The sequence below is a fragment of the Cytobacillus firmus genome (genome assembly GCF_023715565.1).
GTDB lineage: Bacteria > Bacillota > Bacilli > Bacillales > Cytobacillaceae > Cytobacillus > Cytobacillus firmus_C.
Genome location: NZ_JAMBOJ010000023.1, coordinates 1 through 57,671 on the forward strand (window position 1 = coordinate 1; position 57,671 = coordinate 57,671).

The following is a 57,671-nucleotide window of genomic DNA, read 5'->3' on the forward strand; positions in this document are numbered from 1 at the left end:
GGTAACTTAATTGTATCAGAAGTGGTCCTTATTTTTCTCAAAAACAATCAAAGCCGGTGACATTTTACTCGTCGTAAAATGTCACCGGCTTTTTCATTTCAGAGGTGGGTTTTGTCCCAGCCTCTTTGATCTGGTTCAATTGGGTGCTTCCGGTTAGTGAGGCAGGAACGCAAGCTGGTAAAAGAATAATACTGCAAATAAATATACAAGGGGATGAACGTCTCTCCATTTCCCTTTAACCACTTTCATGAGTGGATAAGCGATAAATCCAAGTGCAATACCTGTAGCAATACTGGATGTCAACGGCATGCTTAGGATAATCAGGAATGCAGGGAATGCTTCATCTAGCTCATTCCATTTAATATGAGAAATGCTGCCCATCATCAGGCTTCCAACGATAATCAGGGCAGGTGCAGTAATGGCCGCTAGACCTGATACCGCACTGACAAGAGGTCCGAAGAAAGCTGCAAGCAGGAACAAACCTGCAACAGTCAAGGTTGTTAATCCTGTTCTTCCGCCGGCTGACACACCTGTTGAAGATTCAATATAGGCCGAAGTCGGACTTGTACCAAACATGGCACCAATAGAAGTAGCGATGGAATCCGATAAAAGAGCCTCACGTGCTCTTGGCATCGTTTTGCCTTTCATTAATCCGGCCTGCTGGGCAACGCCGATCATCGTTCCAGTTGTATCAAAAATCGTTACAAGCAGGAAGGAGAAAACAACCGCGTATAAACTGTGCTGGATAACGTCTCCAATTGCTTCAAATGGATTTAAAATGATGATTCCATCCGGAAGAGAAGGCAGGGATACAAATCCCTGGTCAAAAGAAAGCTGTCCTGTAAAGAAGGCTATCAGGGCAGTGATAATCATGCCGAAAAATAATGCCCCGTTAATCCCGAGTGTCATAAGAATCAATGTTACGGCAAGTCCGACAAGCGCAAGAATGGATTGAGGAGAATGCAAGTCTCCAAGCGCTACAAGATTTGTTGGGTGGCTTGTAATCAGTCCGGTTAAGCGCAAGCCGATAAAGGCGATAAACAACCCGATTCCCGCAGTAATACCGTGCTTTAAATTATCCGGTATTGCAATGATCAGCTTTTCCCGGAAAGGGGTAAGCGACAATATAATGAAGATAATACCAGCAATAAATACTGCTGAAAATGCAGTCATATAATCAATATTACCGTGGGTGCCGACAACAGAGTAAGCAAAATAGGCGTTCAGGCCCATTCCAGGTGCGATGGCAATTGGATAATTGGCGAATAGTGCCATCCAAAGAGTACCTGCGACAGTTGCAATAATGGTTGCAGAAAAGACTTGATCAAAAGGCACACCAGCATCAGATAAGATGACAGGGTTTACGACCACAATATAAACCATTGTTAAGAAAGTTGTGATGCCTGCCAATACCTCAGTCTTTACGTTTGTTTGATTTTCTTTTAATTTGAACATAAAAAGTCCCCCATAAACTATAACTTCTTTCAGGTAATATGCGTTATTGATTAAATACGAACGTTTAGAAAGCACAAATAATATAATATTCGTTTTTGGTGAAAATTTCAAGACCTTAATGTTATTATTCTATATATTGGCTGTTTCATCCTAATTTATATGAAAAGCATCTCAATTGCTATTAGCTTCCCCGATATAAAAAAGTGTTGATTCACAATAGAGGATGCTTATACACTAAGGTCAAAAGACAACGAAATGGGGTTGGCCAATGTTTGCAAATCTTAAAACCATGAATCTTAGTCAGCAGGCCGAATATTTAACAAAGGCCCTGGTGCAGGTAGAGAGCTATAACCATTCAGATGGAGAAGGGCATAAAGCTGACTTCTTAAAGAAAGTAATCTGTTCGTATCCATCTTTTAAGGATAATGATCATTTAGTGTGGACCCAGGAAATCCCCGGAGATGAACTGGGCCGAAAGAATGTGTTTGCCTTCCTCAAAGGGAGGGAGATGAGCAAAAAGACCATTATATACCTGGCCCATTTGGACACAGTCGGCACAGAGGATTTTGGTCCCATTCAGAACCTGGCCCATAATCCAGACAAACTTCAGGAGTTTTTTGGACAATACGACTCTGATCTGGAATTGCAGGAAGATGCCCTGTCCAACGAGTGGCTTTTTGGAAGAGGGGCATTGGATATGCAGAGCGGAATCGCTGTCCATCTGGCCAATCTCCTGTATTTCTCGGAAAATCCCGGTGAGCTGGAAGGCAATTTGCTGGTTATGTTCAATGCTGATGAAGAGGGTGAGCATAAAGGAAGCAGAGCAGCGCTTTCCGAACTGCTGAGACTGAAAGAAAAGATGGGTCTGGAATATATGGCTGCTATAAATAATGATTTTATCTCGCCATTGTATGACGGAGATGCCACTAAGTATATCTATACGGGGACAGTAGGCAAGATTTTGCCGTGTTTCTCCATTTTCGGAAGGGAGACTCACGCCGGTGAAAGTCTTGCAGGTATTGATCCTACATTAATTGCTGCAGAGCTGACTGCCCGCATCAGCCAGAATTTCCAGCTGACTGAAAAGCTGGAAGGAGAACTGGTGCTTCCGCCAAGCTGTTTATACATGAGAGATGATAAAAAAAGATATGATGTTCAGACTGCAGTTGGCTGCAGGGTTTACTTCAATTATTTTTTCTATGAGAAACCTCTGAAGCAACTTTCAAAAGAATTGAAAATGATTGCAGAAGATGCGGCTATTGCTATCGAGAACCGCCTGGAAGGTGCCTATAAGGATTTTCGGACCGTCAATAAACTGCCGGAAAGACAGCTGGATTGGGGAACAGAAGTGACGGCTTTAGAGGAATTCCTTGTCTATCTTGAAGAAAAGGGCATTGATACGGTAAGTGTTATGGAAGAAACAAGGAAAAAGAGCTCGCTTCATGAAACTGATGCCAGAATGATTGCTTTTGATATTGTAGAAGCTCTCCACCAATCAGACCCTGAGAAGAAACCCAGAGTGATTCTTTTCTATGGAACACCCTTTCTTCCTGCCAACACGATTGATGTGACTGCAGAAAGAGGCATCTTTTTAAAAAGCTGTCTGGAGGAAGTGCTTGCTGAAGAGGCTGAGAAAACAGGCGAAACATTCAAAATTCGTAAATATTTTCCTTATTTATCGGATGGAAGTTTTTTATCTTTTGACGGCTCGGATGAGGACATTCAATCTCTTAAAAAGAATTTTCCTGCTTTAGAAAGCCTTTTTCCGATCCCATTAAAGGCGATGAGAGATTTAAGTTTACCCGTGATTAATCTTGGAGTCTATGGCAAAGCTGGACACAAATGGACTGAGCGGGTCTATAAACCGTATACTTTTGAAATATTGCCTGAGGTTATCCGGAAGCTTACAAAAAGAATCCTTGAAAAGCCGGAAGATTAAGTTTCTCGCCTTTGGAGGCAGAAGTAACTTTAACTGGAAAATAGCGTCTGATACAGGAAGAAAATTCGGGGGCGGTGACAGAATGATAAAGGCTGTTATTTTTGATTTTGATGGAACAATTGTAGATACAGAATCTTTATGGTATGAGGTCTTTAAACAAATTCTGTTTGAAGATTATGGATTTGATCTTGGACTGGAGGATTTTGCAAAGGGCATAGGCACCACCGATGATATTCTATTTAATTATATTGATGATAAATTAGGTGTTAAAGTTAATCGTAAATCTATACAGGAAAAAACAGAAAGAGCATTCCGGAACAAAAGGGATATTTTAATTCTGAGAGAAGGAATTCAGGAACTGATAGACAAATGCATTGAAAAAGGCCTTAAGCTTGGAGTCTCATCCAGCTCAGGAAGAGAGTGGGTTAAGCACTATTTAAAACATTTTGGAATCGAGGATTTCTTTCAAACGGTCAAAACAAAAGAGGATGTTGAAAAGGTAAAGCCTGATCCTGCTCTTTACAAAAAGGCACTTGAAGAAATGGGTGTTGAGCCGGAAGAAAGTCTGGCCATCGAAGATTCCGTAAATGGGTCAATTGCGGCTGTTCAGGCAGGAATGCACTGTGTGGCTGTTCCTAATGATGTGACACATTTTCTTTCCTTTCATGAGAAGGTTATGCGGTACAAGGCATTTTCTGAAATACCCATAGATGAACTGATAATGGGGCAAAGCAGCAAATAAAAAAGGAGCAGGCTAAGCCCGCTCCTTTTAAAATTAAAAAAATGCATTCAGGATTAAGTATATAATACCCGCTAATGTTGCTGAAATTGGCAATGTGATTACCCATGTAATAAGCATTCTCTGCGCAGTTCCCCATTTAACACCTTTAAGTCTGTGGGAAGATCCTACACCCAGGATAGAAGAAGAGATAACATGAGTAGTACTGACAGGCAAATGAATAAAGGTTGCACCAAAGATGATCATGGCCCCAGTTAAGTCTGCTGCCACTCCATTTATTGGACGGATTTTCATGATCTTCCCACCGACTGTTTTAATAATTTTCCAGCCGCCGATGGATGTCCCGAGTCCCATTGCTAATGCACAGGAAAACTGTACCCAAAACGGAATATCAGTTGAAGTGACATAATTGTTTGCAATAAGCGCCATTGTAATAATACCCATGGCTTTCTGCGCATCATTTGTTCCATGTGTATATGATTGCAGTGCTGCTGTGAAAATCTGGAACAGTCTGAAGTTCCGATTTGTCTTTGTAAGGTTATTATGTTTAAAGACGATCTTGAAAATACTGTATACGATATAACCGATTGCAAAAGCAATTAATGGCGAAAAGATAAGTGCTTGGAGAATTTTTAAAAACCCCTGATAATTTATCGCTGTAAATCCTGCTGCCGCAATCGCAGCACCGGCAATCGAACCAATGATTGCATGGGAAGAGCTGCTTGGGATGCCATAATACCAAGTCAGCAGATTCCAGAAAATCGCAGCAACTAATGCTGCCAGAATGACAAGGGAACCATTCTGCAAAGTGAAGGGGTCCACTATATCTTTTGTTATGGTTTTGGCCACCCCAGTAAAGGTCATGGCACCAACAAAGTTCATGACTGCCGCCATAATGATGGCATGTCTTGGTTTAAGCGCCTTAGTGGAGACAGCGGTAGCTATCGCGTTTGCCGTATCATGAAATCCATTGATGAAATCAAATGCCAGAGCGCCAATGACAATCAGGATTGTTATAATTAAAACTGCATCCATTGTTATCGCTCCTTATGCATTTTTCATGATAATGGTTTCAAGCGTATTGGCGACATTCTGGCAGCTGTCCGCAATATCTTCAAGTGTTTCATAAATTTCTTTATACTGGATGATGCGAATAGGGTCTTTTTCCGTGGCAAACAGATGCTTGATTGACTGGCGGCGGACTCCATCACATTTGGATTCGTAATCTTTGATTTTGATTGCATGATCTCTTATTTGCAGTAATTTCTTAGTTGAAAGAAGTTCAACGGATTTTTCAATTTCAATTGCACAGTTCTTAATCGCATCCACAAACTTCAGCATGAATTCATCAGCCTGTGTCATTGAATACATTTCAAATAAATCAGCACATTCTTCAAATCCATCCAGCACATCATCCATGCTCATGGCGAGGTGAAGAATATCTTCTCTTTCGATCGGCGTAATAAAGGCATTATTTAATTCCTTAATCACTTCATGAACATAGGAATCGCCTTTTGTTTCATAATCCTTCATAGTTTTGGAAAAGGTTTTTAAATCACTGACATTGTTGATCTTATAGTCGGCAAAATATATTGCACTATCCTTTAAATTCATGGAAATATTGCTTAACAGAGTGTTAAACTTGTCCTTTTTCTTGAAAACCATTTTTTTACCCCCAATATTTTAGGAAAACTTCAATCAAACGTAATTATTTTATACGAAATCGACAAAATATGATAGTTTTTTTTATTCCTGTAATATTCCCTAGTCTAATAAGAATAAACGAAGTGAATATTTCAGCTTAAAAAAAGACACCGCCAAATTCGGCGGTGCCTTAATTATTATGAGGAAATGACAATTTACCCTCTCAGCCTTCCAATGAAATCATTCAGGTTTTCAAGTGAAATCAAATTTTCATTGCACTTCCGGCTGTCCTGGCAAATGTAATTCCCTCTTTTGGTATAGGTTCCTAACTGAGAACCCTTAATCTCAGTTAAGAACATGCCTGTTTCTTCGAGTTTGTTGCAGATGGCACAGATTCCTTTTTTGCCGAGCGGTCTAAATGTTCCGAATATGCCAGTCAACTTGCCATCCAGCAGGCTAATCATGTATTTCCTGTTTGTACCTTTATCGTCCCATCCCAAGTAACTTATTTCCTTGAAATCGATATTTTCAGGTGCCGGCATTTTTAGTTTTTTGGCCTTGGGAAACAGTTTTTTGATCGATTGTTCAGTTACAGATGGAAAGGGTATTACATATTTCATAATATCCGCTAAGAAGGTATCTGCCTGATCTCTTTCTTTAATATCACTGATTGGGGAAAGAAGCCGGTTTTGTTCCTCACTCAGCTCTGCAAAAAGGCCCAATACCTTTTCAGCAGAAAGGGACTTTAGGGCATTCAGTACTCCTGTATCATTGACTGATGCATGGCCATTTATTAGCACTTGAGTCTGGTATTTTATAAAATTATATTGATCATTCCTGATAAAAGGTTCCATTTTACACTCTCCTATACCTTCAGCACCTCTGTATATCAACATCACTTTAAAAGAATGGCGTAAAAATGTAAATGTATAAAATGATTAGGAAACGAACTTGGCATATGAAAAAGCACTGAACAAAGTCCAGTGCGAAAAAATCATTTTTTATAAACTATTTTTTTGATTGTTTCAGCGGAAAGATAATATTCCTCCGCCAACTGGGTGATGGTCTTGCCGTTCTGAAAGGCGCCTTTTATAGAATGGTTTCTTTCATCCAGAGCTTTTCTTGCTCCAGAGCGGGAACCCCATTCTCGGTAGTCCTTTTCCGGTTTTGGGATATAAATCGCCTCACCCTGAACGTATTTTTGGATTTCAGCGATCAGATTTTCCGGTAAAACGGCATTAGCTTTTACATAACTCATTTCTGCCAGCTCCTTATTTATTTTGATAATAAAAAATGAATAAGGTGCAAAGCCGATATCAGAAATGGTTTTAGCTGAATGGGCGATAATAGTTTAGTCCACTACCGCCTCATGCAAAGTATCGCCACTAATATCAGGCTTTGCATGAGACGCTGCATTATCAGGCATTGCAACTGCAAGGGCCATTCCGATCACCTCCTAAAGTGTATTTTTTCATATTATAAATTAAAATGATTGCTGATGTATATATCTGTTCGATTCGACAAATTTCGGGCGGTGCCTGTCACCGCTTGATTATTCCAGACTTTTCTGATAATATGTTTTTCTGCCCACGCGTTCGCTCATATGTATTTCTCCATTGCGGCTGAAAAAATTGAAAGGAGATACATATGTCATCTCAATTTGAACACCCCGATTTTCAAATGGAAGTTCAGCGGCTTGAATTTACGAAACGTTATATTGATGTTGTGATTAAAACGTCAGAATCCAGTAAAGACAAGTTTCAGGAAAATATGAAAGAAGCTTTTGAAGATGTTGACTGGCTTGAATCCAGCTTAAGTTACTCTTCGCTCCTGACAAATGCCCGTTTTTTTGAAATGTCTAAAGATGAATTAATGCAGCTGAAAAATGCCCGGAAAAAGCCTTACTTTGCCAGAATTGATTTCTTAAGGCAGGATTTAAACGAGGAAGAGATCTTATACATAGGCAAAACCTCATTATATTCAAGGGAAAATCAGGAGCAGATTATTGTTGACTGGCGTTCTCCAATAGCCAATTTATACTATGAAGGCAGGCTGGGAGAGGTTCAATACGATTCCTATGAAGAAACCTTTACTGGACACTTGTCATTGAAAAGGCAATTTATGATAGAAGACGGGATTCTGGATGAAATTCGGGACATTGACCTCACAACTACAGATGAATTGCTTCAGGAATCACTTTCCAAAAGCTCAAGCAACCGCCTCACTGAAATTATTTCAACCATACAGGAAGAGCAGAACAAAATAATACGTGCTGATCTGAATAAGCCCATCATTGTGCAGGGGGCGGCGGGCAGCGGCAAGACAACCATTGCACTGCATAGGATTAGTTATTTCATATATCAATACAAAGAAAACTTTGCCCCGGAACAGCTGATGATATTGGCGCCGAGCAGGCTTTTCATTGATTATATTTCAGAGGCGCTCCCAGAACTTGGGGTGGAAAGAGTCCGTCAGACAACCTACCAGGAATATGTCCTTGAGTGTCTTGACGAGGACCTAAAAATGGCTGCTGACAGCAAACTCGTGAACCTGCTTGAAGACCAGGGAGGTGAAGAGGTAAACCTTGCAGCCTGGGCATCATCTATTAAGGGTTCGCCTGTACTTCAAACCATTCTTACTAATTACCTCAGAGAAATATATAATAGCTTCCGTCCCAATGATGATTTTATGGTAGATAAGTTCAGGCTTTTCAACAAAAAAAAATTCTATCAGCTTTTTTTGGAGGATTACAATTACCTTCCTCTATACCGAAGACTGGAAAAGTTAAAGGCTGTGCTTCAAAACGATCTTTCTAAGAAAAAGCAAAATATCATTAAGAAAATCGAAACGTATTATGACGAGAGAATCGAAAGAGCCCTCTATAGAGGAAGGGATCCTGAGAAAAGAAGACAATATGTTTCAGAAGCTCTTGATAAAAAGGCATCCAGACTTGAAGAACTTAAGAGAAGCTTCAGGACAGCTGTGCCAAAATACATGAAGCAATTCCCGAAAAAAAGCCTAATCAGGTATTACAAAGACCTATTTGAAGACCCTGTACGTCTTTCAAGGTTATCAAGCGGAAAATTGCCTGTTGATGATGCACACAAACTTTGTGAATATTGCCGGAAGTTGTTTAGAAAAAAAATGTATGAGAGGGAAGACTTAGCTTTGATGCTTTACCTGCAGGAAAGCCTTTTTGGCATTCCAAAAGAGTTGAAGGCGAAAAATATCGTCATTGATGAAGCGCAGGACTACAGCTTTATGGAGCTTCTCTCATTAAAAAAGTCACTTGATACAGATATGTTCACACTAGTGGGGGACCTTGCCCAGGGAATTCATTCCTACAGGGGGCTTACAAGCTGGCAGGAGATCCTGGATTATATTTTTCCCCGTGCAACATATACAGAGCTTCAGAAAAGCTATCGCACTACAGTGGAAATTATGGAAAAAGCAAATGAATTACTTAAGCTTTTACCTTATTCATTCCCTGAAGTGGAGCCGGTCGTCCGCCATGGCAGAAATCCTGAGTTTATCAGGAGGAAGGATGGGGGCGAGCTGGTAAAACAGCTTGAAGAACAGGTCATTTCCTTGAAAGAAGAAGAGTATAAAACATTTGCGGTGATCGGGAAAACGATGAAAGACTGTCAGCTCATTCACAGCCTTTTTGAAAAGCATGCGAGGCTTCCTTTTAAACTGCTGCAGGAACAGGAAAGCATACCGAAGGATGAAATTGTTATCGTGCCATCTTACTTGTCCAAGGGACTTGAATTTGATGCAGTTATGATACTCTCCATGGAAGAGGAGTTTTCAAGAGATTCTGAACTGGACATTAAATTGCTTTATGTCGCCATGACACGGCCACTTCACCGATTATATTTTTATGCATCGGAACAAGGCAATTTCATAGTAGATTAAAATCTTAAGCAGCTGATTTGTCAGCTGCTTATTTTTTTCTATGGCTGTTTTCGCAAAGTTTGTTGCTATTTATATTATATTTACTGAGTTGTGGAGCGGTAGGTGAGAGATCCTCGAAAATGCATTCGCATTCTCTTCGTGCGGTGTTTACTCAAGGTAGCTCATTCAACGTCCTACGGGAGTAGCGGGACAGGTGAGACCCACAGACGCGCAGCGTCGAGGAGGCTCACCGCCCGCCCCGTGGTTCGCTGAGCATCCTCTTGCTTCAATCAACGGACAACATTAATAAGCGAAAAACAACAATTTATACGAAAAGAGCCTTTTCTATAAATGATCTTGTACCTTGTTTAGGACATTTTTTTACCGTAAAAATCTCTATGAAATAACATTCTGACGGGTGTCTTTCTGTTTTATAAAATCTTTCCAGAAGAATAGTTTTTAAATTTATGGTTTTAGATAATGAATACTGGGTAATTTAATTATACAAGCAGATAAGATCACCAAAAGCTGCGCAGCTGAATGAAATTCTTTATCTGAACAAAAGCTATAATCAAATTATAACGAGGAGTGATTTTCAATGTTGAGCTTTTTATGGGCATTAATTATAGGTGGTATCATTGGTTGGGTAGCAAGTATGATTGTTGGAAGAGATGTTCCAGGCGGAATTATTGGTAACATCATCGCTGGTTTCATTGGTGCATGGTTAGGTTCATTAATTCTTGGTGATTGGGGTCCAGTCGTAGCTGACTTTGCTATTATTCCTGCTTTAATTGGTGCTATCTTGCTTGTATTCATCGTAAGCTTGATCATGAAGTCTATGCGTAAATCACATGACTAATTGAATTAATCCAAAGAAGTCCCGTTCGGGGCTTCTTTTTTGCTTTTATCCTGCTTTTTAGAAAACTAAAGCTGCCTTAAGATAAGACAGCTCAACTTAAAAACGGTATGGGTCAATACCTTTGAAAATCCCTGGATCATCGAGGAAAGGCGCATGACAGACAATAGCCTCTTCTAAGAATGGGTGCGGAATCTCAAGTTTTACTGCGTGCAGTGCCTGTCGTACAAAAATAGGTTTCCCGCCATATAAGGTATCCCCGGCAAGAGGATGTCCAATATGACTAAGATGAACACGGATCTGATGTGTTCTGCCTGTATCCAAACGGCACTTAATAAGTGAAAGATTTTGTTTAGGATCGTACTCAATTAATTCATAGTTCGTTGAAGCAGGCTGACCGCCGGGGGATACCCTTCTCCTGGTTGGATGATGCCTGTCCCGCCCGATTGGTTCTCTGATGGTTCCTTTGTTTCTTGAAATTTTGCCATGGACTAAAGCCAAATATGTGCGCTTAATTCTTCTTTCTTCCAGCTCTCTATCCAGAATAGCCCCAGCTAATGCATGCTTCGCAAATAATATGGCACCGGTTGTATCACGATCAAGGCGATGTATATGTTTTATGACTCTATACTCCCCCTGCATTTGCATATGAAAAGCTGCAGCGTTTGCAAGGGTATTCGCTTGATCCGGTGAGTTAGGATGCGTGTCCATGCCGGCAGGTTTATTCAAAACAATCATATGGTCATCTTCGAAAAGAACATCAGTCTCATAATAAGATGGAATAACGCCTGGATCTTCATCCCCGAAAAAGTGAAACTTTAATTTATCTCCTGCATGCACAGGTTTTTTCCAATTGGCAGGTTCATCATTGGATAATACCTGTTTTTTCATTCTCATATTGTGTGTATGCTTCTTTGGTGCTCCCCATAATGACCGCACAATATATTCGATTGAATATCCTTCCCAGTGAGCAGGTACTTCTATTTCACACCATTCACCAAACCTTTGCAGTTTTACCATAAATTACTCCTTATCCTAATTGAATAATCTTACCTTTATTACATATAAATTAATGACAATAATATTTTAGCCTTTAAAGACAGCAGATAAAAGGAATAGTGGTTGTTAAAAATTATTGTAATATTGGAAATTCACTCCTGTTTTGCTGAAAATGATGTTAGTATAGGTAATTAGGATTATTTATTTTGCATTATTCCTGTTCCATCTATTTCCGGAGAAGGAATAAATTCCAGCAAATCCCTATCCTATGGGTATAATTACCACCCTGAAGAGCTTTTAGAATATGATATTCTTATGTATATATTACGAACTGATTACAAGGATTACAAAGGTGGGTTATCAGTGAAGGTTGTATTTGCATCAACTCCTGATCAGGAACAAAAAATTCAAGAATTAATACAAAAATTCTATTCAAATGTGTTTCCTCTTTATTTCACTGACAATGATATAAGAGAATTTGAACAGCAGAGGGTTTTACATACTTCTACCAGACACTTTGAATACTTTGGAACATTAAAGGAGGCATATCAGGTTATAGCAGGGCTTCAGACGCTCATGGCTATTCTTGAATCCCGCCCAATGAGCGGCAAATATGAAGCGATATTCTTCAAAAATGTTCAAATACTTCAAGAATTCGGCTTATCATTTCCGTTTGATTACAGTCATTTTTGCGGAGAAAGATTGCCCCGGAATGATTTATTCAGTGTTTATGCAAAAGCCGCAAATGAAATGCTTGTATGAGAAAACGCCTGCTGCCTGCAGGCGTTTTTTGGTTATTTGGAATTCTCATTAAACCACTGTTCAAAAACTTCCTTTTCCTGAGAACCGGTAATCCTGTTAACCTCTTTGCCGTCTTTATATTGAACGATTGTTGGAGTTTCCTTAATTCCGTAATTGTCCCAGCCGTCTTCGAATTCAAGCAGGTTGAATTGCACCAGATCAATACCCATATCTTCTGTAAGCGGAGCCACCACAGGGGTAGTCTTTTGGCAATGAGGGCATGTCGGGCTATAAAAATAAACCGTTACATCTTCTTTTTCATCTAACTTTTTCTCCAATTCCTCGGGAAGGATCAGGTTTTGATAATTCGGGTCTTCAAGCTGTTTGACTGTTTCAGGATGAAGTGATTCTTTTCCATATGGATTTTTCTCTGACACTTTTTCCTCGTTTTGCATTTTAGTTAACATTCCAACTGCTGCAAATAATGCAACGATAATGGCAAGAAATATAATGACCTTTTTCATTATTCTGCTGCCTCCTTCGTTTTCTTCCAGATAAGGTAACTGCAAATAAAAATAATAATAAAAGCTGTTAATGCTAAAAATGGAATTGTAACAAATCCCAGCCAATTAATATACTGCCCCGTACAGGGAACTCTCCCGCATGATGCTGCACGATCAGCCATAAATGAAATCTTCTGGATGGAGTAGTGGTAGATGGAAATGCCGGCTCCAACAGCAGATAACACCATTGTATATAAGCTGATGCGATAATCCTTCTTAACCACAGCCAAGCCTAGTATGACAGCAAAGGGATACATGACAATTCTCTGATACCAGCAAAGCTCGCAAGGTTCATATTGCCTGATTTCTGAAAAATAAAGGCTGCCGAACATAGCAAGAATTGAAGCTGCCCAGGCAATAAACAGCAAATTCTCCCGCCGGTCTTTTTGTGTTTTCTCCATAATAATCTCCTTATTCATATGTACTCTAAAATTATAAAGCTATTGGACATCCCTTGTAAATCAACATGTGCAGACAATCAGCAGAAATGAGGCTTTTGTGGCAAAGATATTAACGGGTTACAAATAAAAAGAAGACATTTAACACCTTTGTAGAAATATATACAAAGGAAAAGAAGCAAGATAATTAAGAGGGAATTTACTTAAGAAGTTACGAATGGAGCAAAAAAGGGAAAAGATTTCTATATCACTGGAGAGGCTAAGGTCCTTTTAGCTCCCATGATAATTATTATTTCCGAAGGAGTGCACCACCATTGACAAAGCTTGATTTAACGAAATTTGAGAAGAAAATGATTATCAGAAATACCCGGCATTCAGATATAGATCATATCATTGCCCTTCAGGAGTTATGTTTTCCCGGCATGGTTCCCTGGAAGAAGGATCAGCTTGAAAGTCATCTGGATATTTTCCCGGAAGGCCAGTTTGTTGCAGAATATGATGGGGAAATCATCGGATCCTGTTCAAGCCTTATAATAAACTTTGATGAGTATGATGACCGTCATTCATGGGATGATGTGACAGACAAAGGATACATAACGAACCATAATCCTGAAGGCTATAACCTTTATGGAATAGAAGTAATGGTTCATCCTGAATACCGCAGAATGAAAATCGGCCATCGCCTGTATGAAGAAAGGAAGGAGCTTGTCAGGTCATTAAATTTAAAAAGCATCATCATAGGCGGACGAATTCCAAACTATCATAAATACTCAAATGACATGAACCCGCGGGAGTATGTTAACGAAGTATCGCTTCATAAAATCTATGACCCGGTTTTATCCTTTCAGCTCCTGAATGGATTTACCCTTATGAGAATTAATCCTAACTATTTGCCTGACGATGTACAGTCAAATAAATATGCAACCCTGATGGAATGGAATAATGTCGACTACAGACCAATGAGCAAACGCTTTTATAAAACGAGCTACCCGGTACGCATATGTGTGGTTCAATATTTAATGCGGCAGATACAATCCTTTGATGAATTTGCCCATCAGGTGGAATATTTTACAGATGTAGCTTCAGACTCAGGGTCCGATTTTGCCGTTTTTCCCGAGTTGTTTACTACCCAGCTGATGTCCTTTTTGGAAGAACGTTCACCAAGCCTTGCGGTAAGAAAGCTGACAGAATACACTGAGCAATACATCGAGTTATTTACGGATTTGGCTGTCAGATATAATATCAATATTATTGGCGGCTCTCACTTTGTTAAAGAAGAGGATGATGAGATTTATAATATTGCATACCTTTTCCGCAGGGATGGAACAATTGAAAAGCAGTATAAGCTCCATATCACGCCAAATGAGCGGAAATGGTGGGGAATCAGCCGCGGAGATGAAGTAAAGGTATTTGATACGGACTGCGGAAAAATTGCCATTCAAATCTGCTATGACATCGAATTCCCTGAGCTTGCGAGAATTGCAACAGATAAAGGTGCCAAAATTATATTTACCCCTTTCTGTACCGAAGATCGCCAGGGGTATTTAAGGGTTCGCTATTGTGCTCAGGCTCGCGCTGTTGAAAATCAAATATACACGGTTATTTCAGGTACGGTCGGCAATCTACCGCAAACAGAGAATATGGATATTCAGTATGCACAATCTGCCATTTTTGCCCCCTCCGATTTTGAGTTTGCAAGGGATGGGATTGTGGGGGAAACAAATCCAAATATCGAAATGGTCCTCATAGGTGATGTTGATCTGGAAATCCTCCGCCGCCAGAGGCAGGATGGAACAGTGCGCCAGCTGAAAGACCGCCGGCATGATATTTACAGCATAAAATATAAGAAGTAATATAGAGTTGCAGCTTGAGCGCCTTTAACCTGGCGCTCAAATGCTTTTATCGGACATACATACATAATCTCAGGGTGGAATTTGTCAAAATAACTCGGATATTATTAAAAGGAATATCTGCCTTGAACTCGAAAAGGATATGCAGAAGCTTTTTTTAGGAGGTCATAAAATGGAATGGAAAACAGCAGCAGAACGATGGATAAACCATCAGGATCTGGACAATGAATTATTAGAACAGCTAAAAGGTCTGCAGGGAAATGAAAAGCTCCTTGAAGAAGCATTTTATAAGGGTCTGGAATTCGGAACAGGCGGTATGCGCGGGGAAATTGGCCCGGGAACAAACCGCATGAATATCTATACTGTCCGGAAGGCATCTGCCGGATTAGCGGCATACATAGAGGAAAAAGGATTGGAAGCAAAGAATAGAGGAGTGGCTATTGCATATGATTCACGCCGCATGTCTCCGGAGTTTGCAATGGAAGCGGCTAAAACACTTGCCAGCAGAGGCATACAGACATATGTTTTTGACGAACTTCGTCCAACTCCCGAACTTTCATACGCAGTCAGGTACCTGCATGCGTATGCAGGCATAGTCATTACAGCCAGCCATAATCCGCCGGAATACAATGGTTATAAGGTCTATGGATCTGACGGGGCTCAGCTGGTTCCCGCGGAAGCTGATATTGTTATAAGCAAGGTAAATGAATTGGAAAACGAATTGCTGATAGAAGTAATGGATGAAGATGTGTTAAAGGAAAAAGGGCTTATTACAATGATCGGCAAAACAGTTGATCAAGCCTATCAAAAACAGCTCCTTACCATCTCAGAAAATCCTGGAGCAGCAAATGAAGCAGATGTGAGTGTTGTATTTACGCCTCTTCACGGTACGGCCAATAAGCCTGTCAGAGAGGCTTTGGCTGCACTGGGCTATGTAAATGTGCATGTGGTAAAGGAACAGGAGCTCCCGGATCCTGAGTTCTCAACAGTAAAGAGCCCTAATCCAGAGGAAAAAGATGCATTTGAGCTGGCAATGAGAGATGGAAGAGAAGTCATTGCAGATTTATTAATTGCTACAGACCCTGACGCCGATCGGCTTGGAATCGCTGCGAAGAACCAAGAAGGTGAGTATGTTCTTTTGACAGGAAATCAAACAGGGGCACTGCTGCTTCACTACATACTTTCTCAGAAGAAAGAAAAGAATAAACTGCCTGACAATGGCATCATGCTAAAAACGATCGTTACGTCTGAATTTGGCCGCAGGGTTGCCTCCTCATTTGGAGTAGAAACACTTGATGTTTTAACCGGCTTCAAATTCATTGCAGAAAAAATCAACGAATATGAAGAGTCGGGTGAATTCAGTTTCCTGTTTGGCTATGAGGAAAGCTATGGATATCTTATCGGCGACTTTGCAAGGGACAAGGATGCTATTCAGGCAGCCCTGCTTGCGACAGAAATGGCAGCTTTTTATAAAAAGAAAGGCATGTCCCTTTATGAGGCGTTGCTCAGCTTATTTGAAGAGTTTGGCTATTTCATTGAAGGATTAAATTCAATGACTCTCAAAGGAATTGAAGGAGCTGAAAAAATCCAGCAGACACTGGCATCTTTCCGTGCTAATCCGATAACGGAACTTGAAGGCATGAAAGTTCAGGCTGTTGAAGATTACTTAACAGGAATCAGAACGGAAGCAGATGGAACAGAGGAAAATATCGGCCTGCCTAAGTCCAATGTTATTAAGTATTTCTTCGAGGAAGGGAACTGGATCTGCTTAAGGCCGTCAGGTACAGAACCGAAAATTAAATTTTACTTTGGAATCAATGACTCATCATTAGCCGGCAGCAAGGAAAAACTGGAATCCGTACAAAAAGCATTTATGAGCATCGTCGAAGAAAGAATGGGTATTTCAGTAGCAAAATAAATTCTCACACCCCGTAGTTTCAACAGAAAGGAAGATTCAATGTTAAAGGGACAAACGGCCATAGTAACAGGTGCATCCAGAGGGATCGGCAAGGAAATCGCTGTTAAGCTCGCTCAGCAGGGTATGAAGCTGACTCTGGTTGGCAGCTCAGAGGAAATACACCAATCTGCAGAAGACCTCAATAAAATGGGATTTTCAGATGTAGTGCCCATTCAGGCAGATATTTCAAATGAAGTACAAGTAAAGGCAGCGGTTGAAAAAACTCTTCAGACATACGGGCAGCTTGACCTTCTTGTGAACAATGCAGGTATGGGCTTTTTTAAACAGGTTGATGAAACGACACTGGATGAGTGGAAAAAGGTCTTTGAAGTCAATGTGCAGGGAGTTTTTCTTGGAAGCAGGGCAGTACTGCCGCATATGAAAGAGCGGAAATCAGGCACAATCATTACCATATCTTCAGATGTAGCCAGGTATACGATCCCAAATGGATCAGCCTATACGGCAACAAAATACGCAGTTCAAGGCTTCTCGGGATCTTTAGCTCAGGAAGTCAGAGAATACGGTATCCGTGTCGGAACCATAAATCCTGGAATGGTTGATACTTTTTTTGCCGAATCCAAGCAGGGACTCGAAGAGAAAAAAGATTGGCTGAAGGTCGAAGATATCGCAAACGCTGTTGTTTACATGGCATCAGCACCGAAACACATGATGATAGACGAAATCGTTCTTCATCCATTTGTTCAAAATTATCCAATAGCATAAAGTGAACTTCAATCAGCGGGGGTTTTCCTTATCCCCCACTGATTGTTAGTTGAGGCCCACAGGAAGTGGGGCACAAAGACGTTGCCACAGTACGTGGTGTTCTAGTCTTTGTTCTTCTTTTCGGGCCTTTACATATAAAGCGAGGCGACTTGCCCTAGGGTGACAAGCATTAGACGAGCAGGTAGCGAGGAGTGCTTTTCTTGCCATCATCTGCTTGGCTTATGACATCATGCCCCTAGGAGTCGCAGCTAGATTGTGCAGTTTGACCCCCGCTTACCCTCCTTTGATTCCTCTAAGTCTTGAAGTGGGGGCTTAACTGCCCGTTAGACTACTATAGAAATTCTGCACCGAAGAGAATGGCTCTTCGGTGTTTTTTATGATGGCTTCTTCCTTCTACATCTTTAGTCGCAGGCTGCTTCCTCCGAAATGCCAAGGAAGTAATGGAAGATAAGTTATATAATATAAGTACATATTTGACAAGGACCAAGGGGGATACGGGTGTTGGGGAAAAAAAGACAATCAGAAATCGGAATATTAAAAGAAATAGCAGAGCTACTGAATGAAGGAACAGAAATAGATTCACTTCTTAAAGAGGTGCTGCAAAAACTGCTTCACATCACGGGTCTGGAAACGGGATGGGTATTTTTGATTGACAGCCATGGGGAGTTCCGCCTGGCAGCAGAAGAGAAACTGCCCCCTGCCCTTTCCGCGGATAACTGCAGGCCGATGTGCAAGGGAAATTGCTGGTGTATTGACCGCTATAATGACGGCAGATTAAACAAAGCTTCAAATATAATTGAATGCAAAAGAATAGAAGATGCAATTGCCGAGCAAAGAAAAGATACCAATGGGCTAACCCATCATGCCTCCGTACCGCTGAGAGCAGGAGAGGAAAAGTTTGGTGTACTTAATATTGGCTCACCTGCTAAAACCCATTTTTCACAGGAAGAATTGGCTTTGCTGGAATCGGTTGCTTTCCAAATCGGTACGGCTATAAAACGGATCAAGCTCACACAGCTCGAACAAGAGACGGCACTTGCTGCGGAAAGAAACCGGCTGGCAAGGGACCTGCATGATTCAGTCAACCAGCTTTTATTCTCTCTAAGCCTGACGGCGAGAGGAGGAGCGGAAATGGCGGATAACCCGGAAATGAAAGAAACCTTTTCCTACATGCAGGATCTCGCACAGGAAGCCTTAAGCGAGATGAGAGCGCTTATCTGGCAGCTCAAACCGCGCGGACTGGAAAATGGAATTATATGTGCAATGCAGACTTACAGTCAAATGCTTGGCCTGAAACTAAACTCAAAAGTTAAGGGTGTAATTTGTCTTCCGGGTAAAGTTGAAGAAGCACTTTGGAGAATTGGCCAGGAAGCTCTGGCAAACTGCAAGAAACATTCCGGTGAGTCAACAGCTGATGTAGTACTGACTGTGGATGAAAGAACAGTTACCATGATGATTTCCGATTGCGGCAGAGGGTTTCACTACCGTGAAAAAGATATCCCTTCTCTCGGCCTCAAAAGTATCAAGAAAAGGACAGAAGCACTGAATGGTTTATTCAAGTTAATAACAGGACCGAATAAAGGAACAACTATTGAAATTGTTATTCCTTTGGAAAAGGGAGGGAAATAAATGACCATCAAAGTTTTAATTGCGGATGACCATCATGTTGTAAGAAGAGGACTCGTATTTTTTCTCAAAACCCAGCAGGAAATCGAAATTATCGGGGAGGCAAAAAACGGCCTTGAAGCTATTGAGATGATGCACACAAATCAGCCTGATGTTATATTAATGGACCTGGATATGCCTGTAATGAATGGGATTGAAGCGACACGGCAAATTAAACTGAAATATCCTGATGTGAAAATCATGATACTCACAAGCTTTTCTGACCAGGATCATGTAATACCTGCGATTGAGGCTGGCGCATCTGGATATCAGCTGAAGGATATTGAACCGGACATCCTTGTTCGGGCAATCGTTCAGCTGATGAAAGGGGAAAATCAGCTTCATCCAAAAGCCACTTCACACCTGCTCACACATTTAACAAATAAGAACAGTACAGAAAGACAGCCGATTGAAGAGCTGACAAAGAGAGAGCTCGAAGTTCTAAGGGAGATTGCAAAAGGGAAAAGCAATAAAGAAATTGCTTCATCCTTGTTTATCACTGAAAAAACAGTCAAAACCCATGTTTCCAACCTGCTGTCAAAATTAGAGCTAGCCGACAGGACACAGGCAGCACTTTATGCAGTCCGTCATGGCATTGCGGAATCAGATTAAAAAGTTCATCCTAAAGTCTGAGGAAATAATTAATAAAATAGTACCAAATCCAGCTTTAAAAAAATTCAGCCATCCTGACGATGTGCAAAAGTGATTGTTTCTATATACTAAAGAATATAGGAACTTAAAGGAGAGTTTAAAATGAAACTTACAATTATTAATGGAAGTCCGCGAGCGAAGGGACGTACGGGTATAGCCTCCCGTTACATTGCAAGAAAATACAATGCTGAACTGATCGACTTAAGTCTTAGTGAAATTCCTTTATATAATGGAACTGAAGATCAATATGGACTGCCAGCTGTAAAGAAGCTGCGTCAGCAGATTGCAGATTCTGATGGAGTCATTCTTGCTTCCCCTGAGTACCACAGTGCTATGAGCGGAGCATTAAAGAATGCGCTGGATTTTCTGGGAAGTGAGCAATTTGCCCATAAGCCAGTCGGCCTGCTGGTAGTGGCAGGGGGAGGTAAAGGCGGCATTAATGCACTGAACAATTTAAGAATTGCCGGCAGAGGCGTATATGCCAATGTTATCCCTAAGCAGCTTGTCCTTGACCCGCATTGTTTTGATTATGAAAATGATGGCCTTTTTGAGGAACCAGCCAAACTGGTAGAGGACTTAATAAATGAACTTCAAATATATATGAGGGCATATGGTCAAATTAAACAGGAATTAAAACAATAAAAAAACAAAAACACGGACTAAAAAATCCGTGTTTTTTTTATTATTGGTGGAATTCTTTTGTCAGGTTAGTTCATGAAATACAGTGTTTGGCAGCTGTTTTTCCGATAATTCGTTGGCATGGTCAATATATCTTAGCAGTGAGTATAAATGTTTTTCAATTACTGAATAATCTTTTTCAAAGTTGTAGGCATGAAGAAAATGTTCAATTTTCTTCGAAAGAAACTGATCTTCTGTTCTGACCATCAGGATCAGCAGGTTATCCCATTCAGACCGGTGTGTATAATATAACGCACGGTCATAATCCACTTTATTCATTTGTCCTCTCCTCCTCTTCCAGGAGTTGATTATAGTTTATGATGATGCGGCATTTTATTTCACAGTAAATCTTGGACTTGTTGATTTATAAAGGTTTTCATCATTTTCCTGTATATATTGGCAGCATTCATTTATAAAGCAATTCCATACATAAAATTCTAGCCTGTGTCAAAAATATCATTAACGACATATGATTTGGAGGTAAAAATGAAAAAGTTTTTATCGATTTTAATGCTGATTTGCTTATTAGCTGGAGGAAGTTCATTGGCAGGAGCCGTCCAGCAGCCAGATTATGAAAAGTATGGGAGAATCGCAGTTGCAGTAGTAAAAGAAGACTATCCTGGAGAAGAAGTAGTGGATTATCAGTATGGAGGAAGAAAGAAAATTTCTGAAACAGATGTAACTGACACCTTTACTTTCACCGTAAAAGAGAATGGGAAGCCTGTGACCGTGCTGGTTAATGTCACACATAACCTTAAGGATAACAAAGCGGTTAGTCTTTCAGTAGAGAGAAAAGAACAGTAAGCTCCTTCGGGGGCTTTTTTCAATCTTCAAAAAACTTGAATAAAGAATCAAACTGACAAGTAGGGGAGTGGGTCTTTTGAGGGAATCAATTCTTGTTGCAGAGGACGAAGCTAAAATCGCAAGGCTTCTGGAAATTGAACTTGAATTCGAGGGCTATCGTGTAACTAAGGCAATGGATGGTATACAGGCAATGGAGTTATATCGGACTGGTAGCTGGGACTTGATTATACTGGATATCATGGCTTCCAGGATTTAGCGGCGAATGACTACATTACAAAACCGTTTCAGGTTGAGGAACTGCTTGCACGGATCGGTGGCCCTAAGGCTTAAATCAGCGGCAGAAGAAACTAAAGCGATGAAGACGAAGGACAAATCCTTTATGAAATTGAACTGAAAACAAATAAAGGCGAAGCAGATGTTGATATCGATGCGGAATCAGGAAAAGTATTAAAAGTCGAATTGGATGATTAATGCCAAATAGAAAGCGGGGTGAAATGCTCCGCTTTTTGATGTAATTCGTTACAAGCTTATGAAGAGACTACTCATCAATCCTCTTGTTGGTTCATAGATTATGGTAAGGACTAAAAGGGGGAGTGGCAATGCGAGAGGAAGATAATAAATCATTGGAATATGCCATTCAGGAAATTACTGAAATTGCAAATGGGTTTGGTTTAGACTATTACCCTATGAGGTATGAAATTTGCCCAGCTGAAATCATTTATACATTTGGCGCTTATGGCATGCCGACCAGGTTTTCACATTGGAGCTTTGGAAAACAGTTTCATAAAATGAAGCTGCATTATGATTTAGGATTATCAAAAATTTATGAGCTCGTAATTAATTCGGATCCTTGTTATGCGTTTCTGCTGGATTCAAATACCCTTATTCAAAACAAATTAATTGTGGCTCATGTTTTAGCACATTGTGATTTCTTTAAAAATAATGTGCGTTTTCAAAACACAAAGAGAGACATGGTAGAGAGTATGGCTGCCACCGCTGAAAGAATAAGGCATTATGAAATTGAGTTTGGGAAGAAGGAAGTGGAAACCTTCCTTGATGCTGTGCTGGCCATTGAGGAGCATATTGATCCGTCTCTTATGAGGCCAAAGCTAGCCTGGAGTTCGGATGATGAGTATGAAAGCAGCGGTGATACGGCAGCACCCAGCCCTTATGATGATTTATGGGATTTGGATGAAAGAAATAAGAAGCGTGAACCAAAGAAGAAAAATAAGAAATTCCCTCCGAAGCCGGAAAAAGATTTATTGCTGTTTATAGAGAGCTACAGCAGGGAGCTAACCGACTGGCAGCGGGATATATTAACGATGATGCGGGAAGAAATGCTTTATTTTTGGCCACAGCTGGAAACTAAAATTATGAATGAAGGCTGGGCATCGTATTGGCATCAGCGCATCTTAAGAGAAATGGACTTAACATCTGCTGAAGCGCTGGAATTTGCAAAGTTAAATGCAGGGGTTGTGCAGCCGTCCAAGACTGGAATCAATCCATATTATCTGGGTCTGAAGATTTTTGAAGATATTGAAGAACGATATAATAATCCGACTGAGGAAATGAAAAGGCGCGGGGCGGTGCCAAATTCTGGCCGGGAAAAAATGTTTGAGGTTCGTGAAATCGAGTCAGATATATCATTTTTAAGAAATTATTTAACAAAAGACCTTGTCATGAGAGAAGATATGTATCTGTTCCAAAAACAGGGTAAGGATTATAAAGTAGTGGATAAACAGTGGGAGCATGTGCGAGATCAGCTTGTCAGCATGCGTGTAAATGGAGGATTCCCATATTTGACGGTTAATGATGGCGATTATATGAAGAATGGTGAACTATACTTAAAGCACTGGTTTGAAGGTGTGGAGCTTGATCTTAAATATCTTGAAAAAGTACTCCCATATGTACATCAGCTTTGGGGCAGAGGTGTCCATATGGAAACCATCGTTGAAGGCAAGAACATGCTTTTCACTTACGATGGGAAGAGCATTCACAGAAAATATTTATAAAAATGACGGACGGACCAAAGTATGTTGTGGTTCGTCTTTTTTCAGGTTTTTTAAAAATGGGCAGAATAAAACTAAATACTTCTGTTGTTTCTTTGTGAAAGAAATATAACAGGAAGACTATAGGGGTGAACCATACGTGGTATATGTGGAGTGAACCTGGCAAAAAAGAAGAGCTGATTGGAAAACAGGTAGCGATAAAAGGGATTAACGAGAAAGCTAAAGGGGAGGAAAGACTTCTTGGCGGTAGTGAGCTAACCGAATTGTCCAGTGAAGAAAGTGGTTTTATACCAGATTCACAAAACGTGGTAAAGTTTGAAAAAAACATAACCTAATCGAACTGGGAAATGGAAATTAAATACCTATGCAAATGATTCATTACTAGGAACAACCGTTGTGACCGTTCTTGACAAATAAAGGCGTTAAAGACGCGATTCCTTCTAAAGACTACTCGTCAGTTTCTTTAATTGCTGATTGTAAATCTTCTCTTTCCAATTTACGTTAGTGTTCTCTCTGTACAGGTTCTTTCTAATAGAAACGGTACGTGAACGGTCGAAATATAACTAAATAAATATTGTGAAATAAGGAAAACTATGGGACTGGTCGACTGTCCTGCTACTATCATGGCTCTATTTCCAACTCGTAGGACGAGGGACCTGTCCCCCTTGGTTCACATGGTCTTAATAAAATCACCCGGGGAGATGGAGAAGTATTTTTTGAATACTGTGCTGAAGTGTTTGTAGTCTGTGAATCCCACATCATTTGCAATTTCGTACAGGCGGTAATTGTCTGTCTGTAGTAGGGAGATGGCCTTGACGATCCGGTAGCGATTGAGAAAGTTCATGATTGTCAGGTTTGTTTCTTTCTTAAACACCCGGCTAAGATAACTGGCACTGACATTTAAGTGTTCTGCGATATCTTCATTACTCAGTTTTTCACGGTAATGATCCTGAATGAACTCAATGCATTGTGTTACGTAATGATTTTTGGAGTCATTCATATTGTTCTCAATTAATTCCTGATAATAGGAAATGGTTTGGTTCTTTTTTTGCAGCTTCCTTTTGTCCTTGATCTTTTTGGTTACGTTTCTTAACGTTTCGTATAAAACGTTGTCATCCACAGGCTTCAGAATATAGTCATGAACCCCCAGCCTGATCCCTTTCTGAGCGTAAGAGAAATCACTATAGCTCGTTAGAATCAATTTTTCAAATTCATGGACGCCGGCAGCTTCTTCAAGCATTTGAATACCGTCCATTACCGGCATTTTGATATCTGTTAACACGATGTCCGGCTTTACTTCAATTATCTTCTTCAGCCCTTCTGCACCATTACTTGCTTCCCCGGCGATGGAGATTCCAATGCTTGTCCAGTCGATTGTATAGATAAGACCTTGGCGGATGATACGTTCATCTTCAACAATGACTACATTTATCATTTACCATCTTCCTCTCTGAAAGGGAGTTTGATCAATAAGAGACTTCCCCTGTTTTCTTCACTAAACACTCTTACGCCAAATGCATGCCCGTATTTCAGTTGAATTCTTCTATGGACATTGTAGATGCCTATATGATTTGAAGTATTTCTGGGGCTTCGCAGCAATCTTCTTATTTCCCGGAGCCTCTCCCGAGGGAAACCTATCCCTGTATCTGCGATAATGATGATCACATTTCCCCCTATTTGAGAGACCTTGATTTTGATAGATAGTTGTTCAACATGATCTATACCGTATTTCACGGCATTCTCGACTAAAGGCTGCATGATCAATTTGGGAATGGGGCAGCTTCCTAACTCTTCGGGAATATCAACTGAATAATTGAGACGGTCATCGAATCTGGCTTTCTGAATTTCTAGATAATCATAAATATATTTAATATCGTGCTTAAGTGGACTGTCCTGTTCTGTGTTCGAAATGGAGTATCGAAGGATCGACGATAGCTTTAATAAGAGATTCTCGGCCGAAACAGGATTCATTCGAATCATGAATTTGACATTTTCGAGGGTGTTGAATAGAAAATGTGGGTTGAATTGCATTTGCAGCTGCTTGATCTCTGCATCGGTTTTACGAATCTGAATTTCTTTATTCTTTGATATAAGATGATTCTTTGAGAGGATCATCTCATGCAGATAATAATTGATATACTCAAACTCATCCTCTTCTGCAAGTTTGTTGTATCCTTTATACCTTCCTTCTTTCACATCCTGGATGGTAGAAAGAATGGAATCGATGGATTTCGTTTTCTTTTTAGCAGTATGTATAGCAAACAGCCTCGTGATGATGACCATCAGCGCACAGATGACGAACAATCCGATGAACCCGAACAGGAAGACCTTTTGTAACATCCCTTCGTAGCGGATCGAGTGGACGATGAATTCACCATCGACTATGGCAGAAGATACAACATGATACCCCTCATCGGTGAGCGCACCCATCTTTCCATTATCAAGTATCAGCGATCGTTTTGACGAAAATAGTTGGTTGCCAAACGGATCGGTAATCACGATATCCGTGTAATTCGTATTTTCATAGAATCTTCTCAGATGATTCGCCTGCAGATCAAAGATGATGAATCCGCTCACTTCACTCTCTTTCCTGTCGTAAATCGGTGCGGTCATTTTCAAGAAAGTAAAGTCAGACGCATGGTTTTCTTTCTCATTGTAAAACGTAATATCCTTGTTCCGGGTCTTACTCACCTTTGTAAGGTATTTGTCATGATAAATTTGAACGGCATTATTTTTATAGGCATTCGTTAAGAGGATGTCCCCATCCACGTTGGCAATATAGAAGTTACTCTTCAGCTGGTGATTTGTCACGATTTGGTACAGTTCTTTATACATTTGCGTATGAAATTTGTCGTTGGTAAATACCCGTGAAATCAGAGCATGATTCTGTAATGCGTGAATCTCATCTTTATAGGAGGTGATCTCCCTGGATAAAAAGGAGGACAACTCCTCGTTCCGCCTCGTTAATTCACGATCACTGATTTCATGGATGATGATAAAGAATAATTGAAAAAAGATACCCGTTACCAAGATGGCAGGGATGATGGCGAATAGAAGAAGGGATCTGCTCAGTTTTTCCCGATACATTTTATTTAACGATGTGTTTCTTATCATCATCTTCCCACCACTTCGTCATAACATGATTTTCTTTTTATTATAAATTCATCAAAGCGGGCTGACTACACTTTCATCCTTAAAAAGGATCTGTCATCAAACGAATCTTTCCCTTTTTCCAATCCTTTGGTATTGGGGTGGATAAAATAGCAGAGCGGATCGTTCTGAAGCAGATGTGCCAGTGCTGCTTCAGTGTCAGCAAGATTCTCTTTAATGACCGGATAACCGTCACTCGCCAATATCAGGTCAGCTGCATGCTCCACATCCACCACTTTCACTTGATTCATGATGACAGGAAAACCGTCAATCACTGTATAAGCCAATGGCGAATCCTCCTGATTATTCTGGTATATATATTGCTGCTTAAGGAACGGTTGAATATGCAGGGTACTCATATCTTTCTGAAAAAGTTCTTCAGTTTCCTTTGTTTCCAAATAACTGCGGAGAATAGTGACCCTCATATCCGTCATCAATCGATCGACCAGCTTCTCATTCTTTACGATCATCCCGTCAATCGAGCACTGACAATCACCCACAAACCAGATTTCTTTGCGGTGATGGCTATAAATGACCATGTTTGCCCCCATTCTCTTATGGGGATGGACTGTGACTTCTTCAAGGATCTCATGTTCCCTGTAGTAATCGCCTATACAGTCAGTCAGAGCCGTTACCGCTTCATGATACTTTATATCCGGGGAAAAGCGGGCGATACATCCGGAAAGGAGTCCTGTACATATTAAAGCAGGGGAAACCCCGGAATAAAGTGTCTTATCCTGGGGCGTCATTCCGTCTATGACAGCGGCAAAACCCGGTACGGTCACAATTCTATCTTCATTATCCTCCTCTCTCCCTGATTTAGCATGTGTGAATTTTTCCAGTACGGTATACCCCATCGTCTTCCTCCCGTTAAATACTGATTTCTTTCGACTTATTAAATGTAAAGAAGATAATCAGCGTAATGATCGTTGTGACAGTCAAGATTGTCGATAACGCAGCTGCTGTTCCATAGCTCGCTCTTATGACCTCTGAATAAATGGCAACAGACATGGTTCTTGTACTGCCTGTAAAGAGGATAATTGATGAACTCAGCTCATTAATGACAGTAATCCAGCTGAGGAGGGCACCCGCCAGCACGCCGGGCATCATCAACTTCGCCGTGACATTGAGAAAAGTCCTTAACTGGGAATACCCCAGACTGATCGAAGCTTCCTCCAGGCTCGGACTCAATTGGTAAATGATCGCTGCACTTGAACGCGTGGTATAAGGCAGCCGTCTTATCACATAGGATATGATCATGATGGCCGCTCCCCCGCTCAACATAAGAGGTTCATCATTGAACGCTACGAGGAGGGTGATACCCAGGACCGATCCCGGAATGATATAAGGAAACATCGCAATGGTGTCCAATAAGGAAGTGAATATATTTTTGCGGCGTACGGAAACGTATGCAATCAACATCCCGAGGACAATGATGATCAAAATCGCGATGAGACCATATACAAATGTATTCATGATCGAATCTCCCATACGATCCATAACTGTGATGTAGCTGTCCAGTGAGAATCCAGGAACAAAGATCGATCCCTGTGTCTTTAAGAATGACGTATAAATAACGGTCACCTGAGGGATGATAGCAATGGCGATCGTCAAGTAAATAAATAGATGGGCCAGTACATTCTTGATGCCCGTTACTTTCACCGGTTTAATGGGACGCAGTGAACTCATTTCAAACGATTTCTTATTCACAATATATTTCTGCCCAATGAAAATGAAGGCTGTAATGACGATCATGATGGTACTGAGTGCTGCCGCAAACGAGGCATTCCCTCCGACTTCACTGATAAACTCTGAGTATATGAGAACAGGCATAGTTGAGAAGCCTTCCCCGATCAGCATCGGCGTACCAAAGTCTGCTAATGCATTCATGAACACCAGCAGGGATCCTGCAAGAATCGTCGGTAAAATCAATGGCAGAATCAGCGTATATACCTTTTTCATTCCCGTCGTACCAAGGCTCTCGGCTGCCTCGATCAAGGAAGAATCCATCTTCTTCAAAGCCCCGGATACATAAAGATATATAAATGGAAACAGCTTGAATGTAAAAACAATCAATATGCCGGCAAACCCATATATACTGGGGGTTTGTATATTAAAATGCTCCTTGAAGAATGTAGAGATCACACCGCTTCTCCCCAGAAGCAGGATCCACGAATAGGCACCGATAAAAGGCGGTGAAAGCACAGAGATGATGATGAGGACCTCGAGGATCTTCTTCCCTTTTATTTTCATTGTCGTCATTAAATAAGCCAGTGGAACACCAAGCAATACGGCGAATATCGTGACCAGGATGGTAATCGAGAAACTGTTAAACAGAGACTCATAATAATACTTTTTCTCAAAGAAAGTTTGATAGTTTACCAATGTGAAACTATCTGATTCGGCACTTTTGAAACTATTGATGATGAGTGAAGATAAAGGGTATACGAGAAACAGGATGAAAATCGACAAACACAGAATAATCATGATATTCCAGAAGTCAAATTTCACTCTCGGCCATTTTCTATTCATATCTCTTTACTCCTTCAATCAGACTTTGTTCGCCGTCACTGGTAAAGACATTGATTTTATCCACCATGACGTCCAGCTTGATCGACTGATTCACTTCAAAGAAATGTTTTGAAGTGTTCGTGTCCTGGCTTAGTTCAACCTTACTTCCATTCGGTAATTGTACTTCGTAGTGAATGTATTTACCGAGGAAATTCCTGAGCAATACGACCCCTTCAATGCCTTTATCCGTTTCCGAAATAATGAATTCCTCCGGCCGGACGGCAACCGTCACATCCATTCCATCTACTATATCCCGCTGAAGAGTGGATATTTCAAAACGATATCCATCTGAGAGTGTAATCAGGTTTTTTCCATCTTTTTGAGATACTTTTCCTGAGAATAGATTTGAGTGGCCGATGAACGTAGCGACGAATTGATTGGCTGGACGCAAATAGATATCCGTCGGTGAACCCACTTGCTGAATTTCCCCCTTGTTCATCACCGCAATCCTGTCTGAAATGGCGAGCGCCTCTTCTTGATCATGAGTGACATATACCGTGGTGATTCCAATTTCCTTTTGAATTTCATTGATCGCCCGCCTCATATCAACCCTCAGTTTCGCATCCAGGTTTGACAGGGGCTCATCCATCAACAATACTTTCGGGTGAATGACAATGGCCCGGGCTAATGCAACCCTCTGCTGCTGGCCGCCGGAAAGTCTTGCCGGAAGCCGGTCCCTGTATTGAGAAATCTGGACGGTCTCCAATATTTCTTCCAGCCGCCTCTCTTTTTCTTCTTTCGGCAACTTCCTTGCATTCAGCCCGTACTTTACATTATCCTTCACGGTCATATGTGGAAAGATGGCATAACTTTGAAACACCATTCCGATATCCCGTTTATTCACCGGGATATCATTTATGACTTGTTCATTAAATGAGATCGTTCCTCCATCTACACTGTGAAACCCTGCAATCATCCTTAAGAGCGTAGTTTTCCCGCATCCGGAAGGACCAAGCAAAGTGAATAATTCCCCTTCTTCAATATGTAACGAAAGCTGATCAATTACCGTTGTATCACCATATTTTTTGGTTACATCATTAAACTTGATTTGAGTCGGCATCTGTCTTCCTCCTATTTTAAAAAGAACCGCCTCCTCTTCCTGAGGGAGGCGGCCGATTCATCTTAATTGCTTGTGAATATATCTTTGTATTGGCTTAATAATTTTCCTTTGTTCTCATTGGACCACTCTTCGTCATCCTCGATAAGCTTCACTTCACTTAAATCTTTCATGCCTGATTTAGGTTCGATTTCAATATCCTTTAAAACAGCACGGCGATTTAATTCAGAAGTGATCTTCTGTTGAACATCTTTACCTGTTACATAATCAACAAATTTCTTGGCATTTTCCATATTCTTAGCGCCTTTAATAATAGCCATCCCATCTGCTTTTGCGATGGTGCCTTCTTCCGGATAGACCACTTCAACAGGTGCACCGTTTTTCACATAATTCAAAGCAGCTTCCTCAAAAGTCAGCCCAACCGTATATTCACCATCGGCAACGCCTTTGTAAACAGCAGAGGACCCGCTTAACAACTTGCCATCCAGATTCTTGATGAATTTGGACACATAATCCCAGCCATCATCAGGCTCTCCATTACCCATGGCATACAACTGATTGATAAGATGTTCGAATGAAGAAGATGACTTAGAAGGATCCGCGTTTGCAATCGTACCTTTTAAATCCTTGTTCAAAAGATCTTCATAACCTTCGACTTTAACATCACCGATCAAATTCTTATTAATCATGATGACACTCGGTACAACAGAAAAACGAGTGATATAGCCATCGGTGTTTTTATATGGATCCAGCACCTGATCTTCATTTGAAGACTCGTACTTCTCAAAAAGATCTTTATTCGAGCTTAAGGTAGAAATAGATCCACCCCATAACACATCGGATAACGGATTATTGCGCTCTGATTCTACGCGTTTCAATAATTCACCAGAACCCGCTGAAATCAACTCCACCTTGATACCAGTTTCATTTTCGAAATCTTTAACAAGCGACTCCGTAAACTCAAGAGGATGAGGAGAATACACGGTCAATTCCTTTGAGCTGCCGCCAGTCTTCTCCTTATCCCCCGACGAAGAACAAGCAGACAGTGTAAGCGTTAACATAATAAGGCATAAAAACAGAACAGAACTAAAACCCTTTTTCATTCATTTCACTCCTTAAACTAATCTTATCTCTACTTTAAACATTTCAAATTCTCGCCACAATCCGAAAAACAACCCAGAATATCCGAATTAATGAACCACTGCCGGGGGATGGGTCCTCTATTTTTTACAGGAGTACTTGTCTGGCTGGTTTCAGAGAAGGAGGAAAACGGACGACATTGATGGAACCATTTTAATTAAACGTTTGTTTCATTGCATGAGAGGCCTGATGGAAAAGGGAACAGGGGACTGGTTTACTGTCCCGCTACTATGCTACTATAATTACTCGTGGGACACGGGACCAGTCCCCCGTCCTACATGCCAATATGTTCCCGCTCGTTCATATAGTAAAGTGAATAATTGGAAAGGGGTGAACCACATTTTTTTCTTTACAGCCATTGATAAATTGAGGAAAGGATGATGATCTTGAAAATTACAGATTCAGCTCGAGACCTATTGAAAAAGGTTCTTCAAGAGAAAAATACGGGCGGCATTAGAGTGTATTTTGCAGGCTTTGGCTGAGGTGGCCCTCAAATTGGACTGGCTCTGGATGAGCCGGAAGCAGATGATATAATCGATACAATAAATGAGATCCAGGTGGCAATCGACCCGGAAATCAAACCGCATACAGAAAGTATGATTCTTGACCATGACCAGGAAAATGAAAGACTGGTCCTGTTAGGCAATGACAGCGACTGCTGTTAATGAAAAACACCCACACGGGTGTTTTTCTATTTTTAAGGCTCTTTTCGTATAAATTGTTGTTTTTCGCTTATCAATGTTGTCCGTTGATTGCAGTGAGAGAATGCTCAGCAAACCACGGGGCGGGCGGTGAGCCTCCCCGGCGCTACGCGTCTGTGGGGTCTCACCTTGTCCCGCTAATCCCGTAGGACGTTGAATAGGCTACCTTGAGTAAACACCGCACGAAGAAAATGCGAATGCATTTTAGAGGATCTCGCACCTTCCACTACAATCAACTCAGTAAATATAATATAAATAGCAACAAACTTTGCGAAAACAGCCATTTTTAAACATGTATTGACTATATACCTATTGGGGTATATAATGTGGATTGTAAAACTAAATTGGGGTGAAGATGGTGTTGTACGATACAAAAACTAAAAATCGAATCAAAAGGGTGGAAGGTCAGCTTAGAGGGATTTTAAAAATGATTGAGGATGAAAAAGATTGCAAATCTGTCATTACCCAGCTAACAGCTTCAAGATCAGCAATTGATAAAGCAATTGCAGTTATTGTCAGTTCCAATCTTGAACAATGTATTGTTGAAAACGCTGAAAAGGGAATTGAGAGTTCCATCATAATTGAAGAGGCTGTTAACTTACTTGTTAAAAGCCGATGATGGTCAGTTGACTTCTTTTTTTATTTAGTTATAATATACCATATAGGGTATAAAATGAAAGCATAATCACATAAATTTGGAGGTAAGCAAATGACTATTGCAAATGGAATCATTATCGCCCTGCTTATTATTTTTCTCGTTCAGAAGCTGATCCCAATAAAAGGCGTAAAACTGATGACAACTGCTCAGCTGAAGAATGAAATGAAGGACAAAGAAAAGCAATATATTGATGTAAGGACATCAGCTGAATTTAAGAGCTTCCATATACCGGGATTTAAAAACTTTCCTCTTCATCAGCTTCACCAGAAAATGGGACAGCTATCAACAGATAAGGAAGTAGTTGTTATTTGTCAAAGCGGAATGAGAAGCAGCAAAGCAGTAAAATTCTAAAAAAAGCTGGATATAAGAACATTACAAATATTAAAGGCGGAGTAAGTGCCTGGAGATAATGAGGAGAACATTAAATGAAAACAATGACTGTTAAAGAAGTAGAGCAGCAGCTTGCTGCAGGAGAAAAATTAAATATCATTGATGTGCGGGAAGCAGATGAGGTAAAAGAAGGAAAGATAGCTTCAGCTATTCATATTCCACTTGGATTAATTGAATTCCGTATGCATGAGCTGGATAAGGATCAGGAATATGTTATGGTTTGCCGATCAGGGAACCGCAGTGGATTAGCTGCACGATTTCTTGAAGGACAGGGGTTTACTGTCATTAACATGCTTGGTGGTATGATGAACTGGGAAGGAGCATTAGATTACTGATCTGCAAGTGGCCAATAACAGGTGTTGACAGAAAGTCAAATATACTCTATTGCATACCCCGTTAGGTATTTTGAATCACTTTAAAAGCTTATAAAAAACAAATAAAATTATTTTTGATAATTAAAATACCCGGTAGGGTAAGGGGAGGATAAAAGATTGGAAAAGAAAAAAACAACAATCGTTCTATTCAGCGGAGATTATGACAAGGTGATGGCGGCTTATATCATTGCAAACGGTGCAGCTGCTTACGATCATGAGGTAACCATCTTTCACACATTCTGGGGACTGAATGCTTTGAGAAAAGATGAGTCAATTCAAGTCAAAAAAACTTTTATGGAAAAAATGTTTGGCAAAATGATGCCAAGAGGCCCGGAAAAAATGGGTTTATCTAAAATGAATATGGCTGGAATGGGTCCTAAGATGATCAAAGATATTATGAAAAAGCACAACACAATGCCAGTAAGCGACCTTATTGAAATGGCAAAAGAACAGGAAATTAAGCTTGTAGCCTGTCAAATGACTGTTGATCTTCTTGGATTCAAACAGGAAGAAATAATTGATGGTGTGGAATATGCCGGTGTAGCTGCATATCTTGCAGATGCAGAAAACGGCAATGTCAACTTATTTATCTAAGGCTGTTTTCGCAAAGTTTGTTGCTTTTTATATTATATTTACTGAGTGATTGGAGCGGAAGGTGCGAGATCCTCGACAATGCATTCGCATTTTCTTCGTGCGGTGTTTACTCAAGGTAGCCAACGACCTATGGGAGTAGTGGGACAGGTGAGACCCTACAGACGCGCAGCGTCAAGGAGGTTCACCGCCCGCCCCGTGGTTCGCTGAGCATCCTCTCGCTGCAATCAACGGACAACATTAAATAAGCGAAAAACAACAATTTATACGAAAAGAGCCTTATCTAAAGTTATAAGGAGGAATAACTAATGGAAACTTTAAAAACAAACTCTTCAGTAGATGCAAAGGGGCTTGCATGCCCAATGCCGATTGTAAAAACAAAAAAAGCAATAACTAACCTGAATCCGGGGGAAGTGCTTGAGGTCCTTGCAACAGATAAAGGTTCAAAAGCAGATATTCAGGCCTGGGCAAAAAGCTCAGGACACCAATATCTTGGAACAATGGAAGAAGGAGGAGTGCTTAAGCATTATATACGGAAAGCAGGGGAAGGTGAAGAGCGCGAAGCTTCAACTTTTGAGCCTGTTGCCTCTAACGATGATCTTTTAAAAGAGATGGACTCTAATGATGATATTGTTGTTCTCGATGTCAGAGAACCTGCAGAATATGCATTCGGCCACATTCCCAATGCAATTTCGATTCCCTTCGGAGAATTGGAGGAGAGAATTAGCGAGCTGAACCAGGATAAAAAGATTTTTGTAGTATGCCGTACAGGGAGTCGAAGTGATATGGCTTCCCAGGTATTAGCTGAAAAAGGCTTCTCAAATGTAATTAATGTAGTGCCGGGAATGTCAGAATGGAATGGACCGAAAGAAACGAAGCTAGACTAAAATTTTTTAAGGCGAACTATACATTAGGGGGTATAAAAATAATGAAAGCAATGACTGCTGGTGAAGTAACAAAAAAGGTTATTCATAATGAAGAACTATTTATACTTGATGTACGTAATGAAACTGACTTTAACGATTGGAAGATTGAAGGCAAAAACTTTGCATACTTGAATGTTCCTTACTTTGACCTTCTTGATGGTGTAGAATCCATTCTGGATAAAATTCCGTCTGATAAAGAGCTTTTGGTAGTGTGTGCAAAAGAAGGTTCTTCTGTCATGGTCGCAGAAATGCTTGAAGACGCAGGACGCGATGCTTCTTACCTTGCAGGTGGAATGAAATCATGGAGTGAACATCTTGAGCCTGTTAAAGTGGGCGATTTAAAGGATGGCGGAGAAATGTATCAATTTGTCCGCATCGGAAAAGGCTGCCTTTCCTACATGGTGATTTCAAACGGTGAAGCTGCAATCGTTGATGCAACAAGAATGACAGACGTATTTACTGATTTTGCTGCAGAAAAGAATGCAGAGATTAAGCATGTATTTGATACACATCTTCATGCAGATCATATTTCTGGCGGACGCAAAATTGCTGAAAAAACGGGTGCTTCCTACTGGCTTCCTCCTAAGGATGCTGAAGAAGTAACATTTGAATACAGCCGTCTTGAAGATGGAAACGAAGTTATGGTTGGTTCTGCTAAAATCAGCATTCAAGCTATTTACTCTCCAGGCCATACTATTGGCTCAACATCTTTTGTAGTGGACGATCAATACCTTCTTTCGGGTGATATACTATTCATCGATTCTATCGGACGTCCTGACCTTGCCGGTAAAGCCGGGGATTGGGCTGGAGATTTAAGAGGAACACTTTATAAGCGCTATAAAGACCTTTCAGACGAATTAGTTGTTATGCCTGCACACTTCATGATTATTGAAGAATTGAATGAGGATGGCAGCGTATCAGAAAAACTTGGCACATTATTTGCCGAAAATCACGGATTAAATATCGAAGACGAAGGTGAGTTCAGAAAGTTAGTTTCTGAAAATCTTCCTCCTCAGCCAAATGCTTATCAGGAAATCCGAGAAACAAATATGGGAAAAATCAGCCCGGACGAAGAAAAGCAGCATGAGATGGAAATCGGTCCCAATCGCTGTGCTGTAAGATAATCCTTTTGTCAAAAACTAACAATAAAATTTGGGGGAATGAAATATGAATGCAGCAAAAATTCTGGATGCAAAAGGCTTAGCTTGTCCGATGCCAATCGTAAAAACGAAGAAAGCAATAGGAGAAATCGAATCAGGGCAAGTGCTTGAAGTTCATACAACAGATAAAGGCGCTGTTAAAGATTTGGCTGCCTGGACAGAGTCAACAGGACATGAGCTTTTAAAACATGAGGATGACAACGGAGTGTTAAAGTTCTGGATAAAAAAAGGCTGATCTATTGAAAAGATAAAAGGGGGGTTCAACTCCCTTTTATTGCTTAAAAGGAGGGAGTGGCCACATGGATTTTACTTTTTTGATCGTCATATTTTTAATTGGTTTTATCGGGTCTTATATTTCCGGAATGGTGGGAATTGGCGGATCAATCATTAAGTACCCAATGCTATTATACATTCCGCCGTTGTTTGGATTAGCTGCCTTTTCTGCTCATGAAGTTTCAGGAATCAGTGCTGTACAGGTGTTTTTTGCAACAATCGGAGGTGTCTGGGCCTACAGGAAAGGCGGATATCTGAATAAAACTCTAATTATTTATATGGGTTCAGCCATATTAGTCGGGAGTTTAATCGGAAGCTACGGTTCAAGGTTTATGACTGAAGGCGGCATTAATCTTGTTTATGGAGTTTTAGCTTTAATTGCTGCAATCATGATGTTTGTGCCGAAAAAAGGCTTGGATGCTATCCCTTTGGATCAAGTAAAGTTCAATAAATGGCTTGCAGCCTTCTTTGCTTTAATTGTCGGCATCGGGGCTGGTATCGTCGGTGCAGCAGGTGCCTTTTTACTGGTTCCTATTATGCTGGTTGTATTGAAAATTCCTACAAGGATGACGATTGCGACATCACTGGCAATAACGTTTATTTCATCGATTGGATCTACAGCTGGCAAATTGGCAACCGGACAGGTGGACTATGTCCCTGCAGCCATTATGATTATTGCCAGCTTAATTGCTTCTCCATTAGGAGCTGCTTCAGGAAAGAAAGTAAATACAAAAATTCTCCAGGTTATTTTGGCTGTACTAATCCTGGCTACATCCATTAAGATCTGGATGGATATATTATAATTTTGGGGAGGGAGCAGCTGATGCTGTTCCCATTAATGCTTAACCTATGGTTAACCGGTAAAAAATAATCGTATACTTCAGATAAAGGAGAGCTGTTTCTGGAAGAAACCAAAGAATCTTAATGAATGGCTTTCTTTTTAAATCTTCCGCCCCTGACTTCCGCAATATCAGCAACTGCTAAAAAAGCACTGGGATCTGTTTCTTCAACGATGGCTTTTAATTTTGCCTCTTCCAGTCTAGTGATGACACAAAAGATTACTTTTTTATCATCCCCTGTGTAAGCACCTTCCCCATTTAAGTAGGTAACTCCTCTTCCAAGACGTGCCAGGATCGCTTCGCCGATAACCTTATGCTGATCACTGATGATCCATGCTGATTTTGATTCATCCAGCCCGCTGATCACCACATCAATTGTTTTGAAAGCAATGAAATAAGCGAGGATGGAATACATGGCTCTGTTCCAGCCGAAAACAAAGCCTGCCGTAGCAAATATGAAGATATTGAAAAACATAATAATTTCCCCGACAGAGAATGGGAGTTTTTTATTTACCAGAATGGCCAGAATCTCTGTTCCATCTAAGGATCCTCCATACCTGATTACCATGCCGACCCCAACACCAAGAACAATGCCGCCAAATACAGTTGCTAATAGTAAATCCTCTGTAAAAACAGGAACATCATGCAAAAGAAGGGTGGCTGATGATAATACGGCAATCCCGAGCAGCGTAGATAACGCAAAGGTTTTCCCTATCTGTTTGTATCCTATGTAAAAAAATGGGATGTTAAGGATGAAAATAAACCAGCCAAGCTGCCAGCCGGACAGGTGAGAGAGGATAATGGAGATGCCTACTATTCCACCGTCCAGAATTTTATTTGGCACAAGGAACTCTTCAATCCCCACGCCCATAAGTATGGCTCCAACTATGATGAAGAAAATTCTTTTTGCAAGCTTTCCTTTAGTCAATCCTTTATGTACATTTGCTTCAACAGCCGTTTCGTGTGATACGTTCATAAATGACCCCCATTTTATATGATATCCAAGTATCTGTATAAGCTAATAATATAATATGATTGCTTGTGCCATTTTAGCTCAAACCAATTAATCGGCAAGTGTGACAATTACTATATCTAATTATAACATTTCTTATATTAGATGGGGGATTCCGGGATTACAATAATGCGCTCAGTTCTGTAATCCTTTGTAAAGATCAGTTAGGGATCCTTTTTACCAGTCTGATTGAATATTTTATGAAAATACGATTAGTGCAAAGCTCTTCGGGGAAATAAACACATACAAGCTATTAGCTGCATAGGGGAGGGATAGTTACATGCATAAGGTTATTCAATTTGGCAAGAAGCTCGGGAAGGAGTTTAAGAATGATCGGGCAACCGGGCTTGCAGCCGAACAAGCCTATTATTATATGCTCTCCATTTTTCCTTTATTAATTCTGCTTATCTCCATTGTTCCATATCTATCACTGGATCCTCAAAAAGCATTAACCAATCTGCAGAGTGTAATGCCTTCTGATTCGTTTAGTGTAATCAAGGATAATGTGGTAGATGTCATTACGAAGCCAAACCGCGGTCTATTGACATTTGGTATTATCGGTACATTATGGTCGGCTTCTAATGGAATGCAGGCTTTCATAAGGGCTATGAATGATGCGTTTGATGTAGAGGAATCGAGATCATTTATAAAATCAAGACTGGTTTCCATAGGCTTAACACTTGGACTGCTTGCAGCATTCATTGTTGCCATGGTTCTTCCTGTATTCGGGAAAGTGATCCTGAATTTGATTGGAAATTTTATAAATATTTCTGATGGGATGCAAACTCTGATCAATATATTGAGATGGGCAGTTGCTTTTGTAATCATGGTTACAGTTCTGGCCATTCTTTATAAGGTCGCACCGAATAAACATTTTCCTTTCAAACATGTATTGCCGGGTGCAATAGCCGCCACGGTTATGTGGCAAATAATATCTTTTGGCTTATCCTTTTACGTAAGCAATTTCGGAAATTATTCAGCCACATATGGGAGTCTTGGCGGAGTTATTGTATTAATGCTTTGGTTCTTTTTGACCGGCCTTGCACTTGTTATTGGCGGAGAAATAAGTGCTCTCTATCACAGAAATAATACATTCAAACCGGGCAGGGGGAAGAAAGAAGATAAAAAAGATCCTAATGTACAATCGGATGGAGAAGCGTATCGTACACTTTCAATTAAATAAGACGAAATAAAACGAGGGCGCAGCCCTCGTTTTATTTCGTCTTATTCTAACGGGGCAGTAAGACCCCCACTGATTGAAGTTTCACTTTATATGATGGATAAAAGGTATTTTAATGTTCCACCACTTTTTTATTTTTTTCGGTGTTTCTTTAACAGCATCCACTGTATTATTAAATGTTTGTTTCTTAATATTGATATCCTTTTGGATTTCTTTCTGGGTTGCTGTCAGTTCGTCAACTCCATTTTTTACTTGATCTGCTTTTAGCTGCATGACAGTGCTTATTGCTGTCAGCTTCTTAATTGCGGGTTTGGCATCCTTGTACATTTTAAAAGCATATATGCCGAGAAAAATCAGGGATGCTGCTATAAGAATCAAGCTTGCATAAATAATGAACATTACGGCCTGCCTCCTCAAGTTGGGTTTTCTTATTATTTACCCATTAACTCATAAAATTAACGTTAAATCTTTTTAACCAACTTCAAGATAAAAGGGAATTCTCAGAATAAATTAAAGAATTGACGTCCAAATGTGATTTTGCTAGAATTGGTTTCATTATATCAACATATTGTGTTTGAGCAGTACACTGATTGGTGTGCTGTGTCTTACATTTTACCTGTATATGTTCAGAGATAGGGTCTGAGCGTTTCTACCGGGCTGCCGTAAATAGCTTGACTACAGGGGATATAGCTTGTTTGAATAGGCATGCTATTTTCTTCTGTTTTCCTTATGGCAGCTTCGCATCTTGCGGAGCTTTTTTTATTTTCCAAAAAAGGAGGGAATGGCATGTCATCTTTTTTCCGGTTTCATGAAAGAGAAACATCATACAAACAGGAAACAATTGCAGGTTTAACCACGTTTTTATCAATGGCATATATTCTAATTGTAAATCCCATTATCCTTAGCCAGGCCGGAATGGATAAAGGGGCCGTGTTTACTGCTACGGCACTCTCGGCTATTATTGGCTCCTTATTAATTGGCCTGCTGTCCAATTATCCGATCGGGATTGCCCCGAGCATGGGTCTCAATTCTTTCTTCACTTTTTCGGTTTGCATCGGAATGGGTATTCCGTGGCAAACCGCATTAACAGGTGTATTTATCTCAGGGATCTTATTTGTGATTTTAAGTTTATTAAAAATACGCGAAAAAATTATTAACATTATACCTAAGGATTTAAAGCATGCAATTGCTGGCGGCATCGGATTTTTTATTGCTTTCATCGGATTGAAGAATGCGGGCCTTGTTGTAGGAAATGATGCCACATTTGTGGCGATTGGCGATATCAAATCCCCAGTGACACTGCTGGCTGTTTTCTGTTTTATATTAACTATCATATTGATGGTAAGAGGAGTTAAAGGGGCCATTTTCTATGGTATGGTCATTTCAGCTGCTGCAGGAATGTTAATTGGCCTTATTGATAAGCCGGAAAAAATCGTGGGGGCCATTCCGAGTCTTGAACCGACATTTGGTGAGGTTTTTCTTCATATCGATCAAGTATTTACTCCGGAAATGCTGGCAGTAATATTTACTTTCTTATTTGTTGCCTTTTTTGATACAGCAGGAGCCTTAATTGCAATTGCAAGTCAGGCTGGCCTTATGAAAAATAATGAAATTCCTAATGCCGGCAAAGCGCTTTTGGCTGATTCCAGTGCAACAGTAGTAGGCTCTGTGCTTGGAACTTCTACAACTGCTTCTATGATTGAGTCCAGCTCAGGGATTGCGGCTGGAGGCAGAACAGGTTTTACATCAGTAATCATCTCTGCATGCTTCACGATTGCTTTATTCTTTTCTCCATTGCTCAGTGTGATAACGGCTGAAGTAACATCGCCGGCACTAATCATAGTTGGAGCACTGATGGCCATGGAGGTAAAACATATTGACTGGGGTAAACTGGAAATCGCAATTCCTGCGTTCGTGACCATCTTAATGATGCCTTTGACCTTCAGTGTAGCAACAGGGATTGCACTCGGTTTTATTTTATACCCAATTACAATGCTGGCACTTAAAAGGCCAAAAGAAATTCATCCCATCATGTATGGACTGTGTATTGCATTTATGGGTTATTTTGTTTATCTAGCATAAGGGAAAGGTGCTGCCTGCAGAGTCAGGCAGCCTTTTTTGCATTTCTATCATTACATGCAATAGTTCTTTCAATTTTCTGATGTTTTGTTGATTTCTTCAGAAGATGGTTGAGCCTATTCATTTAGTTATATTAAATGGGAATAATAAAAATTATTGAACAATAAGCCAAAGTCATACATAATATATATGAGCATATATTCATATAAAGGGAGTGTATAGCATGGGACACAGTCATGGGCACGGGCATGGACATGGGCATGGACATGGACATGGACATGGACATTCACATGATCACCATCACACTGGCAATAAAAAGGCGTTGATGTGGGCATTTATTTTAATTGCTTTATTTATGATTGTAGAAGTGATTGGCGGGATATGGACTAACAGCCTTGCGCTGCTATCGGACGCCGGGCACATGCTGAGTGATGCAGCTGCGCTTGGTCTGAGTTTTCTTGCGATCAAAATAGGTGAAAAAAAGGCGACGAATTCAAAAACATTTGGCTATAAACGATTTGAAATTATTGCTGCTTCAATAAATGGCATTACCCTGCTCCTAATTTCTCTCTATATTTTCTATGAGGCCTATCACCGCATTCTTGAGCCGCCGGCAGTCCAAAGTATGGGGATGCTCGTGATTTCATCGGTCGGGTTGCTCGTCAATATTGCTGCAGCATTCATATTAATGAGCGGGGATAAGGATCACAACTTAAATGTAAGAAGCGCTTTTCTGCATGTTCTTGGTGACCTGCTTGGTTCTGTGGGAGCAATAGCTGCTGCCCTTTTAATTTATTTCTTCGGGTGGGGCATTGCCGACCCCATTGCAAGTATAATAGTAGCTGTTCTCATTCTTGTAAGCGGATGGAGAGTGGCAAAAGAGTCTTTCCACATTTTAATGGAGGGGACACCTGCCCACCTGAACCCAGAGGATATTAAAAGTGCGCTCCTCGGACTTGCACATGTAAAAGACGTTCACGACCTTCATATTTGGACGATTACTTCCGGTTTTCCTTCTCTTAGCTGCCATCTTGTAATTGAAAATGAGGGAGGGCACGATGCGGTCCTTCATGCCGCTCAGTCTGTGCTGCATGATGAATATGGGATTGAGCATAGCACGATACAAGTGGAGGGAGAAAGAAAAGGCTGTCCCGGCCATAATGAAAGCTGCAATTAATAAAGCCCTAAGGACAGCTTATTCATGAATGCTGACTATGTTCAATAGCCTGATTCAATAAACTTATAACATGTTCATCATCATGGCTGTAGAATAGAGTTGTTCCTTCACGGCGGAATTTTACCAGACGCAGATTTTTCAAAAAGCGAAGCTGGTGAGATACGGTAGACTGGAGCAAGGAAAGGTTTTCGGCAATTTCATTAACAGAGTATTCTCCGTGAAATAATAAGTGAAGAATTCTAAGTCTGGTTGGGTCGGATAGAGCTTTGAAGGTCTGTGAGACCATGAATAAAGTTTCTTCATCCAGGTCATCTGGGTACACCGATTTATTATCTGTCATTTTATTCACCTCTCTTTTTCATTATAAGATTGTTTTTTATAAAACGAAACCGCAGATATCTCTCTGCGGTTTCAACTTTTTATTTTGTCTTTCTGATTTCCTTGTGAATTTCATCAATCAGTTTTTTCATTTCAGCATGAATTTGTTCTTTATCAAGATTTAATTCTGTTTTTATATTTAACAGTGACTTTCCTTGTTCCCTCATCTGGATTATTTCATCCAGATCCTTGTTTGCTGCTTTTGCCACGGCTGCACCTGAAACAAGGAAACGAAGTGGGACTCCTTTGTCAAGGTAAGTCTGCAGCACTTGAGGGGTTTTTCCGGAATACTCGGAGACCTTTTGCAGAACAGCTTCCTTATGCGTTTCAAGGAACTTTTCCATGTGATGGTGATGATGCTTTTTTATTTTCTCTATATCCACCCCATACTGCTTTGCTGTTTTTTCCCAGGAGGAGTTATTTTCTTTATAAAAAGTCAATACCTCTGTAACCTGTTTATTTGAAAACTTCGCAATGTGGGCAGCTATGAAGATTTCTCTTTTCGTGAATCCTTGTTCCTGAAGGGATTTCATTAGGGGTTCATCAATAATTCTGTGATGGTGCTCATGTTTTTCCTGATGTCCAGGTGATTTTTCACTTGGTGCTGTTTCGGCATTAACCGATAAAGTGCCACCAGCTAAAAAAAGGCAAAATAATATTCGCAGTAGAAATTTCTTATTCATTTTTATTTCGCTCCTTTCAAAATAATAACTCGTATTTAGCATTTCCCAAGATATTGCAAAACAATAAAAAATCGGCCAACATTTTATAGAAAAAACTATGGTCAGAGATATTAATTGTAAAAAAACACTCATTTCGATTACATTAAGAATAAAAGACTGTTCAGGGCGGTGAAGGGAAAATGAAAATACTTGTTGTGGAAGATAATGAAAGTGTTTGTTCAATGCTGGAGATGTTCTTTATGAAAGAAGGGTATCAGGGTGTTTTTGTTCACGATGGCCAGCGGGGGTTTGAGCATTTTAATAAAGAAAAATGGGACTTAATTATCGTCGATTGGATGCTTCCGATCATGGATGGAGTGACCCTCTGCCGTAAAATAAGAGAACTGAGCAAGGTTCCGATTATTATGCTGACGGCAAAAGACAGCGAATCCGATCAGGTTCTGGGCCTTGAAATGGGTGCCGATGATTATGTCACCAAGCCATTCAGCCCGCTGACGCTGATGGCCAGGATAAAAGCCGTGACACGCAGATTTCAGGCTGAAGCAGGAACAGATGAACACCACTATGTTGCCAGTGAATCTTTCAAGATCAGTAAAGAATCCAGAGAGGCATACTATAATGGACAGCTATTAAAGAATTTGACTCCAAAAGAATTTGACTTGCTGTATTATCTTGTAAAACATCCCAAACAGGTTTTTACAAGAGAGCAGCTGCTCGATAGTGTATGGGGTTATCAGTTTTATGGAGATGAAAGAACTGTGGATGTTCATATAAAAAGGCTTCGGAAAAAAATAGGCACGGATGAGCAGCCTTTTATTCATACAGTATGGGGTGTGGGTTATAAATTCGATGAAACGGCAGCGGAAAATGAAGGTTAAGTATTTTTATCAGCTGCTGATCAGTCATGTCAGCATCCTAATCCTGGCATTCCTGTTATTAAGCCTTCTATTCTCCCAGTTTGTCGAGAATTATATTTTTGAAAATAAAGTGGAAGAGCTCGATTCCTATGGTGAGCAGATCCTGACAGATATAACAGTCAGGATAGAGGGGGATGAGCAATTTCTGACAGAATATAGCCAGCTGCTTGATGCGAGAAATATCAAATATATTCTCTTTGATCATAAAGGGAGGGTCTTGTACCCTGAACTTAAATCGGATCCGATGATTCAGCTGACTAAATCCGAGTGGGCAGAAATTTCGAAAGGAAAAAAAGTAACTGTAAAGCATGATATAGAACGTTTCGGCCAGGAGGTAACATTGGTTGCCCTGCCATATATGCAGGGGGGCAATCTTGTTGGCGGAGTTTTACTTCTGTCCCCAATAACAGGTGCTATGGAGGTTGTCAGCCAATTAAATCGATTTTTATTATATACCATTTTTATTTCACTCTCAGCGACCATCCTTTTAAGTCTGGTTCTCTCTAAAAATCTGATCAGGAGAATAATGGATCTTAGGAATGCTGCCTCTATGATTTCATCCGGGAACTACGATATCAATGTTCCTTATACCTATATGGACGAAATTGGGGAATTGGCCAAAGATTTTAATGAAATGGCAGCAAGACTTAGGGAATCCAATGAAGAAATCAGAATACTGGAAAATAGAAGAAGGAAATTCATCGCTGATGTATCGCACGAGCTTCGGACTCCATTGACCACTATCAGCGGTTTGGCTGAAGGTATTAAGGGAGGTCTGATCCCGGAGGAGGAAACAGAAAAAGGGATGATCCTGATAGATAGGGAAGCAAAGAGGCTTATTCGGCTGGTGAATGAAAATCTGGATTATGAGAAGATTCGTTCCAATCAGCTACAGCTGCATAAAATGGATATTGATCTCATGGAAGCATTTGAAATTGTAAAGGAACAATTGGAAATTCAGGCAGAGGAAAAAGGTAACGGGATTTATATAGAGGCTGAAGAAGGGGTTTCGGTGTATGCGGACTATGACCGGCTGATTCAGATTCTGGTGAATATTGTAAAGAACAGCATTCAATTCACCGAGCATGGCTCCATATTTTTAAGAGGCAAAGAAGATACCGATGAGACATTGATTATAATAGAAGATACGGGTATAGGCATCGACCCGAAAGAAATTGAGTCGATCTGGCTGCGGTTTTATAAAGCTGATTTATCCAGGACCAATCATTCATTTGGTGAATTTGGCATTGGCCTTTCCATTGTTAAACAGCTAGTTCAGCTCCACAACGGAGAAATTACTGTCAACAGTGAAAAAGGTGCAGGGACCAAATTTACGATTAGATTTCCGCGGGAGCAATAAGAACAAATAAAAGGAACAGCCTTCTAATGGGCTGTTCCTTGGTCTATTTAAGACAATACTTCTGATTCAGTAAAGGGCATTTTTTTTGCAGGTGCCGGCTCTTCTGTTTCAGGTACTGCTGTAACTTCAAGATACTTAATATGGTGCTCTTCCATATCCAGAATTTTAAATCGATATTTTTCGTGCTCGATTATATCACCTTGTTTGGCTTCGTAATTCTCAGTCAATATCCATCCGCCAATTGTATCAACATCTTCATCATTAATACCGGTACCCAGCAAGTCATTGACTTCGCTGACGAGAACTTTTGAATCGATGATATATTGGCCTTCCTGCGTACTCCGGACCATCGGTACTTCATCCATGTCGAACTCATCACGGATCTCGCCGACAATCTCTTCAATTATATCCTCAACAGTCACTAACCCCGAGGTACCGCCGTATTCATCCATTAAGATGGCCATGTGTATGCGTTCTTTTTGCATTTTTAGAAGAAGCTCATGGATAGGTATGCTGTCAATGACCCGGATAATGGGACGAATGTAAGATTCAAGCGTGCTTGATGATAATTCCCGGTTCATAATTAGATCTGTCATGACTTCTTTAATGTTGACCATGCCAATGATATGATCCTTATCTCCATCTATAATGGGGTATCGAGTAAATTTCTCTTCCTGAACGGTTTGCAGAAAGTCTTCAAGTGTATCATCTTTTGAGAGAGAAACAATTTCAGTACGCGGAACCATGATTTCTTTCGCGATCCGATTATCGAATTCAAAGATTTTATTTACATACTTAAACTCAGATTGGTTAATTTCGCCGCTTTCATAGCTTTCTGATAAAATAATGCGAAGTTCTTCTTCAGAATGCGCTAAATCGTGTTCAGAAGCAGGCTTTAAGCCAAACATGCTGGTCAATAGGCGGGCAGAACCGTTCAACGCCCAAATGATTGGATACATAACCCGGTAAAACCAGATTAAAGGACGTGTTGTTAAAAGTGTTACCGCTTCTGCTTTTTGTATCGCCAGAGTCTTTGGGGCCAATTCTCCTACAACTACATGCAGGAAGGTGATAAAAGCAAAAGCAATGGTGAATGAGATAACATGTGAAATGGATGACGGCATACCGAAACTATTTATCACCGGACGCAGCAGGTGTTCAATTGTCGGTTCACCCAGCCAGCCAAGACCAAGTGCTGTAATGGTAATTCCCAGCTGGCAGGCTGAAAGGTATTCATCCAAATTCGAAATCACTTTCTTCGCAGCAATTGCATTTTTATTGCCTTCTTCAATTAGCTGATCAATTCTGGAACTTCGTATTTTAACAATGGCAAATTCCGAAGTAACGAAAAAAGCCGTTAAAGCAATTAAAATGGCTATAAAAACCAAGTTTAATATGTCCAAATAAGTTCCCCTTATCCCGCCTGAACGGGCAGGGTGTCACCTCCTGATTTTGTGAAAAATGGGATTAGCTTGTTAAGCCGGAAAGGGAACGGAGCAATGCAGTACTTTCGGCAGTCAGCTTTCTGGAGAAGCCATCTTTCTGCTCCTCATCCATTGTATTGATGAGGGGCATGAGCACAGCTATTTCCTGTTGCAGTTGTTTCATCTGTAATCTGACTGCGTTGATGTGCTTTTCAACTTCCCCTGTCTGAATCTCCCTTTTCGTTTTCATTTCTAGTTTTCTCTTAATCTCTTCAAGCGGAAGATGCAGTATTTTGCATTCTTCAATAAATCTTAGATCAGACAATACTTCTTCTGAATATATGCGATAATTTGATTTTGAGCGTTTCGCTTTTATTAGGCCAATGCTAGTGTAGTAGTCAATCGTTCTTTTTGAAACGTTAGCAATATTGGCTAATTCGCCGATACGATAGTAAGCCCCATCATATCACCTCTGCTTTGAATACTTATATCTCCATAATAATGCTTTACAACAAGAGATATAGTTAGAACCAATTATACGTTAGCGGAAACCATACAGTCAAACGTAGCAGTTTGGAAAAAAGGATTACATTTATTTTATGAAATTATTCATAAAATATGAAGTAAAAAGATTCAAAAAAAATAAAAAAATTTATAGAAGCATAAAAGTTAAAGCTTAAGCGTGTTTTAGCAGAAAAAAACCAGAAGCAAACTGTGCTCCTGGTCTTTAAGTAATTTATATTTTCACAACTTCAATATAAGAAATGTGGTGTCCATCCATTTCTTTAATAATAAATTTGTATCCCTCTTCTTCAATAATGTCACCCTGAGCAACATCGTATTTCTGCGTCATGATCCAGCCGCCGATTGTATCCACCTCATTATCAGATAAAGTTGTTCCCAGGAGATCATTAGCTTCTGTAATCAGCAGTTTTGCATCAAGGATATAATGGTTTTCCGCTGACTTTTGAACAAGCGGAAGCTCATCGGCATCAAATTCGTCCCGGATTTCACCAACGATTTCTTCCAGGATATCTTCTGCTGTGACCAATCCAGCGGTTCCGCCGTATTCATCAAGGAGAATCGCCATATGTGAACGCTCCTTTTGCATTCTAAGGAGTAAATCGTGAATAGGGATGGTTTCAATGACCCTGATGACAGGTTTAATATATCGCCTTAAAGGGCGTTCTTCTTCACATTTTTTTCTTACACAGTCAGTTAAGATTTCCTTAACATTAATGATCCCGAGAATATTATCTTTATCGCCAGCCGTTACCGGATAGCGGGTATATCGCTCATTTAAGATGAGATTGAGAGTTTCTGCCAGTGATGAATCTTCCGGGAAGGTAACAATCTCGGTCCGCGGAACCATAATCTCTTTGGCGATTCTATTGTCAAACTCGAATATCCGATCAACATACTGGTATTCGGATGGATTAATTTCACCGCTCTTTAAACTTTCAGACAGGATAATTCGAAGCTCTTCCTCTGAATGGGCCATCTCACTCTCTGAAACCGGCTTCAGTCCAAATAATCCGGTAACCACTCTCGCTGAACTATTTAAAATCCAAATGAACGGATACATAATTCTATAAAACAAAATTAATGGCTTTGAAAAAGATAAAGTTATGGCCTCTGCTTTTTGAATGGCAAAGGTTTTAGGCGCAAGCTCTCCAATGACCACGTGGAGAAATGTCACTACAGCAAAAGCAATAATAAAGGAGAGGAAATGAGTTAAGGAAGCCTTCAAGTTGAAACTTTCAAATACAGGATGAAGCAGTCGCTCAATAGTCGGTTCACCCAACCAGCCAAGGCCCAGTGCGGTGATTGTGATTCCAAGCTGACAGGCAGATAAATACTCATCCAGACTGCTGATCACTTGTTTTGCAGTACGGGCATTAGGATTTCCCTCCAGCACAAGCTGATCAATTCTTGATGTTCGCACTTTTACAATGGCGAATTCAGATGCAACAAAGAAAGCAGTTAATGCAATTAATAAAAATAACAGGAACAGGTTTAGGGTGATCATATATAACCCTTACACTAAATGAAAGGGTCCTCCACCTCCTTTATAATATGTACTTTTCCCATATTCATAAATTTTACAAATAAACCATGAATAAAGGATTTATTTTATATGAAATACCCTGAATTAAGAGATGTAATCAGGAAAAATAAATTATGCTGTCCGGAATGCTGGGCAAAATAAAAAGCCTGAGCACAGGCTTTTTATTTAAACACTCCATTCTCTTGCCAGAAGTCCGTATACTGCTAGATCGTGATATCGATTATATAGATACTCACCATCCCGGATGATTCCTTCCTGTCTAAAACCAAGCCGTTCAGGGATCGCGCGGCTTTTTCCATTACTGGTACCGCAGCGGATTTCAATGCGGTTCAGTTTTAAATCAAAAAAGGCATAATTGATCATGGCCTGCACGCTCCGAGTCATTATTCCATTTCCCTCAAACCCTTTTGCAAGGTAGTAGCCAATGCTGGTTTGTCTGTTGTTCCAGTCGATCTGGTGAAAACCAATAGAGCCTGCAAGTTTTCCCTGATAACGGATTCCTGCATTAAATCCGTTATTATCGGCAAACTGCTTCAGCCATATAGGAATGATTGAATGATACTGGACAGGTGATGCCATATTATCTACCCATGGAAGCCACTCTCTTAAGTGGGTGCGGTTTCTGTCCACCAAGTCGAAAAGCTCTTCTGAATGATGAAGCTGGAACAATTGTAATTCTATTTCTTCATCTACCTTTAATGAAAACAAGTGACAAGCCTCCTTCAATAAAATGCAAATAATATTAATCATAATTTGGAAAAAAATAAAAGTATATGATTTTTTGGTAATATAATTTAGGCATCTTTGCTTGAAAGATAAAAAAGCTGCTCCCGGTTCGGAGTCAGCTCTTGTCTTTAGTCAGTTTTTCAGTTGGAAGAGTTATGCTGAACACGGTCCAGTCTGATTCGGTGTCGCAGGTCAGAGTCCCTTGATGTTTTTCAATTATCTCTCTGCAAACAAACAGGCCAAGCCCCGTTCCAAGTGTTTTTGTTGTAACAAAAGGCTCAAAAATAGAATTAACCAGGTGATCCGGAATTCTCGGTCCATTGTTGGAAATATCCAGCTTTATATGGCCATCCGAAGCCCATTTGCTTTTAATACGGATGACAGGGTCGCTGCGGTACTGTGTAAGCACGTCAATGGCATTGAAGATAATATTAATGAAGACTTGACGGATTTCATCTGCATATCCAACCAAATAGATTTCATCTTTCATATCATGAAGTATCGTAACCTTTCCATCCAGAATACTGGGATACAAAAATATCAGGACTTCATCTATTAAATCATTTAAAGAGAAAGCAATTTTTTCTTTTCCGATCAGTTCCTTTTTAGAGAGAAGCAGGAATTGTGAAATTCTAAAATTCAGCTGCTCCAGTTCATTTGAAATAATATCTAAATACTTCATAGAAGGATTCTCGGATTTTAACAGCTGTATAAACCCTTGTACAGATGTAAGCGGATTTCTGAATTCATGAATAAAGCTTGAAGTCATCTGGCCCAGCAGCGTTAATCTATCTTTATGGGTGGAATCGATAAATTGTGTTTTTTCCTTTATAATCTGATCTTTGGCGTCTGTATATCTGGACACAGCATGATATAAAAATTTATCGAAACAATAACCGATTTTTTCGTACTGTCTCTGGAGATCATGAAAATGTATTTTGGAACGATTCAATATATTGAGAATGATCGTTCTTCCAAGATTGACATTATAAACAAAATCTCCAATATTAATATCTGCTTTTACTCGCTGTTCAGCGACAGAGTAGGCCAGTTTCTGAATATAGTCTTCAAGTTCTTTCCCATCTTTTAGCAATATTTGAATAACTAATTGGTACATAGCGTCGCCGTTATCTTTGATTTTATCTTTAAAGGGATCATCCCTATTTATGAGTATTTTATCGTTCCATTCCCTTAAAAGGTTCTCTCTTTCCGTCTGAAGCAGCTCCAAAATGGCATTATTTGTTTCAATCGTCATTTTATCCTCCACTTTTTCATAGTAACACTTAACCAATAAATTTCGATAGAATTTTGTAAAATCCTCTGTTAAATTTATGGAAAATATCAGTAATTTTTTCCCTGAAGATTATGCCCAACTCGTGACTAAATGCACAGTCATTTTTTCGATATAATTGGTATAGTTAAAGAAAAGCTGGTTTTTAATTTGAAATATTGTCATAATTTCTTTTATAATATAAAGGCAGGTGTAAATTTACACCAACAACAAAAAAGGAATGAAGCTGCATTGACTAGAGATGAAATTATACTGAAAGTTTCAGATAAGATACGTCTTATTCGGACAGAGGCCGGATACACACAGGATAAGATGGCCGAAATTATTGGCGTTTCAAAAAAGACCCTGGTTCAAATAGAGAAAGGGCGAGCGGAGGCAGGCTGGTCCACAGTAGTAGCTGTTTGTGCATTATTCAGAGAAACGGAAACAGTCCGGTTTTTGTTTGGAAATGAACCGCTTGAAGTCCTTGAGACTATTGCCAGAGAAGGAATCGATTATAGGAAGGAAAAGACTCTTGGCGGAAAGCTCTGGTGGCGGGAAATTAAGAGAAGAAACGGCTTGATTCTTCAGCAAAACATCATCAGCCAGCACTACAGGATTATTGACCAGGATCATTTTAGAATTTACAGCAGTTTCGATGAAATGTCTTCAAAAGAACGGTTTGAGGAGCTGGCAGCAGAGAATAAAGATCTTCAACAATAAAGAAAAGCAGCCGCCGGGCTGCTTTTCTATTTTACGGATTTTGCAGATTTACCTTATCTTTTGCTATAAGCACCGGGCAAGGAGCATTTTTGGCAATTTTTGTACTGGTGCTCCCAAGGAACATCTCTTTAATTCCGCCTTTGCCTGAGTTTCCTACAATAATTAAATCAGCGTTTTCGGCCACTGCATATTCACATATGCTTTCTGCCGCACTTCCCTCAATAACCTCGAACTTAGCATTGATATTATAAGGTTCAAGAATTTCCTTTGCATTGAAAAAAGTATTGTCAACACTATGCTTAACTCTCGCGTGTGTATTGGAAGAGGATTCATCATGATATACCGGAAGAGGAGGAATCTGAATCCCTTCAAGCAGATAGCCGTTTGTTCTAACAGGCTCTACCGCTTTTTCATTATTTATGGGAATATTTTCAACTGTTTCTTCAAAAACCTGAGCAACCAGGAGCTGAGCTTCAGGATTTTGTTTAACTAATCCTATTGCCAATGTCAATGCCTGTCTGCTTCCGTCTGAATCATCATAGCCCAATACAATTTTATTAAAATTCATAATGATCACTCCTTCTTATAATAAGGAAACTTATTGTTTATATACCCTCCGCTGTGAAGAGTAAATCATAAAAATACAAGAGTGCTTGAAAACACAATACCCCCATAAAAAATGACCGGGCTCCGTAAATTCTAATGCGCATTTTCAGCATAGAGAAGTGTAACATTGAGAATATCAGGGTAATTTTATATGACCTTCAGAAATGAGCATGGAAACAAATATTATTAAAAACATATTTTTTGAAGTTATGCTGTTATCGGTGTAATCTGAAGACTTCCGAACAAATGTAAATTATTATTCAGCAAGAATTTGGAGGAAATATGAGAAAGAAACCATCAGGTATTAAAAAGTTTCAGTCAACTTGGAATAAGCTGCACATGACACAGGTATCCATATTGCTTGCATCTACTTTGGTCCTGGCTTCTTTAAGCTTCGTCTATTTTTCATATAAGGATGCGGATATCAGTGCACTCGAAGCAGGGCTTGCACAATCCACAGTCATTTATGACGCTGATGGGGAAGTAGCCAGCAAGATCTCTGCAAATAAAAATGAAGGCATTTCCATTGATCAAATTCCAGATCATATGAAGAATGCTGTAATTGCAATTGAAGACCACCGCTTTTATCAACACGGTGGCATCGATTTAAAAGGAATAGGCAGGGCCTTCTTTACAAACTTGAAAGCAGGCGGAATAGTCGAGGGCGGCAGTACGCTTACCCAGCAGCTGACCAAAAATGCTCTATTATCTGCAGAAAAATCATACAAAAGAAAACTGGAAGAATTCTTCCTGGCTCTTGAAATTGAAAAAGAATACAGCAAAGATGAAATTCTTCAAATGTATTTAAATCAGGTTTATTTCGGAGAAGGCGCATGGGGGATTAAACGTGCGGCGATGAAGTACTATGGAAAAGAGGTTGAGGATCTCTCTGTTAGTGAAGCAGCACTGCTTGCAGGGCTGGTTAAGGCCCCATCAGCCATCAATCCTTACCAAAATGAAGAAAAGGCAATTGAGAGAAGGAATACCGTCCTTGACCGTATGAAAGAACACAACTTTATTACTGAAAAGGAATGGGAAAAAGCAAAAAATGAAAAGCTTGTTTTTGAAGACAGCGGCGGTGATCCCTTTAAAGGGAAATATCCATATTATGTAGACGTGGTTCTGGAAGAGGCGATTAATAAATATAATATTTCGCTTGATGAGCTTTTAAGTGACGGGTATCAAATATATACAGAGCTTGATCAGGATATGCAGAGCAGTGTAGAAGAAACCTACACAAATGATCAATTATTTCCTAAAGGTACTGGAGACCAGCAGGTTCAAAGCGGAGCCGTACTGCTGGATCCAAAGAATGGCGGAATCCGTGCTCTTGCAGGCGGAAGAGGTGAACATACCCTTCTCGGTCATAACCGTGCCGTTCATAAAGTTGGCCAGCCCGGATCGACCATGAAGCCGATTGTTCCATACACAGCAGCACTGGAGGCGGACTGGAAGATCACAGATGAACTTAAAGATGAAAGAATGACATTCGGCAAAGATTATGAGCCGAATAACTATAATGGCCAGTTCCGTGGAAAGGTACCAATGTATGAAGCGGTAAAGGACTCTTTAAATGTTCCTGCTGTATGGCTTTTGGATGAGATTGGTGTGGACAAAGGGGTAGATGCGGCGAAGAGGTTTGGCATACCTGAAGAAGCCATCAATCAAAATCTTGCTCTTGCTCTCGGAGGCACAAGTGCTGGTGTTTCACCTCTGACCATGGCACAGGCATATGCTGTATTTGCAAATGGCGGCGAGAGGCCGGAAGCACACTCCATTTCAAAAATAGTTGATAAAGATGGAGTCACTGTAGCAGAGTGGCAAGGTGAGAATACAAGAGTCATCTCCAAGGATGTTGCAGATAAAATGACAACCATGCTTCTTGGTGTAGTTCAGCATGGTACAGGGAAAGCTGCCCAAATACCAGGCAGGGAAGTCGCAGGGAAAACAGGCAGTACACAAATGACCATTGAAGGCATTGACGGAGTTAAAGATCAATGGTTTGTCGGCTACACACCACAGCTGGTAGGCGCTGTTTGGGTTGGCCATGATAAGACAGATGCGAATAATTATCTTACTACCTCGAGCAGTGAAGGTACGGCTCCGATATTCAGGGCAATCATGTCAGAAGCCCTGAAAAATCAGGAAGCAGAGTCATTTAATGTCCCTCATATTTCAGGTCTGATGGAACAGAGGCGAAAGGAGCAGCAAAGAAAAGCCTGGGAAGAAAACATAAAGAAAGAAACAGATAAAATAAAAGAAAAAATTGAAAAAGAAAAAGGGAAATGGAAAGAAAAATGGAATAAAGGAAAAGAAAAACACAACAAGAAAGATAAAAAGGAAGATAAAAAGAAAGAAAAACCAAAAGATAAAAAGAAAGATAAAGAAAAGAAGCATGATTAATAATTTTATTTACGAGTACAGTTAAAAACTGTACTCGTTTTTTTTAAAAGGAGGCTGGGACAGAACTAAATTGTCCGTTGTTAAAGCCGAATGATTTCTATTTTAAAAAGTAATAAAAATAAAAAAAACGAACTATTACGAAACTCTAAATCAGAATTTCGAATAATAGTTCGTTTTTTTCTTTGGTCGAAATGCTTTTGTCCCAGCCCCTTTTTTTAAAAGGGGGTCATCTAACGTGGCAGAAAAATTCTATGATGAACTAGCAGAAGAGTATCACTTGATATTTGAGAATTGGGATCGTGCCATAGCTAGGCAGGGTAATGTATTAGATAACCTTTTATCCGCAGAAGGCATAATAAAACCATCATCTCTATTGGATTGTTCATGCGGAATAGGGACTCAGACATTAGCTCTGGCCAAAAAGGGGTACAAAATAACCGCATCCGACATTAGCCGAAAGTCTATTGAAAGGGCAAAAAGAGAAGCAGAACAGAGACAGCTGAAGATCCCTTTTTTTCAGGCAGACATGAAGGAGTTGTCATCTGTCTATAATGAAACTTTCCAGGCCATCCTCTCTATGGATAATGCATTGCCCCATCTTACCGATGAAAATGAATGCATTAAGGCCCTTAAAGAAATCTACAGTCTACTCAGCGGGGAAGGCATTTTTCTTTTTTCTATCAGAAATTATGATGAAATACTAAAAGAAAGGCCGTCATCCACCTTGCCTGCAAAAAGGAATCACACTATAACCTTCCAACTATGGGATTGGCAGCAGCACTCTGATATTTATAATTTAAAGCATTTTACAATGGTGGAAAAGGATGGGGAATGGTCTGTGTCTGAAAGAGATTCTCAGTATAGGGCCTATCGAAGGGAAGATTTAAATCAGCTTCTGCACAAAGCCGGTTTTCGGCAGGTGAAATGGCTGCTCCCTGAGGAGTCTCCATTTTATCAGCCAATTGCTATTGCATACAAATAAAAAAAGGCCATTCGGCCTTTTTTTATAGAAATAATTTAGAATAACCAGTTGATTAGTGCGCCAATTACCACTATCGCTCCAACTATCATAAAAATTGTACGTATCATCTTTTTTTCACTCCATTCACTCTGCAATAAAATAGTCAATTATAGCTGAATTGTTTCAGCAGTATTGATTAAGCGTTTCTCTGACATGCGAAGCACAGAAACGTGGTTGCTGCACATATCTTTGATATGATCCAGATGGCTCTGGACTTCAGGTCCTTCCACAATGATCTTCAGACTCGTCTGCGGTTGAACTGTTAAAAGGAATGACACTAATTTAGAAAGGCTTGAGGCATCCACCGCTTTGTGTTTGCTGTAGAGATAGGTGGTGCCTTCAAACTGTTTGGATGCCTGGTAAATTTCAAGCATTTTCTTCATTGTGAACTTGTTTTGAACTAATACATTAGTAGAAATAATTTCTTTCATTTTAAAAATCTCCTTTTAAAAAATATTTTATATATTAATTGATTAATGATGTGGTTGTATTATGGATTTACCCCGGTGACCACAACCGTAAACCACCTGGTTCCAAGTGTGAATAATTACCTTTTTAATTCATGCGCATTTAGGGATGAGGTACCATCAGTCTGCAGAAGGAGATTAAAACCATCAAAAGCCGCTTTATCAAATGTTTTTAGCAATTTATAGTAGGGATATAAACAGGGAACTGAGGTAAGAGGGATGAAGAAATTCAAAGGGATTTTTCAAAATGCCAATTATGTGAAATTGTTTTTCGCTAACTTTACTTCTCAGATGGGCAGCACGATTGGTTTAACTGCTTTTATGTTTTATTTATTGGATCGTTTCTCGGAACAGCCGTTTTACGCCACATTAACTGAATTGATGTTCTCTGTTCCGACCCTGGCGGTGTTTTTTTTAGTTGGAGTGTTTGCGGATAGGATGGATCGCCAGAAAATAGCTTATCATTGTGATTGGATCAGCGCGTTTTTATCAATTGTGCTTTTTCTGACTATTATTATTGGCTGGATGCCGCTCGTATTTGCAGTATTGTTCCTGAGGAGTGCCATTCAGAAATTCTTCTTTCCCGCTGAACATGCAATGATCCAAGGCATTTTGAAAAATGAAGATTATACAACTGCTGCAGGCCTTAATCAGGTTGTAATGAGCCTTTTCATGCTTTTCGGAAACGGACTTGGCATTTTTGCATATTGGACAGTGGGAGTATATGGGGCGATTGTGGCTGATGCACTTACCTTTATCATTAGTGCGTTATTAATAAAATC

57 protein-coding genes, 2 pseudogenes and 1 riboswitch (1 of these 60 running past the window's edge) are annotated in these 57,671 nt (G+C 40.1%); of the genes and pseudogenes, 33 read left to right on the top strand and 26 right to left on the bottom strand.

What is annotated here, in order from left to right; translation table 11 throughout:
- Nucleotides 1-153 precede the first annotated feature (153 nt).
- On the bottom strand, nucleotides 154-1,455 hold the full coding sequence (locus tag M3205_RS10925; protein ID WP_251169938.1) for an NCS2 family permease: 1,302 nt from the start codon (nucleotides 1,453-1,455) through the stop codon (nucleotides 154-156).
- Nucleotides 1,456-1,723: 268 nt separating this feature from the next.
- Here M3205_RS10925 and M3205_RS10930 point away from each other — a divergent pair, with 268 nt between their 5' ends.
- Together M3205_RS10930 and M3205_RS10935 are read left to right on the top strand one after the other, a co-directional pair.
- Nucleotides 1,724-3,394, top strand: a complete 1,671-nt coding sequence (locus M3205_RS10930) for a M20/M25/M40 family metallo-hydrolase (protein WP_251169939.1) — start codon at nucleotides 1,724-1,726, stop codon at nucleotides 3,392-3,394.
- 82 nt (nucleotides 3,395-3,476) lie between these two features.
- Nucleotides 3,477-4,136, top strand: coding sequence for an HAD family hydrolase (locus tag M3205_RS10935; RefSeq protein WP_251169940.1), 660 nt, complete (start codon nucleotides 3,477-3,479; stop codon nucleotides 4,134-4,136).
- Nucleotides 4,137-4,169: 33 nt separating this feature from the next.
- Here M3205_RS10935 and M3205_RS10940 read toward each other — a convergent pair whose 3' ends face one another.
- The 4 genes from M3205_RS10940 to M3205_RS10955 form a co-directional block, all read right to left on the bottom strand.
- Nucleotides 4,170-5,168 (bottom strand): inorganic phosphate transporter, encoded by a 999-nt coding sequence (locus tag M3205_RS10940; protein ID WP_251169941.1) that lies wholly within the window; start codon nucleotides 5,166-5,168, stop codon nucleotides 4,170-4,172.
- A gap of 12 nt (nucleotides 5,169-5,180) precedes the next feature.
- On the bottom strand, nucleotides 5,181-5,798 hold the full coding sequence (locus tag M3205_RS10945; protein WP_048011739.1) for a DUF47 domain-containing protein: 618 nt from the start codon (nucleotides 5,796-5,798) through the stop codon (nucleotides 5,181-5,183).
- A gap of 194 nt (nucleotides 5,799-5,992) precedes the next feature.
- On the bottom strand, nucleotides 5,993-6,631 hold the full coding sequence (locus M3205_RS10950; protein WP_251169942.1) for a FusB/FusC family EF-G-binding protein: 639 nt from the start codon (nucleotides 6,629-6,631) through the stop codon (nucleotides 5,993-5,995).
- Between the two features lie 140 nt (nucleotides 6,632-6,771).
- Complete coding sequence (locus M3205_RS10955; protein ID WP_251169943.1) at nucleotides 6,772-7,035, bottom strand: CD3324 family protein; 264 nt, start codon at nucleotides 7,033-7,035, stop codon at nucleotides 6,772-6,774.
- Between the two features lie 389 nt (nucleotides 7,036-7,424).
- Here M3205_RS10955 and helD point away from each other — a divergent pair, with 389 nt between their 5' ends.
- Nucleotides 7,425-9,692, top strand: coding sequence for an RNA polymerase recycling motor HelD (helD, locus tag M3205_RS10960; protein WP_251169944.1), 2,268 nt, complete (start codon nucleotides 7,425-7,427; stop codon nucleotides 9,690-9,692).
- 577 nt (nucleotides 9,693-10,269) lie between these two features.
- Nucleotides 10,270-10,530, top strand: coding sequence for a GlsB/YeaQ/YmgE family stress response membrane protein (locus M3205_RS10965; protein ID WP_251169945.1), 261 nt, complete (start codon nucleotides 10,270-10,272; stop codon nucleotides 10,528-10,530).
- 96 nt (nucleotides 10,531-10,626) lie between these two features.
- Here M3205_RS10965 and M3205_RS10970 read toward each other — a convergent pair whose 3' ends face one another.
- Nucleotides 10,627-11,547, bottom strand: coding sequence for an RluA family pseudouridine synthase (locus M3205_RS10970; protein WP_251169946.1), 921 nt, complete (start codon nucleotides 11,545-11,547; stop codon nucleotides 10,627-10,629).
- Nucleotides 11,548-11,889: 342 nt separating this feature from the next.
- On the opposite strand from M3205_RS10970, the gene M3205_RS10975 reads away from it, so the two are divergent.
- Complete coding sequence (locus M3205_RS10975; RefSeq protein WP_251169947.1) at nucleotides 11,890-12,288, top strand: YhcU family protein; 399 nt, start codon at nucleotides 11,890-11,892, stop codon at nucleotides 12,286-12,288.
- A 32-nt stretch (nucleotides 12,289-12,320) separates the two neighbouring features.
- Here the strand turns inward: M3205_RS10975 and M3205_RS10980 are convergent, their stop codons facing one another.
- Together M3205_RS10980 and M3205_RS10985 are read right to left on the bottom strand one after the other, a co-directional pair.
- Entirely contained in the window at nucleotides 12,321-12,791 is a 471-nt protein-coding gene (locus tag M3205_RS10980; RefSeq protein WP_251169948.1) for a thioredoxin family protein, read from the bottom strand.
- Nucleotides 12,791-13,231 (bottom strand): disulfide oxidoreductase, encoded by a 441-nt coding sequence (locus M3205_RS10985; protein WP_251169949.1) that lies wholly within the window; start codon nucleotides 13,229-13,231, stop codon nucleotides 12,791-12,793. Before M3205_RS10985 ends, M3205_RS10980 begins: the two co-directional genes overlap by 1 nt.
- A gap of 347 nt (nucleotides 13,232-13,578) precedes the next feature.
- Here M3205_RS10985 and M3205_RS10990 point away from each other — a divergent pair, with 347 nt between their 5' ends.
- From M3205_RS10990 to M3205_RS11015, 6 genes are all read left to right on the top strand, one after another.
- The gene (locus M3205_RS10990) at nucleotides 13,579-15,081 is read left to right on the top strand and encodes a bifunctional GNAT family N-acetyltransferase/carbon-nitrogen hydrolase family protein (protein WP_251170000.1); all 1,503 of its coding nucleotides are present in this window, start codon (nucleotides 13,579-13,581) and stop codon (nucleotides 15,079-15,081) included.
- Nucleotides 15,082-15,250: 169 nt separating this feature from the next.
- Complete coding sequence (locus M3205_RS10995; RefSeq protein WP_251169950.1) at nucleotides 15,251-16,996, top strand: phospho-sugar mutase; 1,746 nt, start codon at nucleotides 15,251-15,253, stop codon at nucleotides 16,994-16,996.
- A 39-nt stretch (nucleotides 16,997-17,035) separates the two neighbouring features.
- Nucleotides 17,036-17,758 carry an SDR family oxidoreductase gene (locus M3205_RS11000; RefSeq protein ID WP_251169951.1) on the top strand — a complete coding sequence of 241 codons (723 nt, stop codon included), beginning with the start codon at nucleotides 17,036-17,038 and terminating at the stop codon, nucleotides 17,756-17,758.
- 498 nt (nucleotides 17,759-18,256) lie between these two features.
- Nucleotides 18,257-19,387, top strand: coding sequence for a GAF domain-containing sensor histidine kinase (locus tag M3205_RS11005; RefSeq protein WP_251169952.1), 1,131 nt, complete (start codon nucleotides 18,257-18,259; stop codon nucleotides 19,385-19,387).
- Nucleotides 19,388-20,035, top strand: a complete 648-nt coding sequence (locus M3205_RS11010) for a response regulator (protein ID WP_251169953.1) — start codon at nucleotides 19,388-19,390, stop codon at nucleotides 20,033-20,035.
- A gap of 141 nt (nucleotides 20,036-20,176) precedes the next feature.
- The gene (locus M3205_RS11015; RefSeq protein ID WP_251169954.1) at nucleotides 20,177-20,716 is read left to right on the top strand and encodes an NADPH-dependent FMN reductase; all 540 of its coding nucleotides are present in this window, start codon (nucleotides 20,177-20,179) and stop codon (nucleotides 20,714-20,716) included.
- A gap of 60 nt (nucleotides 20,717-20,776) precedes the next feature.
- Here the strand turns inward: M3205_RS11015 and M3205_RS11020 are convergent, their stop codons facing one another.
- Nucleotides 20,777-21,031 carry a YhdB family protein gene (locus M3205_RS11020; RefSeq protein ID WP_251169955.1) on the bottom strand — a complete coding sequence of 85 codons (255 nt, stop codon included), beginning with the start codon at nucleotides 21,029-21,031 and terminating at the stop codon, nucleotides 20,777-20,779.
- A gap of 207 nt (nucleotides 21,032-21,238) precedes the next feature.
- On the opposite strand from M3205_RS11020, the gene M3205_RS11025 reads away from it, so the two are divergent.
- The 5 genes and pseudogenes from M3205_RS11025 to M3205_RS11045 all read left to right on the top strand — a co-directional run bounded on the left by M3205_RS11025 (nucleotide 21,239) and on the right by M3205_RS11045 (nucleotide 23,900).
- On the top strand, nucleotides 21,239-21,556 hold the full coding sequence (locus M3205_RS11025) for a DUF3889 domain-containing protein (protein WP_251169956.1): 318 nt from the start codon (nucleotides 21,239-21,241) through the stop codon (nucleotides 21,554-21,556).
- A 76-nt stretch (nucleotides 21,557-21,632) separates the two neighbouring features.
- A pseudogene (locus M3205_RS26025) lies at nucleotides 21,633-21,797 on the top strand (response regulator); the annotation flags it as partial.
- Between the two features lie 149 nt (nucleotides 21,798-21,946).
- A complete protein-coding gene (locus M3205_RS11035; RefSeq protein ID WP_251170001.1) occupies nucleotides 21,947-22,027 on the top strand; it encodes a hypothetical protein in 81 nt (26 codons plus the stop codon).
- A 128-nt stretch (nucleotides 22,028-22,155) separates the two neighbouring features.
- Nucleotides 22,156-23,568 carry a SpoVR family protein gene (locus M3205_RS11040; RefSeq protein WP_251169958.1) on the top strand — a complete coding sequence of 471 codons (1,413 nt, stop codon included), beginning with the start codon at nucleotides 22,156-22,158 and terminating at the stop codon, nucleotides 23,566-23,568.
- Between the two features lie 125 nt (nucleotides 23,569-23,693).
- Nucleotides 23,694-23,900: a hypothetical protein gene (locus tag M3205_RS11045; protein WP_251169959.1), complete on the top strand. Its 207-nt coding sequence runs from the start codon at nucleotides 23,694-23,696 to the stop codon at nucleotides 23,898-23,900.
- Between the two features lie 335 nt (nucleotides 23,901-24,235).
- Here M3205_RS11045 and M3205_RS11050 read toward each other — a convergent pair whose 3' ends face one another.
- From M3205_RS11050 to M3205_RS11075, 6 genes are all read right to left on the bottom strand, one after another.
- A complete protein-coding gene (locus M3205_RS11050; protein ID WP_251169960.1) occupies nucleotides 24,236-25,000 on the bottom strand; it encodes a response regulator transcription factor in 765 nt (254 codons plus the stop codon).
- Nucleotides 24,997-26,682, bottom strand: coding sequence for a sensor histidine kinase (locus M3205_RS11055; RefSeq protein WP_251169961.1), 1,686 nt, complete (start codon nucleotides 26,680-26,682; stop codon nucleotides 24,997-24,999). Before M3205_RS11055 ends, M3205_RS11050 begins: the two co-directional genes overlap by 4 nt.
- A gap of 62 nt (nucleotides 26,683-26,744) precedes the next feature.
- Entirely contained in the window at nucleotides 26,745-27,572 is an 828-nt protein-coding gene (locus tag M3205_RS11060) for a hypothetical protein (RefSeq protein WP_251169962.1), read from the bottom strand.
- Nucleotides 27,573-27,585: 13 nt separating this feature from the next.
- Nucleotides 27,586-29,247, bottom strand: coding sequence for an ABC transporter permease (locus M3205_RS11065; RefSeq protein ID WP_251169963.1), 1,662 nt, complete (start codon nucleotides 29,245-29,247; stop codon nucleotides 27,586-27,588).
- Nucleotides 29,240-30,346 carry an ABC transporter ATP-binding protein gene (locus M3205_RS11070; protein WP_251169964.1) on the bottom strand — a complete coding sequence of 369 codons (1,107 nt, stop codon included), beginning with the start codon at nucleotides 30,344-30,346 and terminating at the stop codon, nucleotides 29,240-29,242. Before M3205_RS11070 ends, M3205_RS11065 begins: the two co-directional genes overlap by 8 nt.
- 62 nt (nucleotides 30,347-30,408) lie before the next feature.
- The gene (locus M3205_RS11075; RefSeq protein ID WP_251169965.1) at nucleotides 30,409-31,446 is read right to left on the bottom strand and encodes an ABC transporter substrate-binding protein; all 1,038 of its coding nucleotides are present in this window, start codon (nucleotides 31,444-31,446) and stop codon (nucleotides 30,409-30,411) included.
- Between the two features lie 1,096 nt (nucleotides 31,447-32,542).
- Here M3205_RS11075 and M3205_RS11080 point away from each other — a divergent pair.
- The 8 genes and pseudogenes from M3205_RS11080 to M3205_RS11115 all read left to right on the top strand — a co-directional run bounded on the left by M3205_RS11080 (nucleotide 32,543) and on the right by M3205_RS11115 (nucleotide 37,359).
- On the top strand, nucleotides 32,543-32,803 hold the full coding sequence (locus M3205_RS11080; RefSeq protein WP_251170002.1) for a metal-sensitive transcriptional regulator: 261 nt from the start codon (nucleotides 32,543-32,545) through the stop codon (nucleotides 32,801-32,803).
- A 90-nt stretch (nucleotides 32,804-32,893) separates the two neighbouring features.
- Nucleotides 32,894-33,252, top strand: a pseudogene (locus M3205_RS11085) (rhodanese-like domain-containing protein).
- 15 nt (nucleotides 33,253-33,267) lie between these two features.
- Complete coding sequence (locus M3205_RS11090; protein ID WP_251169966.1) at nucleotides 33,268-33,567, top strand: rhodanese-like domain-containing protein; 300 nt, start codon at nucleotides 33,268-33,270, stop codon at nucleotides 33,565-33,567.
- A 156-nt stretch (nucleotides 33,568-33,723) separates the two neighbouring features.
- Nucleotides 33,724-34,200 (top strand): DsrE/DsrF/DrsH-like family protein, encoded by a 477-nt coding sequence (locus M3205_RS11095; RefSeq protein ID WP_285886256.1) that lies wholly within the window; start codon nucleotides 33,724-33,726, stop codon nucleotides 34,198-34,200.
- 305 nt (nucleotides 34,201-34,505) lie between these two features.
- Entirely contained in the window at nucleotides 34,506-35,084 is a 579-nt protein-coding gene (locus M3205_RS11100) for a sulfurtransferase TusA family protein (RefSeq protein ID WP_251169967.1), read from the top strand.
- Nucleotides 35,085-35,125: 41 nt separating this feature from the next.
- Nucleotides 35,126-36,247, top strand: coding sequence for an MBL fold metallo-hydrolase (locus M3205_RS11105; RefSeq protein WP_251169968.1), 1,122 nt, complete (start codon nucleotides 35,126-35,128; stop codon nucleotides 36,245-36,247).
- 43 nt (nucleotides 36,248-36,290) lie between these two features.
- Entirely contained in the window at nucleotides 36,291-36,518 is a 228-nt protein-coding gene (locus M3205_RS11110; protein ID WP_095243726.1) for a sulfurtransferase TusA family protein, read from the top strand.
- Nucleotides 36,519-36,582: 64 nt separating this feature from the next.
- On the top strand, nucleotides 36,583-37,359 hold the full coding sequence (locus M3205_RS11115; protein ID WP_251169969.1) for a sulfite exporter TauE/SafE family protein: 777 nt from the start codon (nucleotides 36,583-36,585) through the stop codon (nucleotides 37,357-37,359).
- A gap of 118 nt (nucleotides 37,360-37,477) precedes the next feature.
- On the opposite strand, the gene M3205_RS11120 is transcribed toward M3205_RS11115, so the two are convergent.
- Nucleotides 37,478-38,371: a YitT family protein gene (locus tag M3205_RS11120; protein ID WP_251169970.1), complete on the bottom strand. Its 894-nt coding sequence runs from the start codon at nucleotides 38,369-38,371 to the stop codon at nucleotides 37,478-37,480.
- Nucleotides 38,372-38,687: 316 nt separating this feature from the next.
- On the opposite strand from M3205_RS11120, the gene M3205_RS11125 reads away from it, so the two are divergent.
- Nucleotides 38,688-39,590 carry a YihY/virulence factor BrkB family protein gene (locus tag M3205_RS11125; RefSeq protein WP_251169971.1) on the top strand — a complete coding sequence of 301 codons (903 nt, stop codon included), beginning with the start codon at nucleotides 38,688-38,690 and terminating at the stop codon, nucleotides 39,588-39,590.
- An 81-nt stretch (nucleotides 39,591-39,671) separates the two neighbouring features.
- Here the strand turns inward: M3205_RS11125 and M3205_RS11130 are convergent, their stop codons facing one another.
- Nucleotides 39,672-39,986, bottom strand: coding sequence for a DUF948 domain-containing protein (locus M3205_RS11130; RefSeq protein WP_251169972.1), 315 nt, complete (start codon nucleotides 39,984-39,986; stop codon nucleotides 39,672-39,674).
- A gap of 197 nt (nucleotides 39,987-40,183) precedes the next feature.
- A riboswitch (purine riboswitch) is annotated at nucleotides 40,184-40,285 on the top strand.
- A gap of 88 nt (nucleotides 40,286-40,373) precedes the next feature.
- Between M3205_RS11130 and M3205_RS11135 the strand changes: the two genes are divergently transcribed.
- Both M3205_RS11135 and M3205_RS11140 read left to right on the top strand, forming a co-directional pair.
- Nucleotides 40,374-41,669, top strand: a complete 1,296-nt coding sequence (locus tag M3205_RS11135) for an NCS2 family permease (protein ID WP_251169973.1) — start codon at nucleotides 40,374-40,376, stop codon at nucleotides 41,667-41,669.
- A 220-nt stretch (nucleotides 41,670-41,889) separates the two neighbouring features.
- Entirely contained in the window at nucleotides 41,890-42,843 is a 954-nt protein-coding gene (locus M3205_RS11140) for a cation diffusion facilitator family transporter (protein ID WP_251169974.1), read from the top strand.
- Between the two features lie 22 nt (nucleotides 42,844-42,865).
- Here M3205_RS11140 and M3205_RS11145 read toward each other — a convergent pair whose 3' ends face one another.
- Nucleotides 42,866-43,183, bottom strand: a complete 318-nt coding sequence (locus M3205_RS11145; RefSeq protein WP_251169975.1) for an ArsR/SmtB family transcription factor — start codon at nucleotides 43,181-43,183, stop codon at nucleotides 42,866-42,868.
- Between the two features lie 79 nt (nucleotides 43,184-43,262).
- Complete coding sequence (locus M3205_RS11150) at nucleotides 43,263-43,904, bottom strand: hypothetical protein (RefSeq protein WP_251169976.1); 642 nt, start codon at nucleotides 43,902-43,904, stop codon at nucleotides 43,263-43,265.
- A gap of 179 nt (nucleotides 43,905-44,083) precedes the next feature.
- Between M3205_RS11150 and M3205_RS11155 the strand changes: the two genes are divergently transcribed.
- A complete protein-coding gene (locus M3205_RS11155; protein WP_251169977.1) occupies nucleotides 44,084-44,782 on the top strand; it encodes a response regulator transcription factor in 699 nt (232 codons plus the stop codon).
- Nucleotides 44,772-46,181 carry a sensor histidine kinase gene (locus M3205_RS11160; protein ID WP_251170004.1) on the top strand — a complete coding sequence of 470 codons (1,410 nt, stop codon included), beginning with the start codon at nucleotides 44,772-44,774 and terminating at the stop codon, nucleotides 46,179-46,181. The genes M3205_RS11155 and M3205_RS11160 overlap by 11 nt, the downstream gene beginning before the upstream one ends.
- A 47-nt stretch (nucleotides 46,182-46,228) precedes the next feature.
- Here M3205_RS11160 and M3205_RS11165 read toward each other — a convergent pair whose 3' ends face one another.
- From M3205_RS11165 to M3205_RS11185, 5 genes are all read right to left on the bottom strand, one after another.
- The gene (locus M3205_RS11165) at nucleotides 46,229-47,584 is read right to left on the bottom strand and encodes a hemolysin family protein (RefSeq protein WP_251169978.1); all 1,356 of its coding nucleotides are present in this window, start codon (nucleotides 47,582-47,584) and stop codon (nucleotides 46,229-46,231) included.
- Nucleotides 47,585-47,648: 64 nt separating this feature from the next.
- On the bottom strand, nucleotides 47,649-48,050 hold the full coding sequence (locus M3205_RS11170; RefSeq protein ID WP_311315728.1) for a MerR family transcriptional regulator: 402 nt from the start codon (nucleotides 48,048-48,050) through the stop codon (nucleotides 47,649-47,651).
- Between the two features lie 291 nt (nucleotides 48,051-48,341).
- Nucleotides 48,342-49,634 (bottom strand): hemolysin family protein, encoded by a 1,293-nt coding sequence (locus M3205_RS11175; protein ID WP_251169979.1) that lies wholly within the window; start codon nucleotides 49,632-49,634, stop codon nucleotides 48,342-48,344.
- A gap of 204 nt (nucleotides 49,635-49,838) precedes the next feature.
- On the bottom strand, nucleotides 49,839-50,381 hold the full coding sequence (locus tag M3205_RS11180; protein WP_251169980.1) for a GNAT family N-acetyltransferase: 543 nt from the start codon (nucleotides 50,379-50,381) through the stop codon (nucleotides 49,839-49,841).
- A 133-nt stretch (nucleotides 50,382-50,514) separates the two neighbouring features.
- Entirely contained in the window at nucleotides 50,515-51,654 is a 1,140-nt protein-coding gene (locus M3205_RS11185; RefSeq protein ID WP_251169981.1) for a histidine kinase N-terminal domain-containing protein, read from the bottom strand.
- 267 nt (nucleotides 51,655-51,921) lie between these two features.
- On the opposite strand from M3205_RS11185, the gene M3205_RS11190 reads away from it, so the two are divergent.
- Complete coding sequence (locus M3205_RS11190; RefSeq protein ID WP_251169982.1) at nucleotides 51,922-52,392, top strand: helix-turn-helix transcriptional regulator; 471 nt, start codon at nucleotides 51,922-51,924, stop codon at nucleotides 52,390-52,392.
- A 31-nt stretch (nucleotides 52,393-52,423) separates the two neighbouring features.
- Here M3205_RS11190 and M3205_RS11195 read toward each other — a convergent pair whose 3' ends face one another.
- Complete coding sequence (locus M3205_RS11195; RefSeq protein WP_251169983.1) at nucleotides 52,424-52,960, bottom strand: universal stress protein; 537 nt, start codon at nucleotides 52,958-52,960, stop codon at nucleotides 52,424-52,426.
- A 320-nt stretch (nucleotides 52,961-53,280) separates the two neighbouring features.
- Between M3205_RS11195 and M3205_RS11200 the strand changes: the two genes are divergently transcribed.
- Both M3205_RS11200 and M3205_RS11205 read left to right on the top strand, forming a co-directional pair.
- Nucleotides 53,281-55,401 (top strand): transglycosylase domain-containing protein, encoded by a 2,121-nt coding sequence (locus tag M3205_RS11200; protein ID WP_251169984.1) that lies wholly within the window; start codon nucleotides 53,281-53,283, stop codon nucleotides 55,399-55,401.
- 235 nt (nucleotides 55,402-55,636) lie between these two features.
- Nucleotides 55,637-56,383, top strand: coding sequence for a class I SAM-dependent methyltransferase (locus M3205_RS11205; RefSeq protein WP_251169985.1), 747 nt, complete (start codon nucleotides 55,637-55,639; stop codon nucleotides 56,381-56,383).
- Between the two features lie 146 nt (nucleotides 56,384-56,529).
- Here the strand turns inward: M3205_RS11205 and M3205_RS11210 are convergent, their stop codons facing one another.
- Nucleotides 56,530-56,853 (bottom strand): HPr family phosphocarrier protein, encoded by a 324-nt coding sequence (locus M3205_RS11210; RefSeq protein WP_251169986.1) that lies wholly within the window; start codon nucleotides 56,851-56,853, stop codon nucleotides 56,530-56,532.
- Between the two features lie 255 nt (nucleotides 56,854-57,108).
- On the opposite strand from M3205_RS11210, the gene M3205_RS11215 reads away from it, so the two are divergent.
- A protein-coding gene (locus M3205_RS11215; RefSeq protein ID WP_251169987.1) for an MFS transporter crosses the window boundary here: on the top strand, nucleotides 57,109-57,671 show its 5' portion. 724 nt of this gene lie beyond the right edge of the window; 563 of the gene's 1,287 nt are visible here — the first part of the coding sequence; the start codon lies at nucleotides 57,109-57,111; its stop codon lies beyond the right edge, outside the window.

Bases quoted from the DNA above. Each gene is read 5' to 3' on its own strand.
- M3205_RS10925 (WP_251169938.1), bottom strand. From the start codon at position 1,455: ATGTTCAAATTAAAAGAAAATCAAACAAACGTAAAGACTGAGGTATTG.
- M3205_RS10930 (WP_251169939.1), top strand. From the start codon at position 1,724: ATGTTTGCAAATCTTAAAACCATGAATCTTAGTCAGCAGGCCGAATAT.
- M3205_RS10935 (WP_251169940.1), top strand. From the start codon at position 3,477: ATGATAAAGGCTGTTATTTTTGATTTTGATGGAACAATTGTAGATACA.
- M3205_RS10940 (WP_251169941.1), bottom strand. From the start codon at position 5,168: ATGGATGCAGTTTTAATTATAACAATCCTGATTGTCATTGGCGCTCTG.
- M3205_RS10945 (WP_048011739.1), bottom strand. From the start codon at position 5,798: ATGGTTTTCAAGAAAAAGGACAAGTTTAACACTCTGTTAAGCAATATT.
- M3205_RS10950 (WP_251169942.1), bottom strand. From the start codon at position 6,631: ATGGAACCTTTTATCAGGAATGATCAATATAATTTTATAAAATACCAG.
- M3205_RS10955 (WP_251169943.1), bottom strand. From the start codon at position 7,035: ATGAGTTATGTAAAAGCTAATGCCGTTTTACCGGAAAATCTGATCGCT.
- helD (WP_251169944.1), top strand. From the start codon at position 7,425: ATGTCATCTCAATTTGAACACCCCGATTTTCAAATGGAAGTTCAGCGG.
- M3205_RS10965 (WP_251169945.1), top strand. From the start codon at position 10,270: ATGTTGAGCTTTTTATGGGCATTAATTATAGGTGGTATCATTGGTTGG.
- M3205_RS10970 (WP_251169946.1), bottom strand. From the start codon at position 11,547: ATGGTAAAACTGCAAAGGTTTGGTGAATGGTGTGAAATAGAAGTACCT.
- M3205_RS10980 (WP_251169948.1), bottom strand. From the start codon at position 12,791: ATGAAAAAGGTCATTATATTTCTTGCCATTATCGTTGCATTATTTGCA.
- M3205_RS10985 (WP_251169949.1), bottom strand. From the start codon at position 13,231: ATGGAGAAAACACAAAAAGACCGGCGGGAGAATTTGCTGTTTATTGCC.
- M3205_RS10990 (WP_251170000.1), top strand. From the start codon at position 13,579: ATGATTATCAGAAATACCCGGCATTCAGATATAGATCATATCATTGCC.
- M3205_RS10995 (WP_251169950.1), top strand. From the start codon at position 15,251: ATGGAATGGAAAACAGCAGCAGAACGATGGATAAACCATCAGGATCTG.
- M3205_RS11000 (WP_251169951.1), top strand. From the start codon at position 17,036: ATGTTAAAGGGACAAACGGCCATAGTAACAGGTGCATCCAGAGGGATC.
- M3205_RS11010 (WP_251169953.1), top strand. From the start codon at position 19,388: ATGACCATCAAAGTTTTAATTGCGGATGACCATCATGTTGTAAGAAGA.
- M3205_RS11015 (WP_251169954.1), top strand. From the start codon at position 20,177: ATGAAACTTACAATTATTAATGGAAGTCCGCGAGCGAAGGGACGTACG.
- M3205_RS11020 (WP_251169955.1), bottom strand. From the start codon at position 21,031: ATGAATAAAGTGGATTATGACCGTGCGTTATATTATACACACCGGTCT.
- M3205_RS11025 (WP_251169956.1), top strand. From the start codon at position 21,239: ATGAAAAAGTTTTTATCGATTTTAATGCTGATTTGCTTATTAGCTGGA.
- M3205_RS11040 (WP_251169958.1), top strand. From the start codon at position 22,156: ATGCGAGAGGAAGATAATAAATCATTGGAATATGCCATTCAGGAAATT.
- M3205_RS11050 (WP_251169960.1), bottom strand. From the start codon at position 25,000: ATGATAAATGTAGTCATTGTTGAAGATGAACGTATCATCCGCCAAGGT.
- M3205_RS11055 (WP_251169961.1), bottom strand. From the start codon at position 26,682: ATGATGATAAGAAACACATCGTTAAATAAAATGTATCGGGAAAAACTG.
- M3205_RS11060 (WP_251169962.1), bottom strand. From the start codon at position 27,572: ATGGGGTATACCGTACTGGAAAAATTCACACATGCTAAATCAGGGAGA.
- M3205_RS11065 (WP_251169963.1), bottom strand. From the start codon at position 29,247: ATGAATAGAAAATGGCCGAGAGTGAAATTTGACTTCTGGAATATCATG.
- M3205_RS11070 (WP_251169964.1), bottom strand. From the start codon at position 30,346: ATGCCGACTCAAATCAAGTTTAATGATGTAACCAAAAAATATGGTGAT.
- M3205_RS11075 (WP_251169965.1), bottom strand. From the start codon at position 31,446: ATGAAAAAGGGTTTTAGTTCTGTTCTGTTTTTATGCCTTATTATGTTA.
- M3205_RS11090 (WP_251169966.1), top strand. From the start codon at position 33,268: ATGAAAACAATGACTGTTAAAGAAGTAGAGCAGCAGCTTGCTGCAGGA.
- M3205_RS11100 (WP_251169967.1), top strand. From the start codon at position 34,506: ATGGAAACTTTAAAAACAAACTCTTCAGTAGATGCAAAGGGGCTTGCA.
- M3205_RS11105 (WP_251169968.1), top strand. From the start codon at position 35,126: ATGAAAGCAATGACTGCTGGTGAAGTAACAAAAAAGGTTATTCATAAT.
- M3205_RS11110 (WP_095243726.1), top strand. From the start codon at position 36,291: ATGAATGCAGCAAAAATTCTGGATGCAAAAGGCTTAGCTTGTCCGATG.
- M3205_RS11115 (WP_251169969.1), top strand. From the start codon at position 36,583: ATGGATTTTACTTTTTTGATCGTCATATTTTTAATTGGTTTTATCGGG.
- M3205_RS11120 (WP_251169970.1), bottom strand. From the start codon at position 38,371: ATGAACGTATCACACGAAACGGCTGTTGAAGCAAATGTACATAAAGGA.
- M3205_RS11125 (WP_251169971.1), top strand. From the start codon at position 38,688: ATGCATAAGGTTATTCAATTTGGCAAGAAGCTCGGGAAGGAGTTTAAG.
- M3205_RS11130 (WP_251169972.1), bottom strand. From the start codon at position 39,986: ATGTTCATTATTTATGCAAGCTTGATTCTTATAGCAGCATCCCTGATT.
- M3205_RS11135 (WP_251169973.1), top strand. From the start codon at position 40,374: ATGTCATCTTTTTTCCGGTTTCATGAAAGAGAAACATCATACAAACAG.
- M3205_RS11140 (WP_251169974.1), top strand. From the start codon at position 41,890: ATGGGACACAGTCATGGGCACGGGCATGGACATGGGCATGGACATGGA.
- M3205_RS11145 (WP_251169975.1), bottom strand. From the start codon at position 43,183: ATGACAGATAATAAATCGGTGTACCCAGATGACCTGGATGAAGAAACT.
- M3205_RS11150 (WP_251169976.1), bottom strand. From the start codon at position 43,904: ATGAATAAGAAATTTCTACTGCGAATATTATTTTGCCTTTTTTTAGCT.
- M3205_RS11155 (WP_251169977.1), top strand. From the start codon at position 44,084: ATGAAAATACTTGTTGTGGAAGATAATGAAAGTGTTTGTTCAATGCTG.
- M3205_RS11160 (WP_251170004.1), top strand. From the start codon at position 44,772: ATGAAGGTTAAGTATTTTTATCAGCTGCTGATCAGTCATGTCAGCATC.
- M3205_RS11175 (WP_251169979.1), bottom strand. From the start codon at position 49,634: ATGATCACCCTAAACCTGTTCCTGTTATTTTTATTAATTGCATTAACT.
- M3205_RS11185 (WP_251169981.1), bottom strand. From the start codon at position 51,654: ATGACGATTGAAACAAATAATGCCATTTTGGAGCTGCTTCAGACGGAA.
- M3205_RS11195 (WP_251169983.1), bottom strand. From the start codon at position 52,960: ATGAATTTTAATAAAATTGTATTGGGCTATGATGATTCAGACGGAAGC.
- M3205_RS11200 (WP_251169984.1), top strand. From the start codon at position 53,281: ATGAGAAAGAAACCATCAGGTATTAAAAAGTTTCAGTCAACTTGGAAT.
- M3205_RS11210 (WP_251169986.1), bottom strand. From the start codon at position 56,853: ATGAAAGAAATTATTTCTACTAATGTATTAGTTCAAAACAAGTTCACA.